Below are 55,867 nucleotides of genomic sequence, written 5' to 3'. Positions count from 1 at the left end.
TTCGCGCGACGCATAGCGATTCGTACATACGCAGAGTCCGCCCAGCCCGCAAGGGTCGGCGACACCTCCGGCGGGGGCCGGGGACCCGGTTCGTACCTGATACGGCAGCCGGGAACGGCTCTGCGGCAGACCCCCGAACACACAGGAGCCATTGAATGGCACGCGTTTCCGGTGTTGACATCCCGCGCGAAAAGCGTGTGGTGGTCGCACTCACCTACGTCTTCGGTATCGGGCGCACCCGGTCCGAGGAGATCCTCGCCGCCACCGGCGTGAACCCGTCCACCCGTGTCCGCGACCTTGCCGAGGAAGACCTCGTCAAGATCCGCGAGTACGTGGACGCCAACCTCCAGACCGAGGGTGACCTCCGCCGTGAGATCGCCGCCGACATCCGCCGCAAGGTCGAGATCGGCTGCTACCAGGGTCTGCGTCACCGCCGTGGCCTGCCCGTCCGCGGTCAGCGCACCAGCACGAACGCCCGTACCCGCAAGGGCCCGCGTCGCGCCATCGCCGGCAAGAAGAAGCCGGGCAAGAAGTAGTCCACAGCGGACGACTGTCCACGGTCTTCGCTGTAGGACCGACCACCTCCCGTAGGAGTAAGTAGATGCCCCCCAAGGGACGTCAGGGCGCTGCCAAGAAGGTGCGCCGCAAGGAAAAGAAGAACGTCGCTCACGGCCACGCGCACATCAAGAGCACGTTCAACAACACGATCGTCTCGATCACGGACCCGTCCGGCAACGTGATCTCCTGGGCCTCCGCCGGCCACGTCGGCTTCAAGGGCTCGCGCAAGTCCACCCCCTTCGCCGCGCAGATGGCCGCCGAGTCGGCCGCCCGCCGCGCGCAGGAGCACGGCATGCGCAAGGTCGACGTCTTCGTCAAGGGTCCCGGCTCCGGCCGTGAGACCGCGATCCGCTCCCTCCAGGCCACCGGCCTCGAGGTCGGCTCGATCCAGGACGTCACCCCCACCCCGCACAACGGCTGCCGTCCGCCGAAGCGCCGCCGCGTCTGACGCACGGTGCGTGGCGGGGCCGGTGGTCGGCTGGGGGTCCGGGGGTCGTCCCCCGGGAATCCGCAGCACGGCTGCCGTCCGCCGAAGCGCCGCCGCGTCCGACGCAGCGACGCATGTGCGTCCATGAGTGTCCGGGCGGTACGGCTCCGTAATGGGGGCGTGCCGCCCGTACCCTTGCAGTACCGCCGCCTCCGGGCAGCACCCCTGTCGGACGTCAAATAGCGGGCGTCCACGACTGAAGGAACAGAAGACATGCTTATCGCTCAGCGTCCTTCGCTGACCGAAGAGGTCGTCGACGAGTTCCGCTCCCGGTTCGTCATCGAGCCGCTGGAGCCGGGCTTCGGCTACACCCTCGGCAACTCCCTCCGCCGCACCCTCCTCTCGTCGATCCCCGGCGCTGCTGTCACCAGCATCCGCATCGACGGCGTCCTGCACGAGTTCACCACCGTGCCGGGCGTCAAGGAGGACGTCACCGACCTCATCCTCAACATCAAGCAGCTGGTCGTCTCCTCGGAGCACGACGAGCCCGTCGTGATGTACCTGCGCAAGCAGGGCCCCGGTGTGGTCACCGCCGCCGACATCGCGCCGCCGGCCGGTGTCGAGGTGCACAACCCCGACCTGGTCCTGGCCACGCTCAACGCCAAGGGCAAGCTGGAGATGGAGCTGACCGTCGAGCGCGGTCGCGGCTACGTCTCCGCCGTCCAGAACAAGCAGGTGGGCCAGGAGATCGGCCGTATCCCGGTCGACTCCATCTACAGCCCCGTGCTGAAGGTCACCTACAAGGTCGAGGCGACCCGAGTCGAGCAGCGCACCGACTTCGACAAGCTGATCGTCGACGTCGAGACCAAGCAGGCCATGCGTCCGCGTGACGCCATGGCGTCGGCCGGCAAGACCCTGGTCGAGCTGTTCGGCCTGGCCCGCGAGCTCAACATCGACGCCGAGGGCATCGACATGGGCCCGTCCCCGACGGACGCCGCCCTGGCCGCCGACCTGGCGCTGCCGATCGAGGAGCTCGAGCTCACCGTTCGGTCCTACAACTGCCTCAAGCGCGAGGGCATCCACTCCGTGGGTGAGCTCGTCGCCCGCTCCGAGGCCGACCTGCTCGACATCCGCAACTTCGGTGCGAAGTCGATCGACGAGGTCAAGGCGAAGCTGGCCGGCATGGGCCTGGCCCTCAAGGACAGCCCGCCCGGATTCGACCCGACCGCCGCCGCCGACGCCTTCGGCGCCGACGACGACGCGGACGCGGGCTTCGTCGAGACCGAGCAGTACTGATAGCTGCCCGCAGGCATCCGCCTGCGGGGCCCTGACACCGGTACCTGATACGGCCGGTGCAGATCTCAAGGAGAAACACCATGCCGCGTCCCACCAAGGGCGCCCGCCTCGGCGGCTCCGCCGCGCACGAGAAGCTGCTCCTCGCCAACCTGGCGAAGTCGCTCTTCGAGCACGGCCGCATCACCACGACCGAGGCCAAGGCCCGCCGCCTGCGTCCGGTCGCCGAGCGCCTGATCACCAAGGCGAAGAAGGGCGACATCCACAACCGTCGCCTGGTGCTGCAGACCATCACGGACAAGGGCGTCGTCCACACGCTCTTCACCGAGATCGCCCCGCGCTACTCCGAGCGCCCGGGTGGCTACACCCGCATCACCAAGATCGGCAACCGTCGTGGCGACAACGCCCCGATGGCCGTGATCGAGCTGGTCGAGGGCGAGATCGCCAAGAAGGCGACCGTCGCCGAGGCCGAGGCCGCCACCAAGCGCGCCGTCAAGGAGGCCGACGAGGCCCCCAAGGCCGAGGAGACCAAGACCGAGGACGCGCAGGACGCCTGAGCGTTCTGACGACCCCGTCTCGTGAGCGGGCCCGCATCCCCCAGGGGTGCGGGCCCGCTCCCGTGTTCTGAGAGGATTTACGGCGTGACTGACCTGCGTGATGACGTGCGGCCCGGCTTCGTACGGGTGCGGCTCGACCTGTCGTACGACGGCAAGGACTTCTCCGGCTGGGCGAAGCAGGCCGGCGGCCGGCGTACCGTCCAGGGCGAGATCGAGGACGCCCTGCGCACCGTCACCCGCTCCCGGGAGACGTACGAGCTGACCGTCGCCGGCCGCACCGACGCCGGGGTGCACGCCCGCGGCCAGGTCGCCCACGTCGACCTGCCCGTCGCCCTGTGGGACGACCACCGCGAGAAGCTGCTCAGGCGGCTCGCCGGACGGCTTTCGCACGACGTCCGGGTGTGGAGGGTCACCGAGGCGCCCGCGGGCTTCAACGCCCGCTTCTCGGCGATCTGGCGCCGGTACGCCTACCGGGTCACCGACCACCCGGGCGGTGTCGACCCGCTGCTGCGCGGCCACGTCCTGTGGCACGACTGGACGCTCGACATGGACGCCATGAACGCCGCGGCCGAGCGTCTCGTCGGCGAGCACGACTTCGCCGCGTACTGCAAGAAGCGCGAGGGCGCCACCACCATCCGCACGCTCCAGGAGCTGCGCTGGGAGCGCCGTCCCGACGGCATCCTGGAGGCCACGGTCAAGGCCGACGCCTTCTGCCACAACATGGTCCGCTCGCTGGTCGGCGCCCTGCTGTTCGTCGGCGACGGCCACCGGCCGGTGGAGTGGCCGGGCAAGGTGCTCGCCGCGGGCGTGCGGGACTCCGCCGTGCACGTCGTACGGCCGCACGGCCTCACCCTCGAAGAGGTCGGCTACCCGGCCGACGACCAGCTCGCGGCCCGCAGCAAGGAGGCCCGCAACAAGCGGTCACTCCCCGGGAGCGCCGGCTGCTGCTGAGGCCTGGGCACGCCCGCGGGCGTAGATCTGGTTGAAGGTGAAGGTGCCGACGTCGTCGCTGGCCTGGAAGACGGCCTGGTCGGAGGTCGTGACCTTCTTGCCGTTCAGGAAGCCGGCCTGGGTGAGGTAGACGTACCGGCCGATCGAGTTGGTGCGGCGCAGACAGACGGTGGCGCGGCAGAAGTCCTTCACACCGGCTCCGGCGAGCGGTGCGATGCCGCCGCTCGCCTGCTTCTTCGCCTTGAGGGCCTGGTCGTCGGTGGGGAAGACGGCGACGCCGACGGTGACGGCGACGCCGTCCCTGACGTACGTGGCGCGGATCACGCGCGTGCAGCCGTTGTTCTTCAGGACCGCGCCGAGGCCGCCCTGGGTGACCGCCGCGCAGTTGTTCGTGGAGGAGGTGGCGCCCTTCTGGTACGGGCGCTTGTTCATGGTCAGCTTCTTGCCCGGGTAGAGGCCCTCGGGGCTCAGCGGCGCCTTGTCCTTCTTGGCGTCCGAGATGAAGTCCATGGGGTTCGGCGGCGGCAGCGGGGCGACCGAGGAGAAGGTCGGGGCCGGGCTCGCGGTGTCGGTGGGGGCCACCGAGCCGGTCGGGGTGGGGCCGCCGTTCTTGGCCTGCTCGTTGTTCTTGTTGGTGGAGACGATCGCGGTGGCGACGATCGCGCCCACGGCGAGCGCGGCGACGGCCCCGCCGCCGATCATCAGCCGGCGCTTGCGCTTGCCGCGGGCCTCCGAGGCCTCGGCGAGCGCGCCCCAGTCCGGGGTCCCGGCCGGCTGCGCGCCGGGGAACGGGTCGGCCGGCTGCTGCGCGTACGGCTGCTGCGGCTGGTGCGGGTATCCGTAGCCGCCCGGCTGCTGCTGCGGGTATCCGTACCCACCGCCCGGCTGCTGCGGCTGCTGGGGGTACCCGTAGCCCTGCGGCTGCTGCGGGTATCCGTAGCCGTATCCCTGCTGTCCCTGCTGCTCGCCGCCCGCCTGCGGCCCCCCAAAGCTCATGCCGCGCATCCTAAACCGGTTGGGATCCCGGGGCGCGGGCGGTCACAATGCCCCCCATGGGACATGTCGAGGCCGCGCACCTGGAGTACTACCTTCCGGACGGGAGGGTCCTCCTCGGGGACGCCTCCTTCCGGGTCGGCGAGGGTGCCGTGGTCGCCCTGGTCGGCGCCAACGGAGCGGGGAAGACCACCCTGCTCCGGCTGATCTCCGGGGAGCTCCAGCCGCACGGCGGCGGCGTGACCGTCAGCGGCGGGCTCGGCGTGATGCCGCAGTTCGTCGGCTCCGTACGGGACGAGTCCACCGTCCGCGACCTGCTGGTCTCGGTGGCGCCCGACCGCATCCGGCAGGCCGCGAAGGCCGTCGACGAGGCCGAGCACCGCATCATGACGGTCGACGACGAGGCCGCGCAGATGGCGTACGCGCAGGCGCTGAGCGACTGGGCCGAGGTGCAGGGCTACGAGTTCGAGACCCTGTGGGACATCTGCACCACGGCCGCGATGGGCGTGCCGTACGACAAGGCGCAGTTCCGGCAGGTGCGCACGCTGAGCGGCGGCGAGCAGAAGCGGCTGGTCCTGGAGTACCTGCTGCGCGGCAACGACGAGGTGCTGCTCCTCGACGAGCCGGACAACTACCTGGACGTCCCCGGCAAGCGCTGGCTGGAGGAGCGGCTGCGGGAGACCCGCAAGACCGTGCTCTTCATCTCGCACGACCGGGAGCTGCTCGCCCGGGCGGCGCAGAAGATCGTGGCCGTGGAGCCCGGTCCGGCCGGTTCGGACGTGTGGGTGCACGGCGGCGGCTTCGACACCTTCCACGAGGCGCGGCGGGAGCGGTTCGCCCGCTTCGAGGAGCTGAAGCGGCGCTGGGACGAGAAGCACGCCCAGCTGAAGAAGCTGGTCGTGACCCTGCAGCAGGCGGCCGCGGTCAGCCATGACATGGCCTCGCGGTACGCGGCGGCGCAGACCCGGCTGCGGAAGTTCGAGGAGGCGGGTCCGCCGCCGGAGCCGCCGCGCGAGCAGGACATCCGGATGCGGCTGCGCGGCGGACGGACCGGGGTGCGGGCGGTGACCTGCGAGAACCTGGAGCTGACCGGGCTGATGAAGCCGTTCTCGCTGGAGATCTTCTACGGTGAGCGGGTCGCCGTCCTCGGCTCGAACGGCTCCGGCAAGTCGCACTTCCTGCGGCTGCTCGCGGGCGACCCGTCGGTGGCCCACACGGGCCTGTGGAAGCTGGGCGCCCGCGTGGTGCCCGGCCACTTCGCCCAGACCCACGCGCACCCGGAGCTCTTCGGCCGCCCGCTCGTCGACATCCTGTGGACGGAGCACGCCAAGGACCGCGGCGCGGCGATGTCGATGCTGCGGCGCTACGAGCTGGAGCGCCAGGGCGACCAGCCCTTCGACAAGCTCTCCGGCGGCCAGCAGGCCCGCTTCCAGATCCTGCTCCTCGAGCTGGCCGGGACCACGGCCCTGCTCCTGGACGAGCCGACGGACAACCTGGACCTGGAGTCGGCGGAGGCGCTGCAGGACGGTCTGGAGTCGTACGACGGCACGGTCCTCGCCGTGACCCACGACCGCTGGTTCGCCCGTTCCTTCGACCGGTACCTGGTCTTCGGTTCGGACGGGGTCGTCCGGGAGACGAGCGAGCCGGTGTGGGACGAGCGGCGGGTGGAGCGGGCGCGCTGAACCCGGCGGCCGGGCGGTCGGGCGGGCCCGCTGATCCCGGGTCCCGGCGGGTGGAGGCCCCCGTCGGCACCGGGGCGGGCGGGCGGGCGCGGTGGCTCGGCGCCCCGCCGCGTTTTGACCCCTGGGGGGTGGCACGGGTACCGTAGCCGTTTGTTATGCGTATGGGCTTCGTCGTTCTCACGCGAAGGGGCCTGCGCAAGTTCCCTGGAGCAGTTACCAGTGACTCGCATACGGGCGGTGTCCCGGCAGTGTGGGTCCCAGCTGCATGATCGCTTCAGGTGTGTCTTGGACTCCATCCACTGAAGAAGCGAAGGCTACGAAGTGCGTACGTACAGCCCCAAGCCTGGCGATGTCACTCGCCAGTGGCACATCATCGACGCGCAGGACGTCGTCCTGGGCCGTCTGGCCACGACGGCTGCGAACCTCCTGCGAGGCAAGCACAAGCCCGTCTACGCGCCGCACATGGACATGGGCGACTTCGTCATCATCATCAACGCTGACAAGGTCCACCTGTCCGGCAACAAGAAGACCCAGAAGATGGCCTACCGCCACTCTGGCTACCCGGGTGGTCTGCGCTCCGTCCGCTACGACGAGCTGCTGGACAAGAACCCCGAGAAGGCCGTCGAGAAGGCCATCAAGGGCATGATCCCCAAGAACTCCCTGGGCCGTCAGATGCTCTCGAAGCTGAAGGTCTACGCGGGCGAGAACCACCCGCACGCTGCCCAGCAGCCGGTCCCGTTCGAGATCACCCAGGTCGCGCAGTAGTTCCGGCCACACCCCCTAAGAACGAAAGAAATCTGAGGAGCATCGTGGCCGAGACCACCCCCGAGACCCCCGTCGACGAGTTCGAGGGCGTCGAGGAGTACACCACCGAGACCGAGATCGTCGAGGGTGACTACACCTCCGAGTCCCTCGCGTCCCGCTTCGGCGACCCGCAGCCGGCCGCCGGCCTGGGCCGTCGCAAGAACGCCATCGCCCGCGTCCGGATCGTTCCGGGCACCGGCAAGTGGAAGATCAACGGTCGCACCCTTGAGGACTACTTCCCCAACAAGGTGCACCAGCAGGAAGTCAACGAGCCCTTCAAGGTGCTCGAGCTCGACAACCGCTACGACGTCATCGCCCGCATCGCGGGTGGCGGCGTGTCCGGCCAGGCCGGCGCCCTGCGCCTCGGCGTGGCCCGCGCCCTCAACGAGGCCGACGTCGAGAACAACCGCGGCCCGCTGAAGAAGGCCGGCTTCCTCTCCCGCGACGACCGTGCGGTCGAGCGCAAGAAGGCCGGTCTCAAGAAGGCCCGCAAGGCCCCGCAGTACAGCAAGCGCTAATCGCCTGCTCGGTCTGCTTGGCCCGTACGCCCCGGCGGCACTGCCCGTGCCCCGGGGCGTACGGCTTTTTCACACCTTGCTTTCATAATCTTGGGCACGGGGGCACGACCCTGGGACCTGGGCACAAGGACTTTCGGAGGACAGCTGTGGGACGACTCTTCGGCACGGACGGGGTACGCGGCGTGGCCAACGCCGACCTGACGGCGGAGCTGGCGCTCGGCCTGTCGGTCGCGGCCGCGCACGTGCTCGCCGAGACGGGCACCTTTGAGGGCCATCGGCCGACCGCCGTGGTGGGGCGCGACCCGCGCGCCTCGGGAGAGTTCCTGGAGGCCGCCGTGGTGGCGGGCCTGGCGAGCGCCGGCGTCGACGTCCTCCGCGTCGGCGTGCTGCCCACCCCCGCCGTGGCGTACCTCACCGGCGCGCTCGGTGCCGACCTCGGCGTGATGCTGTCCGCCTCCCACAACGCCATGCCCGACAACGGCATCAAGTTCTTCGCCCGCGGCGGCCACAAGCTCGCCGACGAGCTGGAGGACCGCATCGAGTCCGTGTACGAGGAGCACCGCACCGGCGCGCCCTGGGACCGTCCCACCGGCGGCGGCGTCGGCCGGGTCCGCGACTACGACGAGGGCTTCGACAAGTACGTCGCCCACCTCGTCGCCGTACTGCCCAACCGTCTCGACGGGCTGAAGATCGTCCTCGACGAGGCCCACGGTGCCGCCGCCCGCGTGTCGCCCGAGGCCTTCTCCCGGGCCGGCGCCACGGTCGTCACCATCGGCGCCGAGCCGGACGGCCTCAACATCAACGACGGCTGCGGCTCCACCCACCTCGACCTCCTCAAGGCCGCCGTGGTCGAGCAGGAGGCCGACTTCGGCATCGCCCACGACGGCGACGCCGACCGCTGCCTCGCCGTCGACGGCCAGGGCAACGAGGTCGACGGCGACCAGATCCTCGCCATCCTCGCCCTCGCCATGCGCGAGGCCGGCACCCTGCGCGGCGACGCCGTCGTCGGCACCGTCATGTCCAACCTCGGCTTCAAGCTGGCGATGGAGCGCGAGGGTCTGTCGCTCGTCCAGACGGCGGTCGGCGACCGCTACGTCCTGGAGTCGATGAAGGAGCACGGCTACGCCCTCGGGGGCGAGCAGTCCGGCCACGTCATCGTCCTCGACCACGCCACCACCGGCGACGGCACCCTGACCGGTCTGATGCTCGCGGCCCGCGTCGCCGCCACCGGCAGGTCCCTGGCCGAGCTCGCCTCGGTCATGGAGCGGCTGCCGCAGGTCCTGGTCAACGTGCCGAACGTGGACAGGAACCGGGTGGGCACCTCCGCCGAGCTGGCCACCGCCGTGGCCGAGGCCGAGCGCGAGCTGGGCTCCACCGGCCGGGTGCTGCTGCGCCCCTCCGGCACCGAGCCGCTGGTCCGGGTCATGGTCGAGGCCGCCGACATCGAGCAGGCCCGCTCGGTGGCGGGGCGGCTCGCGGACGTGGTGAAGTCCGCGCTGGGCTGATCCGCCTGACGACACGTCGGCCCCCGCACCGGACTCCGGAGCGGGGGCCGCACCCGTTCCCGAGGCTCCCGGCGTTCCCGGCCGCAGGCCTCCGGGGCCCCGATCTCATCAGGCCCCCCGGTCTCCCGGTCTCAGGTCCCGGCCTCCCGGCCTTCCAGTCTCAGGTCTCCCGATCTCAGGCCTTCTTCCGCCGCTTCCAGTGGCCGCGCTGGGTGCGCCACAGCAGCATCTGTCCGGACAGGGTGAGGGTTCCGGCGAGGATGACGCCGGTCAGGTTGGGTCTGCCCGATGAGATCGACGGCCGCCTCGGTGCGGTCGGGCGGGACGATGAGCCGGAGGTGCAGCGCCCTCAGAGCTTACGGAGGCTGAGGCGCTGCACCTTGTGGTCGGGGCCCTTGCGGAGCACGAGCGTGGCGCGGCCGCGGGTGGGGGCCACGTTCTCCAGGAGGTTCACCTTGTTGACGGTCCGCCACATGGTGCGCGCGTAGTCCAGGGCCTCCTCCTCGGAGACCTGGGTCCAGCGCCGGAAGTACGAGGACGGGTCCTGGAAGGCGGTCTCGCGCAGCTTGCGGAACCGGTTGAGGTACCAGTGCTCGACGTCCTCGGCCCGGGCGTCCACGTACACCGAGAAGTCGAAGTAGTCGGCCAGGCCCACCCGGGTGCGGCCGTCCTTGCCGGGCAGCGCGGGCTGCAGGACGTTGAGCCCCTCGACGATGAGGATGTCGGGGCGGCGCACGACCAGCTTCTCGTCCGGCACCCGGTCGTAGATCAGGTGCGAGTAGACGGGCGCGCTGACCTCCTCCTTGCCGGCCTTCACGTCCGCGACGAAGCGGGTGAGCGCCCGCCGGTCGTAGGACTCGGGGAAGCCCTTGCGGGACATCAGGCCGCGGGCCTTCAGCTCCTCCATCGGGTAGAGGAAGCCGTCGGTGGTGATCCGCTCCACCCGCGGGTGCTCGGGCCAGCGCGCGAGCAGCGCCTCCAGGAGCCGGGCGACGGTCGACTTGCCGACGGCGACGGAGCCGGCCACCCCTATGACGAAGGGGGTGCCGCGCTGCTCGGCCTTCTCGCCGAGGAAGGTGTTCAGGGCCCCGCGCAGCCCGCTGGTGGCCTGTACGTACAGGTTGAGCAGCCGGGACAGCGGCAGGTAGATGTCGCGGACCTCGTCGAGGTCGATGACGTCGCCGAGTCCCCGCAGCCGCTCGACCTCGTCGGCGGTCAGCGGCAGCGGCGTCTTGTCGCGCAGCGCGCTCCACTCGGCACGGGTGAGGTCGACGTACGGCGTCGGCTCGGGGGCCTTGCGGCCCCCCGTACCGGCACCGCTGCCGGTCGGGTTCCCGTGTCCGTTTCCGCTGGAGCTTCGTGGCGGCGAAGTGATCACCCCGCCATTGTCGTGGCTGAGCGGCGGTCGTGGGGGACCGGGGGTGGTGGGGTGGGTCACGTGGCGCGGGCGCCGGGTCCGCCCGCGCGCGACGACCGCGGCGGAACGCCGGGGGTTGCCCGCCTCAGGGGGCGATCCTGCCCACCAGGACGAACTCGTTGTACGGGAAGACCTTGCCGACCGGCCGGGAGAACGGGAACGAGTAGGTGCGCTCGACGGTCAGTCCGGCCTTCTCGGCGTGTGCACGCAGCCCGTCGAAGTCGACGAACCGCACATGGGTGGCGTCGGTCTTGTAGCCGGCCTCCTGCGGGCAGATCAGGACGACCGAGCCGCCCGGCTTCACCAGCGGCAGGTACTGCTCCAGGATCGTGTTCCCGAGGGTCTCGTCCATGTGCTCCAGGACGTGCGCGCAGAGCAGGCTGTCGAAGGACCCGGGGCCGCAGTCCGGGGCCTCGGCGAGTTCGTCCGGTGTGTAGGCGGTCAGACCCCGGTCACGGCAGGTCGCGACGGAGGTCTCGTTGTGGTCGACGCCGACGCTGTCCGGTCCGCAGTTCAGGAGGTTCCGGCCGAGACCGCAGCCGACGTCGAGGACCCGGCCGAGACCGAGCCGCTTCAGGTTCCACCGGTACGGGGCCTGAGTGGGCAGCAGCCTCTTGATCCCCGAGTTCTCCAGCCGCGCAAGCCGCCGGGTGTAGTCGGAGGACTCCGTACCGGACATCATCGACCGCCTTCTCTTGCCCGTGTGTGGTCCTGAGTGCCGCACCGGGCGCACCGCCTGATGTGATCAGATCCACAGGCTAGGGCATGCCCCGGAAGGCGACAACGTCCCTGTTTGCGGCGGGTAATTCGATGATCGGCGGGTGGCTCCGGCGCATAGGGTGCTCACAGATTCGCGTCGAGCAGAGAGTTTCGAACCCATGGCCATCACCGTCCTTCGCCGTACCGCGGCCGCCGCCGCGGTCACCTCCCTCGCCCTCCTCCTCACCGCCTGCGGTGGCGAGGAGAAGAAGAAGGAGGACACCGGCAAGGCGGACGCGTCCGCGTCGGCCGCGGCGAAGCCGGACGTCAAGGCGCTCTCCGCCGCCGAACTGGACAAGCTCGTCGTCGAGCAGGCGGACCTCACGGGCTACCAGGTCCAGAAGGCCAAGGCCGGTCAGGTCCTGAACGCCGGCGACGTCAGCGCCGACAAGGCCGTGTGCGAGCCGCTGGCCGAGGCCTTCGCCACCGCCGCGCCCGGCACCCCGGGCGCCAGCGCCCAGCGCAAGGCGATCCAGGTCCCCGACAAGAAGACCGGCTCCGTCGACGACGCCCTCGGCGCCCTCGCCGCGCCCATCACGTCCGTGACCCTCGGGTCGTACGCGGGGGAGGGCGCCCAGCAGGCCTTCGCCGCCCTCAAGACCGCCGGCACCGACTGCGCGGGCGGCTTCACCGTCCACGGCGGCGGCAGCAAGAGCACGGTCTCCAAGGTCACCCCGGAGACCGTGACCGCCGGTGACGAGGCCCTGGCCTGGACCGTCACCAGCGAGAACGAGGGCGAGACCTTCGTCACCAAGCTCGTCGTCTTCCGCAAGGGCAACAACCTGGCCGGCTTCTCGACCCTGAGCCTGGGCGGCGAGGTCAATGAACTGCCGACGGCCGTCATCGACGCGCAGGCCGCCAAGCTGCGCTGATCCACCCCGCCTCCGGCCGGGTGCACGCCCCGGTGCACGGGCGGGGCATGGGCAGGGCACAGGCAAGGCACGCACGGGCACGGCACGGGCAAGGCACGGGCACGGCACGGGCAAGGTGCCGGGAGAGCACGGACATGCCGCGGCCGAGCCGATCCGAGTCCGGCCGGTCCGGGGTGTTCGGCCGTAGGCTGCCGCCATGTGCGGAATCGTGGGATACGTCGGCGGGCAGTCGGCGCTCGATGTGGTGATCGCAGGCCTCAAGCGGCTCGAGTACCGCGGCTACGACTCGGCCGGGGTCGCGGTGCTCTCCGACGGCGGCCTCGCCGCGGCCAAGAAGGCCGGCAAGCTCGTCAACCTGGAGAAGGAGCTGGTGGACCGGCCGCTGTCGAGCGGCTCCACCGGCATCGGACACACCCGGTGGGCCACCCACGGCGGCCCCACCGACGCCAACGCGCATCCGCACCTCGACAACGCGGGCCGCGTCGCCGTCGTCCACAACGGCATCATCGAGAACTTCGCCGCCCTCAGGACCGAACTGGCCGAGCGCGGCCACGACCTGCTGTCCGAGACGGACACCGAGGTCGTGGCCCATCTGCTCGCCGAGGAGTTCTCCTCCGTCGGCGACCTCGCCGAGGCCATGCGGCTCGTGTGCCGGCGCCTCGACGGCGCCTTCACGCTCGTCGCCGTCCACGCCGACCAGCCCGACGTCGTCGTCGGCGCCCGCCGCAACTCGCCGCTCGTCGTCGGCGTCGGCGAGGGCGAGAACTTCCTCGCCTCCGACGTCTCCGCCTTCATCGCCCACACCCGCTCGGCCATCGAACTCGGCCAGGACCAGGTCGTGGAGCTCACCCGCGAGGGCGTCACGGTCACCGACTTCGACGGCGCCCCCGCCGACGTACGGGCGTACCACGTCGACTGGGACGCCTCCGCCGCCGAGAAGGGCGGCTACGACTACTTCATGCTCAAGGAGATCGCCGAGCAGCCCAAGGCGGTCGCCGACACCCTCCTCGGCCGGATCGGCGCCGACGGCCACCTCCGCCTCGACGAGGTGCGCATCCCCGACGCCGTGCTCCGCGAGGCCGACAAGATCGTCATCATCGCGTGCGGCACCGCGTTCCACGCCGGGCTCATCGCCAAGTACGCGATCGAGCACTGGACCCGCATCCCCTGCGAGGTCGAGCTCGCCAGCGAGTTCCGCTACCGCGACCCGATCCTCGGCCAGCGGACCCTCGTCATCGCCATCTCCCAGTCCGGCGAGACCATGGACACCCTGATGGCGCTGCGGCACGCCCGCGAGCAGGGCGCCAAGGTCCTCGCCGTGTGCAACACCAACGGCTCGACCATCCCGCGCGAGTCCGACGCCGTGCTCTACACCCACGCCGGGCCCGAGGTCGCCGTCGCGTCCACCAAGGCCTTCCTGACCCAGCTCGTCGCCTGCTACCTGCTCGCGCTGTACCTCGGGCAGGTGCGCGGCACCAAGTGGGGCGACGAGATCCACGCCGTGGTCCGCGAGCTGGCGAGGATCGGCGACGAGGTCGAGCGGGTCCTGGACACCATGGAGCCGGTACGGGCCCTGGCCCGCTCCCTCGCCGACAAGGACACCGTGCTGTTCCTCGGCCGGCACGTCGGCTACCCGGTCGCCCTGGAGGGCGCGCTCAAGCTCAAGGAACTCGCCTACATGCACGCCGAGGGCTTCGCGGCGGGCGAGCTCAAGCACGGGCCGATCGCCCTGATCGAGGAGGACCTGCCGGTCGTCGTGGTCGTCCCCTCGCCGCGCGGCCGGTCCGTCCTCCACGACAAGATCGTCTCCAACATCCAGGAGATCCGGGCGCGCGGCGCGCGGACCATCGTGATCGCGGAGGAGGGCGACGAGGCGGTCGTCCCGTACGCCGACCACCTCATCCGCGTCCCCGCCACGCCCACGCTGCTCCAGCCGCTGGTCTCCACCGTGCCGCTGCAGGTCTTCGCCTGCGAACTGGCGACGGCCCGGGGCAACGAGGTGGACCAGCCGCGCAACCTGGCCAAGTCCGTGACGGTGGAGTGAGCGGACGAGCGGGGCGGCGAGCAGTGAGGCAGTGGGGCGGCGAGGCAGTCGGGCGGCGGGGCAGTCGGGCGGCGAGACAGTCGGGCGGCGGGGCAGTGAGACGGCGAGCGGGGCAGTGAGCGAGCGAGTGAGGCAGTGAACGGATGATCATCGGGGTGGGGATCGACGTGGCGGAGATCGACCGCTTCGCCGCGTCGCTGGAACGGACACCGGGGCTGCTGCAGCGCCTCTTCGTCGAGCGCGAACTGCTGCTGCCCAGCGGCGAGCGGCGCGGGCCCGCCTCCCTCGCGGTGCGGTTCGCCGCGAAGGAGGCGCTGGCCAAGGCCCTCGGCGCGCCCGGCAACCTGCACTGGACCGATGCCGAGGTGTACGTCGAGGACAGCGGGCAGCCACGGCTGCGGGTCCGGGGCACGGTCGCCGCACGGGCCGCCGAACTCGGCGTCAAGCACTGGCACGTGTCCCTCAGTCACGACGCGGGAGTGGCGTCGGCGGTGGTGATCGCGGAGGGTTGACCCATGCGTACCGCTCATCGTGTGGAGACCGTACGGGCCGCCGAGGCCGAGCTGATGGCCCGGTTGCCGGAGGGCGCCCTGATGCAGCGGGCCGCGGCCGGACTCGCCGCCGCCTGCTGCTCGCTGCTCGGCCGCGGCCGGGTGTACGGGGCGCGGGTCGTCGTCCTCGCCGGCAGCGGCGACAACGGCGGTGACGCCCTCCACGCCGGCGCCCGGCTCGCCCGGCGCGGCGCCGGGGTCACCGCGGTGCTGCTCGGCTCCCGGGCGCACGAGGCGGGCCTGGCCGCGCTGAGGGCGGCGGGCGGGCGGATCGCGGACGACCCGTACGACGTGCTGGCCGCCGCCGATCTGGTCCTGGACGGGATCACCGGGATCGGCGGGCGGGGCGGGCTGCGGCCCGAGGCGGTGCCGGTGGCCCGGGCGGCGCGCGGATCGGACGCGGTCGTCGTCGCCGTCGACCTGCCGAGCGGCGTCGACGCCGACACCGGGGAGGTCGCGGGCGAGGCGCTGCGCGCCGACGCGACGATCACCTTCGGCACGTACAAGCCGGGGCTCCTCGTCGACCCGGGACGGGAGTACGCGGGCGCGCTCCGGCTCGTCGACATCGGGCTCGGCCTGCCGGGCGCGCCCGACCTGGAGGCGCTGCAGCACGAGGACGTGGCGCGGCTGCTGCCCGAGCCGGCGGCGGAGAGCGACAAGTACCGGCGCGGGGTCGTCGGCCTGGTCGCCGGCTCCGCCCGCTATCCCGGCGCCGCGGTCCTCGCGGTCGCCGGGGCGCTGCGCGGCGGGGCCGGCGCCGTGCGGTACGTCGGGCCCGCCGCCGACGCGGTCGTCGCCGCCCACCCGGAGACGCTGGTGCACAGCGGGCCGCCGGACAAGGCGGGCCGGGTCCAGGCCTGGGTCGTCGGGCCCGGTCTCGGCGAGGGCCCCGGCAGCGGTCTGGCCGTCGACCAGGTCCTCGCCTCCGAGGTGCCGGTCCTCGTCGACGCGGACGGGCTGCGCGCCCTGACCCCCGAGAAGGTCCGCGCCCGCGCCGCGCCCACCCTGCTCACCCCGCACGCGGGCGAGGCGGCGGCACTGCTCGGCACGGCCCGCGAGGACGTCGAGGCGGGCCGGCTCGCGGCGGTCCGCGAACTGGCGGAGCGATACGGCGCGACGGTGCTCCTGAAGGGCTCCACGACGCTGGTCTGCGGTCCGGGCGGCACGGGCCCGGTCCGGGTGAACCCGACGGGCACGCCCTGGCTCGCGACGGCCGGCAGCGGCGACGTCCTCTCCGGCCTGGCCGGTTCCCTCCTGGCCGCCGGCCTGCTCCCCGCCGACGCCCTCTCGGCCGCCGCCTACCTCCACGGCCTGGCGGCCCGCCGCGCCTCCGGCGGCACGTCCCCGATCACCGCGACCGACGTCGCGACGGCCTTGCCGGAGGCGTGGCACGACGTGGTGTCGTGAGACCGCGCACGACGGGGTGTCGTGCGACCGCCGGGGCGGGGCGGGGCGCCGCTGAACCGCCCGGGTCCCTGCCCCTCCGCCCCCGCCCGGGCGAAAGCGTTGCTCCGCTCGTGGCGCAGCGCAGGCGGACGCCGCAGCGGCGGCGTGGGATGGGCGCGTGAACACCACCATCCGATCCCGATCCCGATCCCGATCCCGATCCCGATCCCGAGCCCGGTCCCGGCGCCGCGGGTGCCTGGCCGCCGCGCTCCTCGCCACCGTCCTCGTCCCCGCCCTGCCCGCCCCCGCGGTCTCCGCCCCCGCGCCCCCCGCGGTCCCGACAGCCCCTGCCGACGCCGACGCCGACGCCGACGCCGGCGCGCCCCGGCCCGGAGAGGAGGTGCTCGTGCCCGGGATCGCCGGGGCGGGGCGGGCCGAGTACCCGATGGACACGCCCGACCAGGTGCTGCCGCCCGAGCGGACCGAAGGAGGGGTGCCGACGCCCGTGCCCGTGCCGGAGGAGGAGGTCGACGAACTCGTCGAGTACCTGCCGCGCAGCGCCGTCGGCGCCGCCTGCACCGCCGCGGCCGGGCCCCACCAGCAGCGCGTCGAACGGCTGCTCAAGCTCCCCGTGGACGGCCGTCAGTCCACCGCCGACTGCGAGGCCATCCGCGCGTTCCAGCAGCGCGAGAAGATCAAGCCGGCCAACGGCTACGCCGGCCCCGTCACCTGGTCCCGCGCCGAACTGCTCGCCGCCCGCCGGGACCCCAACGCCGCCGGGCGGTGCCCCGTCATGACGTACACCGTCGCCTGCGTCGACCTCACCCGCGAGCTGATGTGGGTGCAGAAGGGGACGAAGGTCACGTTCGACGTGGTCAACATCCGCAGCGGCCGGCCCGGCTACCGCACCCGGACCGGCTGGCACACCGTCTACTGGCGCAACAAGGACCACTGGTCCTCCCTCTACGACACGCCCATGCCCTTCGCCCAGTTCTTCGACGGCGGCCAGGCCTTCCACGGCGTCTACGGCCAGATCGCCACGCCCACCGGAAGCCGGGGCTGCGTGAACCTGTCGTACGCCCACGCCGAGAAGCTCTGGAACGTGCTGCGCCAGGACGACCACGTCTACGTCTTCGGCAGCCGCCCCGAGGCCTGACGGCCCCCGCGCCCGGCACCTGAGAGACTGGGCGCGATGACTCAGACAGCACCACACCGCCGAGCCCGCGCCGAGATCGACCTCGGCGCGCTCCGGGCGAACGTCCGCACGCTGCGTGCCCGCGTCGCGCCGCACGTCCAGATGATGGCCGTGGTCAAGGCCGACGCGTACGGTCACGGCGCCGTGCGCTGCGCCCGCGCCGCGCTGGACGCCGGGGCGACCTGGCTCGGTACGGCCACGCCGCACGAGGCGCTGGCGCTGCGCGCGGCCGGGCTGCGCGAGGCCCGGATCATGTGCTGGCTGTGGACGCCCGGCGACCCGTGGGCCGAGGGCATCGAGGCCGGCCTCGACATGTCGGTGAGCGGGACGTGGGCGCTCCGGGAGGTCACCGAGGCCGCCCAGGCGGTCGGCCGCCCCGCGCGCGTCCAGCTGAAGGCCGACACCGGCCTCGGCCGCAACGGCTGCCAGCCCGCCGACTGGCCCGAACTCGTCACCGAGGCGCTCAAGGCCGAGGCCCAGGGGCTGGTCAGGGTCACCGGCCTGTGGTCGCACTTCGCCTGCGCCGACGAGCCCGGCCACCCGTCCATCCCGGCCCAGCTGGACGTCTTCCGCACGATGCTCGACCACGCGGAGAAGGCCGGTGTCCGGCCCGAGGTGCGGCACATCGCGAACTCGCCGGCCACCCTCACGCTCCCCGAGGCGCACTTCGACCTGGTCAGGCCCGGCATCGCGATGTACGGCGTGTCGCCGGACCCGGCGGTCGGCACCTCCGCCGAGCTGGGACTGCGACCCGTGATGTCGCTCAAGGCGAGCGTCGCGCTGGTCAAGCGGGTGCCGGGCGGGCACGGCGTCTCGTACGGGCACCACTACGTCACGCCCGGCGAGACCACCCTCGGCCTGATCCCGCTCGGCTACGCGGACGGCGTCCCGCGCCACGCCTCCGGCCGCGGGCCGGTGCTGGTCGGCGACCGGGTCCGTACGGTGGCCGGGCGGGTCGCCATGGACCAGTTCGTCGTCGACCTCGACGGCGACCTGCCCGAGGCCGGCACGGAGGCCGTGCTGTTCGGGCCCGGCGACCGCGGCGAGCCGACGGCGCAGGACTGGGCCGTGGCCGCCGACACCATCGCGTACGAGATCGTCACCCGGATCGGCGCGCGCGTCCCGCGCGTCTACGTGGGGGAGTAGCCGAGGGGAGGAGGGCGCCGTGGGCGAGGACACCTGGCGGCGTGCGGGCTGGGCCGGTGCCGCGATAGGCGTGCTCGCCGCCGGCGCGGCGGCCGGCGTCGCCGTCGAGCGGCTGACGGTGGGCCGTTCGGTCCGGGAGAAGGCGCGGCTCGCACTCGACGCCGAGGGCCCGTACGGCGCCCTGCGCGGCACACCGGGGCGCGCGGTCGCCGACGACGGGACGACGCTTTACTACGAGGTCGACGAGGTCGACGGGGCCGGCGGGGTGGGCGGGCCCGCCCGGGGCGACGAGGTAGACGAGGTCGACGGGGTCGGCGGGGCCGGCGAGGTGGGCGGGTCCGTCCGGGGCGACGAGGTCGGCGGGGTCGGCGGGGCCGCCCGGGGCGACGGGGTCCGCCCGGCCGCGGCCGCGGCGAAGGCCTCCGCTGCCGCGCCGAAGCACCCCGCCGCCGGGCGGCCCGCGGTGCCTCCCGAGGCCGTCGCCTCCCGCAGGCGTCGGCTCTTCGGGCGCAAGACGCCCGCGCCGGTCACCGTCGTCTTCAGCCACGGCTACTGCCTCTCCCAGGACTCCTGGCACTTCCAGCGCGCCGCGCTGCGCGGCCTGGTCCGCACCGTCCACTGGGACCAGCGCAGCCACGGCCGCTCCGGGCGCGGGCCCGACGGCGTGACCGTCTCCATCGACCGGCTGGGCCGCGACCTCAAGGCGGTGCTCGACGCCGCCGCGCCCGAGGGCCCGCTGGTCCTGATCGGGCACTCCATGGGCGGGATGACGATCATGGCGCTCGCCGACCGCTTCCCGGAGTTCGTCCGCGAGCGGGTCGTCGGCGTCGGCTTCGTGGGCACGTCCTCGGGAAGGCTCGGGGAGGTCACCTACGGGCTGCCGACGGCCGGCGTCAACGCGGTGCGCCGGGTCCTCCCGGGCGTGCTGCGGGCGCTCGGCTCGCAGGCCGAGCTGGTGGAGCGGGGCCGGCGGGCCACCGCGGACCTGTTCGCCGGGCTGATCAAGAAGTACTCGTTCTCGTCGAAGGACGTGGACCCGGCGGTCGCCCGGTTCGCGGAACGGATGATCGAGTCGACGCCGATCGACGTCGTCGCGGAGTTCTATCCGGCCTTCGCCGAGCACGACAAGGCGGCCGCCCTGGTCGCCTTCCTCGAGATCCCCGGGCTCGCCCTGGCCGGCGACCACGACCTGGTCACGCCCAGCTCGCACACCGAGGCCATCGCGCGTCTGCTGCCGGACGCGGAGCTGGTCATCGTGCCCGACGCCGGCCACCTCGTGATGCTGGAGCATCCCGAGGCCGTCACCGACCGGATCGCCGACCTGCTCGTCCGGGCGGGCGCGGTGCCGCACCCGCAGACGGCGGGTTCCGGCCGGGGCCGCGACGGCGGATAGGTTGGCGGGCATGGACACACCGCACAACCAGGCCACCGTCGAGGTCGACTCGCCCGAGCGGATGCAGGAGCTCGGCCGCCGCCTCGCGAAGCTGCTCCGTCCCGGCGACCTCGTGATGCTCACCGGTGAGCTCGGCGCCGGCAAGACCACCCTGACCCGCGGCCTCGGAGAGGGCCTGGGCGTCCGGGGCGCGGTCACCTCGCCGACCTTCGTGATCGCCCGCGTCCACCCGTCCCTGGTCGGCGGCCCGGCGCTGGTGCACGTCGACGCGTACCGGCTCGGCGGCGGTCTCGACGAGATGGAGGACCTGGACCTCGACGTGTCGCTGCCCGATTCGGTGGTGGTGGTCGAGTGGGGCGACGGCAAGGTCGAGGAGCTGACCGACGACCGGCTGCACGTCCTGATCCACCGCGTGGTCGGCGACACGGACGACGACCGGCGCACCGTCGTGCTCAACGGGATCGGCGGCCGGTGGGCGGGCGAGGAGCTCGCGCTGGTCTGAGGGCGCGCGGCGCGTGCGCGGGCGTGTGGGCGCCGTGTGGGCGCCGCGTATATCCGTAGGTTCCGACAACGTGTCGGCAAAATGTTGCGCGGGTACTCCGAACCGTGGTCACATGGAGGCGCACGGACTGGTTAGGTGTACCTAACCTACGGGAGGCAGGCATGGCGACGGCGGAGCGCGCGGCACGTACGGCGGACACGGTCCCGGACGCCGCCGCGGACACGGTCTCGATGCGCGACCTGCTGGCCTCCTGCGCCGCGGCGAGCGCCGTTTCGACCCCGCCGCGCAGGCCGCGCACCGCGGCGACGGGCGCGCCGGACGACGAGCACGGGGCGACGCCCCGGTTCGTCCGCGACCAGGCCGCCTGAGGCCGGCGGCGGCCCCGACCGCCCGCCGTGTCCCGATGAGCACGCCGCCCTGACGAGACGCCGTCCGGACGAGATGCCGCGGTGGCGAGACGCCCCCTGATGAGACGCCGTCCTTACGGCGAGACGCTGCCTGGCGAGACGACGCCGTCACGAGCCGACGTCCTTACGAGACGACGACGACCTTCGAGCCGATCGACGCGAAGCGCCACATCGCGTCGCCGTCCGCGCGCTTCATGCGGATGCCGCCGGTGCGCTTCGTCGGGTCCGGGGTCGGCGTCGTGCCGTCCACCGCCGCGCTGAAGCCGATCGTCACGTCCTGCACCGTCGCGAACCGCACCACGTGCTCGATCTGCGTGCCGTCCGAGCCGCGCACCGCGCCGGAGCGCGAGGTCACCGCGTAGCTGCCGGGCGGCGGCGAGACGGTGCTGGGCATCACCGAGAAGGTGTGCGTGACCTGGTTCTTCGCGTCGACCAGCCACACCCGGCGGTCCTTCAGCGCGTACACCACGCGCTCTCCCGTGCCGGAGCTCACGGGCAGTGCCAGCGTGTCCTTCTGCGGCTTCGCCGGCTGTCCGCTCGGCGCCGCCGACGGCGCCGTGCTCGTCTGCGACGGCCGCGCCGCGAGATCGGCCGGCGACGGCGCGGTGGCCGAGGCCTGATAGGCGAGGAAGCCGATCACGGCGACGGCCGCCGCGGTGAGCCCGGCCACGAATCCCGAGCTGCTCCTTGCCACCGTGCGCCCACCTTCTGTCGTACCTATCTACCTACGTATCGGTGCCCGACCGTAGCAGCCGTCCCGGGCCCCGGGCGGGGCGCCGCCCGGCGGACACGCCCCACCGCTCCGGCGCCGTAGGCTGTTCGCGTGCTCTTGCTCGCCATGGATACCGCCACACCCGCCGTCACCGTCGCCCTGCACGACGGAGAGAACGTCGTCGCGCAGTCGAGCCAGGTCGACGCCCGCCGGCACGGGGAGCTGCTGCTGCCCGCCGTCGACCGGGTCCTGAAGGAGGCCGGGCTGGCGCTCGACAAGGTGACCGGACTCGTGGTCGGCGTCGGCCCCGGCCCGTACACCGGTCTGCGCGTCGGCCTCGTCACGGCCGCCACCTTCGCCTCCGCGCTGGGCGTTCCGGTGCACGGCCTGTGCACGCTCGACGGCCTCGCCTACGCCGCCGGGCTCGACGAGCCGTTCGCCGTCGCCACGGACGCGCGGCGCAAGGAGGTCTACTGGGCGCGGTACGAGAACTCCCGTACGCGCGTCTCGGAGGCCTCCGTCGACCGGCCCGCCGACATCGCCGAGCGGCTCGCCGGGCTGCCGGTGGTGGGCGCGGGCGCCCGGCTCTACCCGGAGGCGTTCCCGGACGCCCGGGAGCCCGAGCACCAGTCGGCCGCCGCGCTCGCCGCCCTCGCGGCCGAGAAGCTGGCCGCCGGCGCCGGCGCCGGCACCGGCGACACGGAGACCGGCGCGGGCACGGAGGCCGGCACCGGCGGCGTCGTGCCCGGCTTCCTCGAACCGCTGCCCATGTACCTGCGCCGCCCCGACGCCCAGGTGCCGAAGAACTACAAGGTGGTCACCCCGAAGTGACCGCCGTGACCCAGGCAGTGCTGCGCGGGATGCGCTGGTGGGACATCGCGCCCGTGCTCGCGCTCGAAGCGGAGCTGTTCCCCGAGGACGCCTGGTCCGAGGGCATGTTCTGGTCGGAGCTCGCGCACGCCCGCGGGCCGCGCGCCACCCGCCACTACGTCGTCGCCGAGGACCCGGCCGACGGGCGGCTCGTCGGCTACGCCGGGCTCGCCGCCGCCGGCGGACTCGGCGACGTGCAGACCATCGCCGTCGCCCGCGACCAGTGGGGCACCGGCCTCGGCGCCCGGCTGCTCACCGACCTCCTCCAGGCCGCCACGGCCTTCGAGTGCGAGGAGGTGCTGCTCGAGGTGCGGGTGGACAACACCCGGGCCCAGAAGCTGTACGAGCGCTTCGGCTTCGAGCCCATCGGCTTCCGCCGCGGCTACTACCAGCCCGGCAACGTGGACGCGCTCGTGATGCGACACACCGTTCAAGCGACTGAGACTGAAACTGAGACTGATTCCGATGGCTGCTGACGAACCGCTCGTGCTCGGCATCGAGACCTCCTGCGACGAGACCGGTGTCGGCATCGTCCACGGCACCACCCTGCTCGCCGACGCCGTCGCCTCGAGCGTCGACACCCACGCCCGCTTCGGCGGCGTCGTGCCCGAGATCGCCTCCCGCGCGCACCTGGAGGCGATGGTCCCGACGATCGAACGCGCCCTGAAGCAGGCCGGGGTGTCCGCGCGCGACCTGGACGGCATCGCCGTCACCGCCGGGCCCGGCCTGGCGGGCGCGCTGCTCGTCGGCGTCTCCGCCGCCAAGGCGTACGCGTACGCGCTCGGCAAGCCGCTGTACGGCGTCAACCACCTGGCCTCGCACATCTGCGTCGACCAGCTGGAGCACGGCCGGCTGCCCGAGCCGACGATGGCCCTGCTGGTCTCCGGCGGCCACTCCTCGCTGCTGCTGTCCAGCGACATCACCTCCGACGTGCGGCCCATGGGCGCGACCATCGACGACGCGGCCGGCGAGGCCTTCGACAAGATCGCCCGGGTGCTCGACCTCGGCTTCCCCGGCGGCCCGGTCATCGACCGGCTCGCGAAGGAGGGCGACCCGGCGGCGATCGCCTTCCCACGCGGACTGACGGGCGCCAAGGACCCGGCGTACGACTTCTCCTTCTCCGGTCTGAAGACCGCGGTGGCCCGCTGGATCGAGGCCAGGCGGAACGCGGGCGAGGAGGTGCCGGTACGGGACGTCGCCGCGTCCTTCCAGGAGGCGGTCGTCGACGTGCTGACCCGCAAGGCCGTCCGGGCGTGCAAGGACGAGGGCGTCGACCACCTGATGATCGGCGGGGGCGTGGCCGCGAACTCGCGGCTGCGGGCCCTCGCCGAGGAGCGCTGCGAGCGGGCCGGCATCCGGCTGCGGGTGCCGCGGCCGGGCCTGTGCACCGACAACGGCGCGATGGTCGCGGCGCTGGGCGCCGAGATGGTCGCCCGGGGGCGGGCCGCCTCCGACCTGGAGCTGTCGGCCGACTCCTCGCTGCCGGTGACCGAGTCGCACGTGCCGGGTGCGCACGCCCACGCGCACGATCACGACCACGTGCACGAGGTCAGCAAGGAGAACCTCTACTCGTGACGACGGTGACCCTCATGTGGGAGGCGCGGGCGGCCGAGGGCCGCGGCGCCGCACTCCTCGACTGGGCACGGGCACAGCCGCTCCCGGCCGAGCCGCTGCGCCGTGAGACCTTCCGCGCGCCGCAGGACCGGGTCCTCGTCCTCACCTGGTGGGAGACGGCGGACGGGCTCGACGCGGAGCTGCCGGAGCTGCCGGAGCCGGACACGGGCCTGATCACCCGTCCGGTCCACCGATGGCGCTTCGAATCAGTCGGATAGTCGTACCGAAGGCAACCTTTCGTTCGGAACGGGCATCCCACAGCGCGTGAAGAAGACCCTCGCGCTGTGGGCGGCGCTGACCGCCGTTGCTCTGTTCGCGACCGGCTGCACGTCGGCGGCGGACGCCGACACCCCCGACCGCACGGCCCCGCCGGCGGGCGCCGCGGCCCCCTCGGCGGCCCCTTCGGCGGGCGACAAGGCCCCGGAGGCCCCGTCGGCGGCCGACCAGCGGGCCGCCGCCTACCGCAAGTGGGGCCTGAAGCCCTTCGCCGAGCCGCCCGCGCCGCCCGCGAAGAAGCCGCTGACCCGGGCGGCCGGCGGCCCCGTCCCGGTCATCAGCGACATCCCCACCGACGAGAAGATCGTCTTCATCACGATCGACGACGGCGCCGAGAAGGACCCCGGGTTCGTCGCGATGATGCGGGACCTCAAGGTGCCGGTGACGATGTTCCTCACCGACTCCGCGATCCGCGGCGACTACGCGTACTTCGAGCCGCTCGTCGGCCAGGGCCACGGCGTCGCCAACCACACCCTCACCCATCCCAACCTGCGCACCCTCTCCCAGGAGGCCCAGCGCCGGGAGATCTGCGGTCAGCAGGAGAAGCTGGCGCAGCGCTACGGCGAGCGCCCGCGGCTGCTCCGCCCGCCGTACGGCAACTGGAACGAGGCCACGCGCGCGGCGGCGAAGGAGTGCGGCGTGGACGCGATCGTGCTGTGGCGCGAGTCCATGCAGATCCAGAACATGCAGTACCAGCGCGGCGACCGGAAGCTCCACCCCGGCGACATCATCCTGGCCCACTTCCGCGGCCCGTCGGAGCTCAAGGGCACCACGATGACCGAGATGACGGCCAACCTCCTCCGCCACATCCAGGAACAGGGCTTCACGGTGGCCCGCCTGGAGGACTACGTCTGATTCCCGTGGGTCCCGTGGGCCCGTGGGCCCGTGGCCCCGTAGGTCCTGTGGGTCCCGTGGTTCCCGTGGGTCCCGGAAGAATCTTCCGGCGGGGTGTCGATGCGGGGCCCGCCCGTTCGACGTATGAGTGGAAGGCGGGGAACGGCCCCGCCACCCGCACCCCGAGGAGTCACCATGCCCCGCTTCCTCTCCCTCGTCCGCATCGAGGAGAACACCATCGACATGGAGTCCGCCGACCCCGGCTTCGAGGAGCGCATGGGCGCGCTGTTCGAGGAGATCACCAAGGCGGGCGCCATGGTGGACACGGCCGGGCTCCGGCCGACCGCCGAGGCGACCAGGATCACCTGGTCCGACGGGAGGATCTCGTACACCGACGGCCCCTTCACCGAGACCAAGGAGGTCGTCGGCGGCTACGCCATGCTCCAGTGCAAGGACATGGCCGAGGCCGTCGAGTGGGGGAAGCGCTTCCTCGAGGTCCACCCGAAGCAGTGGAAGGTCGGCCTGGAGGTCCGCGAGGTCGAGGAGATGCCGGCCGACTGAGCCGGGCCCGGCCGGACGGACCCGGCCGTCCGTGCGCGGCCGAGGCGGTGAGGGCCGGTCCGCCGGCCGGGTCCGGTCCGGCGCGGTCCGGTCGGGTCCGGCGCGGTCCGGTCCGGCGCGTTGTCGGTGCCCTGTGCTGTCATGTGAGGTGTGACGGCACAGACCCGCGGCGGCACGGTCGAGGAGACGGTGGAGACGGTCTTCCGGATGGAGTCCGCCCGTGTCGTCGCCACCGTGGCCAGGATCGTCCGGGACGTCGGCATCGCCGAGGAGATCGCCCAGGACGCGCTCGTGGCCGCCCTGGAGCAGTGGCCGCGTGACGGAGTCCCCGAGCGGCCCGGAGCGTGGCTGACCGCCACCGCCAGGCACCGGGCGGTCGACCTCGTGCGCCGCCGCGAGACCTACGCCCGCAAGCTCGCCGAGGCGGGCCGGGAGCTCACGGAGGCGTCGTACGACCCGGAGCCCTCCGGCCCCGGCGACATCGACGACGACGTGCTGCGGCTCGTCTTCACCGTCTGCCACCCGGTGCTGTCCGCCGCCGCCCGGACGGCGCTGAGCCTGCGCCTCGTCGGCGGGCTGCGCACGGACGAGATCGCCCGCGCCTTCCTCGTACCGGAGGCGACGATGGCCCAGCGGATCGTGCGCGCCAAACGCACGCTGGCGAGGGCGGGAGTGGCCTTCGAGGTCCCGTACGGCGCCGACCGGGCCGCGCGCCTCGGCTCCGTCCTCGAAGTCGTCTACCTCGTCTTCAACGAGGGGTACGCGGCCACCGCGGGCGACGACCTGCTGCGCCCGGCGCTCTGCGAGGACGCCCTGCGGCTCGCCCGGCAGCTCGCCGTGCTGATGCCGGAGGAGAGCGAGGTGCACGGGCTCGCCGCCCTCCTGGAGGTCCAGGCCTCCCGCACGGCGGCCCGCACGGGACCCGGCGGCGAGCCGGTGCTGCTCGCCGACCAGGACCGCTCCCGCTGGAACCGGCTGCTGATCCGGCGCGGCCTCGCCGCCCTGGAGCGGGCCGTGGCGCTGGGCGGCGCCGACGGGGCGTACGCCCTTCAGGCCGCGATCGCCGTCTGCCACGCCCGGGCGGCCGCCTACGAGGAGACGGACTGGGCCACCATCGCGGCGCTCTACGGACGGCTCGCCGCGGTCGCGCCCTCGCCGGTCGTCGAACTCAACCGGGCGGTCGCGGTGTCCATGGCCGAAGGACCGGCCGCGGGACTCGCGCTCGTCGACGCGCTCGCCGGCGCCGCGGGACCCGCCCTGGACCGCTACCACCTGCTGCCGGGCGTCCGAGGCGACCTCCTCGCCCGGCTGGGCCGCGCCGACGAGGCGCGAGCGGCGTTCGAGCGCGCGGCCGCACTCGCCCGCAACGAGCGGGAGCGGGACCTGCTGCGCCGCCGTGCGCGGGAACTCGGCCCGGAGACGGGGGAGTAGCGGACGGGAGGCGGGCGGAGGACCGGACGGCGGGGCGAAACGGACCGCTCGGTAGGGTTGCGGTCCATGTCGCCGCGCATACCCCTGCCTCCGCCGCCTCCGCCCGCCGAGATCCAGAACTGGCCCGACCGCGAGGCGCGGCTCGCCGACCGGGCGGTGGCGCTCGACGCGCTGGGGCGGCGGCTGCTCGGCGGTGGACGGCTCGCGCTCTTCCTGGGCTGCTTCCTGATGCTCCAGCTCGGCTGGGGCATGGTCGGCGTGCTGCTCACCTCGCTCGGCGGCGCGATCCTCGACCCCATCGCGCTGTTCATCGGCCTGGTCGTCGCGGCGTTCGGCCTGGGCGTGCTCGTGCCCGCGGTGTGGCTGACCGCGCGGTCCGTGCGGCAGGACCGGATCGTGCGCGAGCGGCTGGTGCGGTGGGCGGTCCTCGACCGGCACGGGCCCACGGACGCCCGGCTGCGGGCGCCCGCCCTCAGCGTCACCTGGATGCTGCTGTCCGCCGCGATGTGCGGCATCGGCCTGTGGATGGGCTTCGCCGTCCCGGCCGGCACGTCCCGGGAGGCCGGCGGCATCGGCCTGGACGACGGCTCCGGCCTCGTCGCGTACGGCATGGGCGTCGCGCTCGTCTTCTGGATCAACGGCCTGATCGGCCTCACCAAGGCCGTCTCGCACTACCGCCTGGCGCTCCGGGTCACCGGCCCCGTCACCCGGCGGCAGGACCCCCGATCAGCATCGTCGGCGCCCCCGCGACCCGAGTGAGCAGCACCGTCGCCGAGTTGGGGCCCTTGGGCTTCACCCTGCGGCGGATCTCCTCGGGTTCGACCGCCGAGCCGCGCTTCTTCACCGTCAGCGTGCCGACCTCGCGTTCACGCAGCAGGGCCTTCAACTTCTTGAGGTTGAAGGGCAGTTCGTCGGTGATCTCGTAGGCGGAGGCGTACGGCGTGGGCCGCAGCTCGTCCGCCGTCACGTACGCGATGGTCTCGTCGATCAGCCCGCCGCCGAGCTGCTCGGCGACCTCGGCCACCAGATGCGCGCGGATCACGGCGCCGTCCGGCTCGTACAGATAGCGGCCGACGGGCCGGACCGCCGGGTCGGGCAGTCCGCGCCCGGTGAGCGACGCGCCGCCGGGCAGCAGCGTGGCGCGGCGCGCGCCCGGCTCGGTGCCGAACCACAGCACCGCCTCCTTCACGTCCCCGCCGTCCGAGATCCACTCCGCCTCGGCCTCCTCCGGCACCGCCTCGTGCGGAACGCCCGGCGCGATCTTCAGCGCCGCGTGCGGCGCCTTGCGGGCCGCCTCGACCGCCCAGGAGAGCGGCGGCGAGTACGCCTCCGGGTCGAAGATCCGGCCCCGGCCGCCGCGCCGCGCCGGGTCGACGAACACGGCGTCGTACGAGCCGGTGTCGATCTCCGTCACGTCGGCGCAGCGGACCTCGATCAGGTCCGCGAGGCCGAGTGCGGCGGCGTTGGCGCGGGCCGCCTCGGCGGTCACCGGGTCGCGGTCGACGGCGAGCACGGAGATCCCGGCCCGGGCCAGCGCGACGGCGTCGCCGCCGATGCCGGAGCACAGGTCGGCGACGGCACGCACGCCGAGCGCCCGCATCCGCTCGGCCCGGTGGGTCCCGACGCTCGCCCGCGTGGACTGCTCGACGCCGTGGGGCGTGAAGTACATCCGGTGGGCGTCCTCGGCGCCGAACTTCGCGACCGCGCGCTGCCGCAGCCGGGCCTGCCCGAGCGCCGCCGAGACGAGCTCGGCGGGGTGGTCGCGGCGCAGTCGCGAGGCGACCGCCAGCTCCTGGGCGGGGTCGTAGTCGCGCAGCGCGTCGAGGAGGGCCTGCCCCTCGGGGGCGAGCAGGGCGGAGAAGGCGGTGAGGTCGGTCACCCCTCCCATTCTGGCGGGTCGGGCGGGGACGGGGGTCCAGGGGGCCCGGCCCGTCCCCGTCGCCGCTCTGGTCCGGACGGGTGCGGGCCGGGTGGCTGACGGTGGGGCGCCGCCGGTGGTGTCGGCGGCCCGGAAGGGCGTGCCGCTGACAGGATGCGGCGCCATGCAGCTTGTCAGACAAAAAGAACAGAAGCCCCTGTTCCGGGGCGTACGGGCGGTCGGGGCCGCCCTGCTCGTCGGCGCGCTCGGCGCCGCCTGCGCCGGGCCCGCCGCGGAGGAGCGGCCCGCCCCGGCCAAGCCGGCCGCGGGCCAGCAGCCGCGCGTCGAGGGCGCGGCCGGCGCGCTCGACGCCTACGTCGACCGGGTCCGCAAGGCCCGCGCGGCCAGGGTCGCCGCGGCGAAGAAGTGGGGCCTGGCCCAGCCGCCGCTCGAAGCGCCCGAGCCGCCCAGGGTGAAGCCGAGGATCACCACCCGCAAGGGCTTCGAGACCAAGGGGGCGGGCCTGCCGCCGGTCTTCACGACCGTGCCGACCAAGCAGAAGGTCGTCTTCCTGACGATCGACGACGGCGCGGAGAAGGACCCCGAGCTGCTGCGGATGATGAGCGAGCTGAAGATCCCGTACAGCGCCTTCCTCAGCGACTACCTGGTGAAGGAGGACTACGGCTACTTCAAGAAGATGCAGGACGCCGGGGTGTCCCTGCACAACCACACCCTCACCCACCCCTACCTGCCCGGCCTCGACTACGACGACCAGAAGCGGCAGATCTGCGGGATGCAGGACATCATCCAGAAGCGCTTCGGCAAGCGGCCCGAGCTGCTCAGGCCGCCGTACGGCAACTACAACCAGGACACCCTGCGCGCCGCCAAGTCCTGCGGCGTCAAGGCGGTCCCGCTGTGGGCGGCCGAGGCCTTCCCCGACCACATGGAGTGGCGCGAGTGGGACCGGGACCTGCACCCCGGCGACATCATCCTCACCCACTTCCGCGGCAAGGAGGACTGGAAGGGCAGCATGCCGGACATGATCCGCCGGGTGATGAAGACGGTCACGTCCAAGGGGTACGCGGTCGCGAAGCTGGAGGACTACGTATGAGCCGGGCGCGCCGGCTGACCGCCGCGGTGGCCCTGGCCGGCGCGCTGCTCGCCGTCGTCCCGGGCTGCGCCCCCTCGGTCGACCCGATCGAACGGCTCGGCCGCAAGGCGGCGGAGAAGGTGAGTCCGCTCGTACGGAACCACAAGATCCGCCCGAGCGTTCCCCCTCACCGGGAGGCGGCGGCACCGGCCCGTCACGCCACGGGGTCGTGAATTGGCACTCCGCTTGACCGAGTGCTAATCGCGGTCATAGTCTCGGCTCTGGCACTCCCCGCAGGAGAGTGCCAACACAGCGACGGGCAGGTCCGGCACCCGCGACGACGGATCCACCTGGTCGCCACCTCAGACAGTTAACCCCGTGAGATCTCCGAAGGGGGAGGTCGGATCGTGACGACCACCAGCTCCAAGGTTGCCATCAAGCCGCTCGAGGACCGCATCGTGGTCCAGCCGCTCGACGCCGAGCAGACCACCGCCTCTGGCCTGGTCATCCCGGACACCGCGAAGGAGAAGCCCCAGGAGGGCGCCGTCCTCGCCGTGGGTCCGGGCCGCTTCGAGAACGGCGAGCGCCTGCCGCTCGACGTCAAGGTCGGCGACGTCGTGCTCTACAGCAAGTACGGCGGCACCGAGGTGAAGTACAACGGCGAGGAGTACCTCGTCCTCTCGGCTCGCGACGTCCTCGCGATCATCGAGAAGTAATTCGCCAAGGGCCTTCGAAGGCACCTGGACAGATGCTTTGAGCTGCGCCCCTGACCCCCTGGTTTTCCGCGGGCGTCCAGGGGCGCAGTTTTCTTTCAACGATTTCCGAGAGGGCTGAATCGCTCCCATGGCGAAGATCCTGAAGTTCGACGAGGACGCCCGTCGCGCCCTTGAGCGCGGCGTCAACAAGCTTGCCGACACGGTGAAGGTGACGATCGGCCCCAAGGGCCGCAACGTCGTCATCGACAAGAAGTTCGGTGCCCCCACCATCACCAACGACGGTGTCACGATCGCCCGCGAGGTCGAGATCGAGGACCCGTACGAGAACCTCGGCGCCCAGCTGGTGAAGGAGGTGGCGACCAAGACCAACGACATCGCGGGTGACGGCACCACCACCGCCACCGTCCTCGCCCAGGCCCTGGTCCGCGAGGGTCTGCGCAACGTCGCCGCCGGCGCCTCCCCGGCCGCCCTGAAGAAGGGCATCGACGCCGCCGTCAAGGCCGTCTCCGACGAGCTGCTCGCCACCGCGCGCCCGATCGACGACAAGTCCGACATCGCCGCCGTCGCCGCGCTCTCCGCGCAGGACCAGCAGGTCGGCGAGCTCATCGCCGAGGCGATGGACAAGGTCGGCAAGGACGGCGTCATCACCGTCGAGGAGTCCAACACCTTCGGCCTGGAGCTCGACTTCACCGAGGGCATGGCCTTCGACAAGGGCTACCTGTCCCCGTACATGGTGAGCGACCAGGAGCGCATGGAGGCCGTCCTCGACGACCCGTACATCCTGATCAACCAGGGCAAGATCTCCTCCATCCAGGACCTCCTGCCGCTGCTCGAGAAGGTCATCCAGGCCGGTGGCTCCAAGCCGCTGCTGATCATCGCCGAGGACGTCGAGGGCGAGGCCCTCTCCACCCTCGTCGTCAACAAGATCCGCGGCACCTTCAACGCCGTCGCCGTCAAGGCGCCCGGCTTCGGTGACCGCCGCAAGGCGATGCTCCAGGACATGGCCACCCTCACCGGTGCCACCGTCATCTCCGAGGAGGTCGGCCTCAAGCTCGACCAGGCCGGTCTGGACGTGCTGGGCACCGCCCGCCGCGTGACCGTCACCAAGGACGACACCACGATCGTGGACGGCGCCGGCTCCTCCGAGGACGTCCTCGGCCGCGTCAACCAGATCAAGGCCGAGATCGAGGCCACGGACTCCGACTGGGACCGCGAGAAGCTCCAGGAGCGCCTCGCGAAGCTGGCCGGCGGCGTGTGCGTGATCAAGGTCGGCGCTGCCACCGAGGTGGAGCTGAAGGAGAAGAAGCACCGTCTGGAGGACGCCATCTCCGCGACCCGCGCCGCGGTCGAGGAGGGCATCGTCTCCGGTGGTGGCTCCGCGCTGGTCCACGCCGTCAAGGTCCTCGAGGGCAACCTCGACAAGACCGGCGACGAGGCCACCGGTGTCGCCGTCGTCCGCCGCGCCGCCGTCGAGCCGCTGCGCTGGATCGCCGAGAACGCCGGCCTCGAGGGCTACGTCATCACCGCGAAGGTGGCGGAGCTCGAGAAGGGCCAGGGCTTCAACGCCGCCACCGGCGAGTACGGCGACCTGGTCAAGGCCGGCGTCATCGACCCGGTGAAGGTGACGCGCTCCGCCCTGGAGAACGCCGCCTCGATCGCCTCCCTGCTCCTCACCACCGAGACCCTCGTGGTGGAGAAGAAGGAGGAGGAGCCGGAGAACCACGGCCACAGCCACGGTGGCCACGGCCACTCCCACTGAGGCCGTCACCGGCCGGCGCACGGCTGACTGACTGACGACCGGCCGGCCGGCCGACCCACCACCGAGGCCCGGTGCTCCCGTCGCGGGAGCACCGGGCCTCGGTGCCGTCCGGTGCCGCGAGGCCGTCAGGCCTCCACGGCGCCGAGCTGCCCCATCAGGCCCAGCAGGTCGTACTGCCACCAGCCTTCGACGATCTTCCCGTCGTCCCGGCAGCGGTGGACGACGGTGCCGGTCATCGTCACCTCCATGCCGGTCGGCTGGAGGCCCATGAAGTCACCGGTGTGGCTGCCCCGCCAGGTCCACCGCGTGCAGACCCGGTCGCCCTCGGCGATCTGGTCGTCGACGGTGAAGGCGAAGTCGAAACCACCGCGCCACATCGCGACCTCGCGCCGGACGGCGTCCATCCCGATGACGTCCTGCTCGTTGGTCGGGTCGTGGTCGTGGTAGTTCTCGGCGAGCACCTCGTCGAGCAGCGCCAGCTCCGGCTCGTCCGCGATCATCTCGAGGAGCCGCCGGGCGTTGGCCTTGTACAGCGCCTCGTCCCGCACCACGTCCAGGTCGGTGAACGTGGGCATCTCGTCGCAGAGCGCGACCATCTCGCGGAAGATCCTGTCGGTCTCCGGGAGCTGGGAGTTGCGCATGGCCACGTCGTACGAGGGGAACTCGACGATCTCGACCACGTGGGAGGCGTCGGAGCGGTCCTTGCCGACGATGCTGTGGGTCGCGGTGCGTTTGCCCTTGGTCTGCTCGACCCACTGGTCCATCAGCCGGTTGAGGTCGTCGATCCGGCTGGTCTTGCAGTCGATGATCTGTACGAAACTCATGACGCCTCCCGGAGACGTCCGAGGGCGGGGCAGGACCTCTCCAGTGTAGGACCGCCCCCCACGCCGAGCGCGTCCTACGCCGACCGCGTCAGGTCCGCGGCCCGCACCTCCTCCGCGAACGGTTCCCCGGCCGCGTACCGCGCCACCTCCGCCAGGGCCTGGTCGGCCATGCGGTGGAGTTCGTTGCCGAGCGAGCCGGCGACGTGCGGGGTGAGCAGGACGTTGGGGAGGCTGTAGAGCGGGGAGTCGGGGGCGGGGAGTTCGGGGTCGGTGACGTCGAGGACCGCGTGCAGCCGGCCGCTGAGCAGGTGCGGCAGCAGGGCCTCCTCGTCGACGAGGGAGCCGCGGGCGGTGTTGACCAGGGTGGCCCCGTCGGGCATCGCGGCGAGCTGACGGGCTCCGATCATGCGGTACGTGGACGGGAGTTGGGGCGCGTGCACGGAGACGACCGTGGCGCGGGCGCACAGCTCGTCGAGGCCCACGAGTTCGGTGCCGGGCGGCGCCTCCGTCACGTACGGGTCGTGGAGGAGCACGTCGAGGTCGAAGGGGCGGAGCAGGTCGACGACCCGGCGGCCGATGCGGGAGGCACCCACGATGCCGACGGTCCTGCGGTAGTTGCCCCAGGGGCCGGACTCGGCGAGCCAGGCCTGGTCGGTGCGGAGTTCGGCGTACTGCTGGGCGGAGCGCAGCACCCGCTTCCCGGCGAAGAGGATCGCGGCGAGGGTGTACTCGGCGACGGGCAGGGCGTTGGCCCCGGCGGCCGAGGTGACGCGGATGCCGCGGTCCCAGCAGGCGTCGGTGACGTGGTGCTTGACCGAGCCGGCCGCGTGGACGACCGCCCTGAGGCGCGGGGCGCGGGCCAGCACCTCGGGGGTGAGCGGGGTGGCGCCCCAGCAGGTGAGGAGCAGTTCGGCCTCGGCGAGGGCGGCGGCCACGGCGGGGTCCGGCGCGGTCAGGTCGTGGGCGACGAGGCGCGGGTCGGTGCGGGTGAGGGTGCTCAGGCGGGTGCGGTGCTCCTCGGTGAGGAGGCGCCCGGCCACGCCGGGACCCATGGCGAGGAGGAGGGAAGGGCGGCGGGTGGGGGCGGCGGAGGGGTGGTTGTCAGTGGTGGGCTGCATCCTGGGACCTGTGTTCCTCACTTGACGCTGCCGGCGGTCAGGCCCGCCTTCCAGTGGCGCTGGAGGGAGACGAAGGCGACGACGAGCGGGACGACGGCGAGCAGGGATCCGGTGACGACGAGGGGGTAGAAGTCGGGTTCGGCGTGGGCGTTGCTGTTCCACGCGTAGAGGCCGAGGCTCAGCGGGAAGAGCTTCTGGTCCGAGAGCATCACCAGGGGGAGGAAGAAGTTGTTCCAGATCGCGGTGAACTGGAAGAGGAAGACGGTCACGAAGCCGGGCATGATCATGCGCAGACCGATGGACCAGAAGGTGCGCAGTTCGCCGGCCCCGTCGATACGGGCGGCCTCCAGGGCTTCGTCGGGGACGTAGCCGGCACTGAAGACCCGGGCGAGGTAGACGCCGAAGGGGTTGACGAGGACGGGCAGCAGCACGGCCGCGTAGGTGTTGACGATGCCCGCCTCGCTGGCGAGCAGGTACATGGGCAGGGCGAGCGCGGTGGTGGGGACGAGCACGCCGAGGAGGACCACGCCGAACAGCTTCTCCTTGCCGGGGAAGGCGTACTTGTCGAAGGCGTAGCCCGCGGCGACGCTGATGAGCGAGCACGCGAGGGCGCCGAGGCCCGCGTAGAGCAGGCTGTTGAGGTACCAGCGGAAGTAGATGCCGTCGTTGTGCTCGGCGAGGCGGGAGAGGTTGCCGCCGAGGTCGAAGCCCTCGAAGGAGAAGGCGTTCCCGGCGAGGAGGCCGCCGGCGTCCTTGGTGGCGGCGGTGACCAGCCAGACCAGCGGGAAGAGCATGTAGACGACGGCGAGGGCGAGGGCGCCGTTGACGGCGGTCCTCGACAGCCAGACGGAGGGCGTACGGGGCTTGCTCATGCCGTCTTCTCCTTGCGGCGGGTCCGGCGGGTCCGGCCGTCGGCGGTACGGGTCGCGGGAGCCCGGCGGGCGGCCGTGCGGGTCCGGCGGGTCCCGCGGCCGGTCAGGCGGGTGACGGCGAAGGAGAGCAGCGCGGCCGTCAGGGCCAGCAGCACGGAGGCGGCCGCCGCCAGTCCGTAGTCGTTGCGGTCGAAGGCCGCCGTGTACGCGTACATGTTGGGCGTCCAGGTGGAGGTGACGGCGGAGCCGGTGCCCTTCTCGAGGATGAGCGGTTCGGTGAACAGCTGGAGCGAGCCGATGAGGGTGAAGAGGCCGACCATCACGATCGAGGCGCGGATCAGCGGGACCTTGATGCTGAAGGCGACGCGCCAGGCTCCGGCGCCGTCGACGGTGGCGGCCTCCAGGACGGAGCGGTCCACGGCCTGGAGCGCCGCGTAGAAGATGACCATGTTGTAGCCGAGCCATTCCCACAGGGCGATGTTGACGATGGAGGGGAGGGCGCCGGAAGGCGAGAAGAAGTCGAATCCGACGCCGCCGGCCTCCATGGCCCGGACGACCGGGCTGAGCTGGGGCGTGTAGAGGTAGACCCAGATCAGCGCGGCGATGATGCCGGGGACGGCGTGTGGCAGGAAGAGCGCGAGCTGGAAGAAGCGGCGGGCGCGGGCGAGCGCGGAGTCCAGCAGCAGGGCGAGGCCGAGGGCCCCGGCGAGCAGCGGCGGGATGTAGAACAGGCAGTATCCGAGCAGCACGCCGAAGCCTTCGCGGAAGGCCCGGTCACCCAGCGCGGCGGTGTAGTTGTCGAGTCCGCTGAAGACGGTCTCGGCGCCGCCGAAGCCGAGTCCCGACTGCTTCTCGGTGAAGAGGCTGAGCCAGACCGCGTATCCGATCGGCACCACCATCACCGCGGTGAAGAGCAGGAAGAACGGGGCCAGCAGGGTCGCCGCCGCGCGGGTGCGGGCGTTCACCGGGTCAGCCCTCGACCTTCAGTCCGCGCCTGGTGAGCTCGGCGACGGTGGCGTCGTGGCCGGCCTTCACGGCGTCGGCGATGCTCGGGCCGCCCTTGCCGAGCCTGCCGAACTGGTCCTTGATGGTGGTGTTGGTGGTGCCGGTGCTCGGTCCCCAGGCCCAGGTGCCGTTGATGGAGGCGCCGGCCTCCTCGAAGAGGGCGTAGATGTCCTGGCCGCCGTAGTAGCTCGCGTCGAAGGAGGACTTGGCGACCGGGCGGAGGGCGGTGGCGGCGGGGAAGGCGCTGGAGGTGCCGGAGGCGATGCGGGCCTTCACCCCGGCCTCGGTGGTGGACATCCACTCGGCGAACTCGACCGCGGCGGCCTTCTTCTTGCTGTCCTTGGTCACGGCGAAGGAGGTGCCGCCGAGCATGCCGCTGGCGGGGCTGCCCCAGTGCGGCATGGGCGCGACGGCCCACTTGCCGCTCTGCTCGGGCAGGGTGCCCTTGAGGACGCCCGCGCCCCAGGAGGCGCCGAGGTAGCCGATGGTGGTGCCGTTCTTGAGGGAGCCGGTCCACTCGGGGGTGAAGGAGGCGTCCTTGTGGACGAGGTCGGCGTCGAGCAGGCCCTGCCAGTAGGCGGCGACGCGGGTGGTGTCCGGGTCGGTGGTGTCGATCTTCCAGGTGTCGTCCTCGGCCTTGAACCACTGGGCGCCGGCCTGCCAGACCATGGCCTCGAAGGTGGTCGGGTCGTCGGGGAAGAAGGTGGCGATGCGCACCTCGGGATCGGCCTTCTTGACCTTCTCCGCGGCGGTCTTGAACTCGTCCCAGGTCTTCGGCACGTCGATCCGGTACTTCGCGAAGAGGTCCTTGCGGTAGTAGAAGGCCTGCGGGGCGGCGTCGAACGGAACCGCCCAGCTCTTGCCGCCGAGGGTGGTGAGCTCCACGGCCTGCGGGAGCAGCTTGCCGCGGTCCAGCTCGGTGAACTCGTCGCCGATGTCCTGTAGGGCGCCGGAGGAGACGAACTCGGGGAGCGAGGCGTACTCGATGGAGACGAGGTCGGGGGCGTTGCCGGCCTTCACGGCGTTGGAGATCTTGGCGTAGCCGCCGGCGGTGCCGGAGGGGATCTCCTCGAACGTCACCTGGATGTTCTCGTGGGAGGCGTTGAACGCGTCGACCACGTCCTTGGTGCCCTTGGCCCAGCCCCAGAAGGTCAGGGTGACGGGCTGGTCCGCGCTGCCCTCGGCGGCGCCGTCACCCCCGCCGCAGGCCGTGAGGACGGCGAGGGCGGTGGCGGCGGCGGTGACGGCTATGGCACGGGTGGTTCTGCTCCGACGGTTCCGGGTACGGCTCACGGCACGGCTCCTGACACGGGGCGTGGACGGGGTTGGCCGTGATCCTGGGACGGTTCCTGAGCGAAGTCAAGAGCGAAAGAGTGATTGATCGAAAAAAGATCAGACAGCTGTCGTTCGGGAGGCCCCGCAGGAGGCGCGCACCCGCAGCCGCGGCAACAGGCTCAGATGCCGCCGCGCCGCCTCGTCCTCGTCGCCGCCCGACCCCGCGCCCAGCCGCTCCACCAGCAGCTCCGTGGCATGCCTGCCCACCTGCCGCTTGGGCGGGGCGACCGCCGTGAGCGGGGTGTCGGCGAGTGCGGCGACCTCGTCGTCGTACGCGATCAGGGCCAGGTCCTCCGGCACCCGCACGCCGAGTTCGGCGAGCCGCTGCACGATCTGGATCGCGTCCACGTCGTTGTGCACGAGCGCCGCGCTCGCGCGCCCCGACGTCACCGCCTCGTGCAGGGCCCGCACGGCCCGTTCGAAGCCCGCGGGGTCGGTCTCCGCCGGTACGGAGTCGATCACCTCGCGCGGCGCCTCCAGGCCGAGCGCGGCCAGCGCGTCGGCGTATCCGGCGCGCACGGCGAGCGCGGTCGGGCTGTCGCTCCGGGCCATCAGGAGCGGGGCCGCGTGGCCGAGGTCCAGCAGGTGGCGCAGGGCGAGCAGGACGCCGTGGGCGTGGTCGGAGGACACCCGGTCCAGGCCGTCGAGCGGTGTGCCCGGCGCGGCCCGGCGCTCCAGGAGCACGGCCGGCACCGGCAGCTCGGCGAGCCAGTCGCCGTAGGCGAGCCGGTCCTCGGGGCCGCGCCAGCCGGGTGCGACCAGCACGCCCTCGGCGCCCGCCGCGAGCAGGCCCTCGGTGCGCGCCCGGTCCTCCTCCGGCCGGTAGTCGGAGATCCGCAGGATGAGCCGGGCGCCCGCCCGGGCGGCGGCCTCGTGGGCGCCCCTGATGACCTCGGCGAAGTAGTAGCCGGCGGACGGCGCGAGCAGGCCGACGACCAGGCCGCTCCCGCCGCCCGCGGGCACGCCCTGCCGGGCGCGGGGCCAGGAGACCTGGCCGTGCACCCGGTCGAGCAGCCCCTTGGCGGCCAGTGCCTCGACGTCCCGGCGGGCGGTGACGGGGGAGACCCCGAGCAGTCCGGCCAGGTCGGAGACCCGTGCCGTGCCGCGCTCGCGCACCAGGGCCAGCAGTCGGTCGTGTCGTTCGGCAGCACTCTCGCGCACGGCGTGGTCCCCTCGGTTCCCCTGGCGGTGGTGGTCGTCTCCCGACCATAGAGCAGATCAGCAGCAGAATGATCGAACGCAAGAAATTTCGATCATTCACTCCACTCTCCTTGACGCCCGATCACGGCGTCCCCAGGATTCTCCTACGCGGGCGCGTCCGGGAACCCGCCCCGTCCCTCAGGCCGGCCTCGGCCTCGCCCACGGCGCCCGGTGACGGAGGCGACGAGAGCGGAGGCGCCGAAGGTCGCCGCCAGGCTCCCGAGCAAGACCATGACCACGCCGATCATGGAGAGGCCGCTGGCGTCGTCCGACCAGTCGACCCAGGCGGCGGCGGTGAGCCCGGCCGAGGTGCCGAGCGCACCGGCGACGACGTGCCGCCGGGACGCCGTCCAGAAGAGCGGCGCCGACAGGGTCAGCACGAGCCCGACGACCTGCCATGCCTCGTAGGGCCCGCTCACCGAGCCGTCCGGGTGCACGTCGCGCGCCTGGTCCCAGCCGAGCCATGCCGCCCAGGCCGCGGCCGCCGCGAGAGCCGTCAGCAGCGGCGAGAGTCTCAGAAGTGTCCGGTCCATGGCCAGAGAATCCCCGGCCGCAGCCCATCAGAGCAGTGCGCGGGTACTCAACTCCCCCTGAGTACCCGCCCGTCCGCGCCCCGGGGCTCCTCTTCGCACATGCCCGTCCGCGCCCCGGGGCCCCTCCTCGTACCCGCCCGTCCGTGCCCCGGGGCTCCGCTCCGTACCCGCCCGTCCGAGTCCCCGGGTTCCCCTCGTCCTCGGCTACGGACCTACTTCGGCCCGTACTTGCGTCCCGCCTTCGAGGACACGCCGCCGAGCAGCCCGCGCGGCGCCAGCTTCACGACGCCCATCAGTGCCTTGTACCGGGGGTCCGGGATGGACAGCGACTTGCCCCGGGCCAGGTCGGACAGCGCCGCGGCCGCCAGCTTGTCCGCGTCCAGCCACATCCAGCCCGGGATGTTGTCCGTGCCCATCCCCGCCCGCTGGTGGAACTCCGTCCGGACGAAGCCGGGGCACAGCGCCATCAGCCGCACCCCGCTGCCCGCGAGGTCCCGCGCCGCGCCCTGGGTGAACTGCACGACCCACGACTTGGAGGCCCCGTAGGTGCCGCGGGGCACGAACGCGGCGACCGAGGCGACGTTCACGATCCCGCCCCGGCCCCGCGAGCGCATCGAGGCGGCCGCCGCGGACGTCAGCCGCAGCACCGCCTCGCAGTGCACCTTCAGCATGGTGAGCTCGTCGGCCATGGACACCTCGAGGAAGCGGCCCTTGTTGCCGAACCCCGCGTTGTTCACCAGGAGGTCGACCGGGCGCTTGGTGTCGGACAACCGGGCCTCCACGGCGGCGATCCCGTCCTCCTCGGACAGGTCCGCCGCCAGCACCTCGGCCTCGATCCCGTGCCGGTCGTGCAGTTCGGTCGCCTGCTCCCGCAGGCGCTTCACGTCGCGCGCCACCAGCACCACGTCGTGTCCGTCGGCGGCGAGCCGCCGGGCGAAGGCGGCGCCGATGCCGGCCGTCGCCCCCGTAATCAGTGCAGTCGTCATACGCGGCACGGTAACCCGCGGTGTGTGGACGCCGTGTGTGCGGAAGCCGTCCCGTCCACCCACCGGTCACCCCGACCGGTGCCGCGCCTGCCGCTCCCCGAACTGTTCCCCGAACTCCTCGCCGTACTTCTCCCCGAACTCCTCTCCGAACTTCTCGCCGTACTTCTTCCCTTACTTCCCTTACTTCTCCCCGTACTTCTCCGCGTACGACCGCGCGAGACCCAGCAGTCCCGACTCCATCCACTCCGCCGCCACCAGCGTCTCCGGCAGCAGCGTGCGGTCGGCCGTCGCGGCGTGGTGGAGCCGGGCGACGGTGACGTCGTGGGCGGGGCGGTGCACGATCTCCATCCGGTCGCCGGCCCGTACCTCGCCCGGGACGATCACCCGGAGCAGCGCGCCGGGACCCGCCGCCGAGGCGTTGAAGCGGCGGACCCAGCCCTTCTCCTCGAGGAATCCGGCGAAGGTGCGGCACGGGATGCGGCCGCCGGTCACCTCCAGGACCACCTGGTCGCCGATCCGCCACCGCTCGCCGATCAGGGCGTTGTTGACGTCGAGACCCCGGGTGGTGAGGTTCTCGCCGAAGGAGCCGGGGGCGAACGTCCGGCCCAGCTCCCGCTCCCAGGCGTCCAGGTCCTCGCGCGCGAACGCGTACGCGGCCCGGTCCGCGCCGCCGTGGAACCGCAGGTCGCAGACGGCGTCACCGGCGACACCACTGGCCCCGCCCGGCCGCGGCGCCTCGATCCGTACGGGTCCGTCGACCGGCCGCTTGTCGATGCCCGTCAGCCCCGACGGGGCGGCGGTGTAGTCCACGGCCGTGGCCCGGCCGGCGTTCACGCTGAGTAGTTCCATGGGGAGATCCATACCGGGACCCTAACCGCGGCCGACCCTCCCGACCTCAAAGTTGATCAGTGGAATTCGGCGTCGCTTCCAAGTATCGCTTATGCTCGAAGCATGATCGAGGCCCGCCACCTCCGCGTCCTGCGCGCCGTCGCCGCGACCGGCTCGTTCTCCGCCGCCGCCCGCGAACTCGGCTGCACTCAGCCCGCGGTGAGCCAGCAGATGAAAGCGCTCGAATCCTCCGCCGGCACGCCGCTGCTGGTGCGCACCGGCCGCGAGATGCGGCTCACCCAGGCCGGTGAGGCGCTGGTCCGGCACGCCTCCGGCATCCTGGCGGGACTGACCGCCGCCGAGGAGGAGGTCGCCGCGATCGCGGGCCTGCGGGCCGGCCGGGTCCGCCTCGTCTCCTTCCCCAGCGGCAGCTCCACCCTGGTCCCCACCGCCCTCGCCGCCCTGCGCGCGGCCCACCCCGGCACCCGGGTCTCCCTGGTCGAGGCCGAGCCGCCGCGCTCGGTGGAGATGCTGCGCGAGGGCGACTGCGACGTGGCACTCGCCTTCCGCTACGGGGCGGGCCCCGACTCCTGGGACGACCTGGTCGTCCGCCCGCTCCTCGCCGACCGGCTCGTCGGCCTGGTGCCCGAGGGGCACCGGCTGGCCGGCGCCGGCTCCGTCGCGATCGGCGAGCTCGCCGACGACCCGTGGATCGCGGGCTGTCCGCGCTGCCGCCGCCAACTGGTCGACGTCTGCGAGACGGCGGGCTTCACGCCCCGGATCGACTTCGCCACCGACGACTACCCGGCCGTCGTGGGGCTCGTGAGCGCGGGCCTGGGCGTGGCGGTGCTGCCGGAGCTGGCGGTGGAGTCCGTACGGCCGAGGGGAGCCGTCGCCGTGACGGTCGAACCGGCCGTCGAGCGGGAGATCGTGGCGCTGACCCTTCCCGACCTGGCCCAGGTCCCCGCGGTCGCCGCCACCCTCGACGAACTCACCCACGCCGCCGCCCGCACGGGCCGCACCCCGGAGCCCACCGGCTCCTGAACGGCCTGGTCCGCCGCTTCCCGAGCCCACCGGCTCCTGAACGACCTGGTCCGCCGCTTCCCGAGCCGACCGGCTCCTGAATGGCCTGGTCCGCCGCTTCCCCGGCCCGGCGGGCGCGCCTGGTCCGCCGCTTCCCGAGCCCGCCGGGCCCGGACGGCGCCGGACGGACTCCGCCGGATCCCGGCCGCCGGTTCCGGCGGGAAGGCACGCCGGCGGTCGCGGCGACTCCGGTGCGCGACCCTGACTCCACCCGGGTGACACGGACCCGCGTCCGTACGGGTGGTCCCATCCGCGTCCGTACGGGTGGACGCCCCCGCTCCACCGGCGGAGCGCCGACGGCGGCCCCGCCGCACGCCCCCCGGCCGTCGGGGTGACCCGTCTTCCGCCGACGGGGTGAGGACGGCGCGCCCGTCGGAGTGAGCGGCCCGCGTCCGTCCGGGCCACGGCCCGCGCGCGGGTCAGGCCGAACGGACGGACGGGAGTCGGGCCGTACGGGTGCCCCGCGGGTGACCACGAGCCCGCCGCGCGCCCCCGGGCGGCGTGCGGTGCGGCGTGCCGGGCCGGCGACGGCCGGGTGCGGTCCGGCGGTCCGGCGCTGTCACCCCGTCAGAAACCCCTGTGCGTCACGCCCCTGTGTGTCACACCTCTGTGGAGAAACGTTCCTTCATGCGTGTGTCACGCCGGCCGAGCTCGTGGTCGACGCCCGTGCCGCGGTGGCCGCGGGGCCGGCCGCCGTCGAGACCAGGCGGTTGCGCGCCCGGCCCATGAGTTCCTCGCGTTCGTCCTCGGTGAGGCCGCCCCAGACGCCGTAGGGCTCCCGTACGGCGAGCGCGTGTGCCGCGCACTCCGCGCGTACCGGGCACCGCATGCAGACCTCTTTCGCCGAGTTCTCGCGCGCACTCCGTGCCGCGCCGCGCTCACCCTCGGGGTGGAAGAACAGGGAGCTGTCGACCCCTCGGCAGGCCGCGAGCAGCTGCCAGTCCCACAGATCGGCGTTGGGTCCGGGAAGGCGGGAGAAATCTGCCATTGCGCTTGTCCCCTTGAAACCGTGTCGAACGGATAGGTGGGCGGGTGTATGGCTGATCGGACGGGGCCCTCTGCCCCCTCCGTGGGTCTCGGGTACCCGCTCCTGCGGGTTCGATCCGACCGTACAACTACTGACTGAGTAGATGTAAATATGACTCATTGCGAATCTAGCCACAGACACCGCAAAAAGGGAAGAAAACCCGCTAAATGGGGCATAGCTTCGACTGGAGGACGGGTGACCTGCGACGCTCTGATCCGCGTACGGGCCCTTACGCGGAGTGCCGAAGGCGGCCGTCCGACCCGTAACTCTTTCGAGTGACCATCGTTGAGAGTGCGGAGGCGGTTGAAGGAACAAGCACTCGGGCAGGTGTCCGAGGGCGTCAACCGCACAGGTGACGATTCGTACCAGCCCTGGAGGCTCAAGGTGACGCGCTTCAGCCGCGAGAGTTGCGGAGGTCAGGCATGACATCCGTCCTCGTCTGCGACGACTCCCCGCTTGCCCGAGAGGCCCTGCGCCGCGCGGTCGCGACCGTGCCCGGCGTCGAGCGCGTGACCACCGCGGCCAACGGGGAGGAAGTCCTCCGCCGCTGGGGTGCGGACCGCTCGGACCTGATCCTGATGGACGTACGCATGCCCGGTCTGGGCGGCGTGGAGACCGTCCGGCGGCTGCTGTCCGCCGACCCCGGCGCCCGCATCATCATGCTCACCGTCGCCGAGGACCTGGACGGCGTGGCGCTCGCCGTCGCCGCCGGCGCCCGGGGCTACCTGCACAAGGACGCCTCCCGCGCCGAGCTGCGGGCCACCGTCACCCAGGCGCTCGCCGACCCGACCTGGCGGCTCGCCCCGCGCCGGCTGCGCTCGGCCGAGATGGGCGCCGCGCCGACCCTCACCGCCCGTGAGATCCAGGTCCTCGAGGGCATGAGCCACGGCCGGTCCAACGCGGAGATCGGGCGCGAGCTCTTCCTCTCCGAGGACACCGTCAAGACCCACGCCCGGCGCCTCTTCAAGAAGCTGGGCGCCTCGGACCGGGCGCACGCCGTCGCGCTCGGATTCCGCTGGGGCCTGGTGCGCTGACCCGCGGCCGCCGGCCGCGTCCCCGTCCGCCGCGGGGCGGACGGGGTGGGCTTGTGTCACTTCCCCGCGGAATGCCGCATCCTTGAAGGCGTGGAGTTCCTCGGGGACGAGACGGACGAGTCGGACCAGCCGGCGGAGATCGAGCGGAAGGGGAGGGCGCAGGAGATGAGTCCCGGCGCACCTGCTCATAACGCTTCGGTGCACAACTACGGGCGCGGTGCCGCGAACGAGCGGGCGCCGAGGCACCATGGAGCGATGCGCGACGACGAGACCGTGGGGTCACCCGTGCCCGCCGGGCAGGGGGAGATCGGAGCACTCGTTCACCGTGCCGTCGAGGGGGACGAGCAGGCCACGCACGACCTCCTCGCGCGCGTGCATCCGCTCGCCCTGCGCTACTGCCGTACGCGGCTGAACCGGCTGCCCGGTGACGCCCGCCACTTCGTGGAGGACCTCGCCCAGGAGGTCTGCGTCGCCGTGCTCATGGCGCTGCCGCGCTACAAGGACACCGGCAGGCCCTTCGAGGCCTTCGTCTTCGCCATCGCCGGACACAAGGTCGCCGACCTCCAGCGGGCCGCCATGCGGCACCCCGGATCGACGGCCGTGCCCTCCGACGAGATGCCCGAGCGGCCCGACGACTCGCTCGGCCCCGAGGAGCGCGCGCTGCTCAGCGACGACGCCGAATGGGCCAAGAGGCTGCTCGCCAACCTCCCGGAGAACCAGCGCGAGCTCCTGGTCCTGCGGGTGGCCGTCGGCCTGACCGCCGAGGAGACCGGGCAGATGCTCGGCATGTCCCCGGGGGCGGTACGGGTCGCCCAGCACCGGGCACTGAGCCGACTGCGGGCGCTGGCCGAGCAGTAAGGGCCGGCGGCCGCGGGTGTCCCTCACGTACACGTAGGAACCTCCAAAGCTGCCGGCTGATCTTGCTCGTGGAATGAGACACCGCCGCGGGCCGTTAGCATGGACATCCGCACCGATCAAGGCCATTGGGGAAGGTGTCATGACCAACGTCGACGGAGTGCCCGAGAAATTCGCGACACTCGGGCTGACCTACGACGATGTGCTGTTGCTGCCGGGTGCATCCGAGGTGCTCCCCAACGCGGTCGACACCTCGTCCCGCATCTCCCGCAACGTCCGGGTCAACATCCCGCTGCTGTCCGCGGCGATGGACAAGGTGACCGAGTCCCGCATGGCGATCGCGATGGCCCGGCTGGGCGGCGTCGGCGTGCTGCACCGGAACCTCTCGATCGAGGACCAGGTCAACCAGGTCGACCTCGTCAAGCGTTCCGAGTCCGGCATGGTCACCGACCCCATCACCGTGCACCCGGAGGCGACGCTCGCCGAGGCGGACGCGCTCTGCGCCAAGTTCCGCATCAGCGGTGTCCCGGTCACCAGCCCGGACGGCAAGCTCCTGGGCATCGTGACCAACCGCGACATGGCCTTCGAGAGCGACCGCAGCCGTCAGGTCCGCGAGGTCATGACGCCGATGCCGCTGGTCACCGGCAAGGTCGGCATCTCCGGCGTCGACGCCATGGAGCTGCTGCGCCGCCACAAGATCGAGAAGCTGCCGCTGGTCGACGACGCGGGCGTGCTCAAGGGCCTCATCACCGTCAAGGACTTCGTCAAGGCGGAGCAGTACCCGAACGCGGCGAAGGACTCCGAGGGCCGGCTGCTCGTCGGCGCCGCCGTGGGCGCCAGCCCCGAGTCCCTGGAGCGCGCCCAGGCGCTCGCCGCGGCCGGTGTGGACTTCCTCGTCGTCGACACCTCGCACGGCCACAACAGCAACGCCCTGAGCTGGATGGCGAAGATCAAGTCGAGCGTGGACGTCGACGTGATCGGCGGCAACGTCGCCACCCGTGACGGCGCCCAGGCGATGATCGACGCCGGTGTCGACGGCATCAAGGTCGGCGTGGGCCCCGGCTCCATCTGCACCACCCGCGTGGTCGCCGGCATCGGCGTCCCGCAGATCACCGCCATCTACGAGGCCTCCCTCGCGGCCCGCTCGGCGGGCATCCCGCTGATCGGCGACGGCGGCCTGCAGTACTCCGGCGACATCGGCAAGGCGCTGGCCGCCGGTGCCGACACCGTGATGCTCGGCAGCCTCCTCGCGGGCTGTGAGGAGTCGCCCGGCGAACTGCTCTTCATCAACGGCAAGCAGTTCAAGTCGTACCGCGGCATGGGCTCGCTCGGCGCCATGCAGTCCCGCGGCCAGGGCCGGTCGTACTCCAAGGACCGCTACTTCCAGGCCGAGGTGTCGTCCGACGACAAGCTCGTCCCCGAGGGCATCGAGGGCCAGGTGCCCTACCGCGGCCCGCTCGCCAACGTGCTGCACCAGCTCGTCGGCGGCCTGCGCCAGACCATGGGCTACGTGGGCGCGGCCAGCATCGCGGAGATGGAGTCCAAGGGCCGCTTCGTCCGGATCACCGCGGCGGGCCTCAAGGAGAGCCACCCGCACGACATCCAGATGACGGTCGAGGCGCCGAACTACAGCCGGAAGTAGCTTCCGGTCACACAGCGCGACCCACGGGGGCGGTTCCGGCATGTGGCCGGAGCCGCCCCCGCGGCGTGTGTCGGGGATACTGGTAGGCGCAGACACAGAGGGAAAGGCCACACAACGTGACTGAGATCGAGATCGGGCGCGGCAAGCGCGGCCGCAGGGCGTACGCGTTCGACGACATCGCCGTCGTACCGAGCCGGCGCACCCGGGACCCGAAGGAGGTCTCGATCGCCTGGCAGATCGACGCCTACCGCTTCGAGCTGCCGTTCCTGGCCGCCCCCATGGACTCCGTCGTCTCGCCGCAGACCGCCATCCGCATCGGCGAGCTCGGCGGCCTCGGCGTGCTGAACCTCGAGGGCCTGTGGACCCGCTACGAGGACCCGCAGCCGCTGCTCGACGAGATCGCCGAGCTGGACGAGGCCACCGCGACCCGCCGTCTGCAGGAGATCTACGCCGCTCCGATCAAGGAAGAGCTGATCGGTCAGCGCATCAAGGAGGTGCGCGACTCGGGTGTGGTCACCGCCGCCGCGCTCTCCCCGCAGCGCACCGCGCAGTTCTCCAAGGCCGTCGTCGACGCCGGCGTGGACATCTTCGTGATCCGCGGCACCACCGTCTCCGCCGAGCACGTCTCCGGCGCCGCCGAGCCGCTGAACCTCAAGCAGTTCATCTACGAGCTCGACGTCCCCGTCATCGTCGGCGGCTGCGCCACCTACACCGCGGCCCTGCACCTGATGCGCACCGGCGCCGCGGGCGTCCTGGTCGGCTTCGGCGGCGGCGCCGCGCACACCACGCGCAACGTGCTCGGCATCCAGGTCCCGATGGCCACCGCCGTCGCCGACGTGGCCGCGGCCCGCCGCGACTACATGGACGAGTCCGGCGGCCGCTACGTGCACGTGATCGCCGACGGCGGCGTGGGCTGGTCCGGCGACCTGCCGAAGGCCATCGCCTGCGGCGCGGACGCGGTCATGATGGGCTCCCCGCTGGCCCGCGCCACGGACGCGCCCGGCAAGGGCCACCACTGGGGCATGGAGGCCGTCCACGAGGACGTGCCGCGCGGCAAGCTGGTCGACCTCGGCATGGTCGGCACCACCGAGGAGATCCTCGCGGGCCCGTCCCACACGCCCGACGGCTCGATGAACTTCTTCGGCGCCCTGCGCCGCGCGATGGCCACCACGGGCTATAGCGAGCTCAAGGAGTTCCAGCGCGTCGAGGTCACGGTCGCCGAGTCCGAGCACAAGCGCTGACCCGCGGCCGTACGCACGCGAGAGGGCCCCGCACCGGGTGGTGCGGGGCCCTCTCGCATGTGCTTCTCGGGTGGTGAGCGGCCGCCCCACACACACAAGAGGGGCGGACACTCCGTGCACCGTCCAGGAGCCGGTCGCATGGCCTGTGCGGTGGGCTCCGCCTGTTTCGTGCGGTACCGGACGGGGCCTGGCCCCCCACGGTTTCCCGAGGTGCGGGCGCGGGCGCGCGCCCCTCGTCACAACCGGTGCGCCGCTCCCGTCGGGGTCGCTCCCCGGGTGTCGAGGAGGAGCTGGGCCTTCACCGACAGGCCCTGGAGGTCGTACGTGCGGTGGTGCTGGAGCAGGATCGTCAGGTCGGCGTGGGCGGCGGCCTCGTAGAGGGAGTCGGCGCGCGGGACGGGCAGGTCGCGCACGCGCCAGTCGGTGACGTACGGGTCGTGGTAGCTGACGGCCGCGCCCAGGTCCATCAGGCGGCGGGCGATCTCGTCGGCGGGTGAGCCCTGCCGGTCGGCGAGGTCCGGCTTGTACGTGATGCCGAGCAGCAGGACCCGTGCGCCGCGCGCGGACTTGCCGTGCTCGTTGAGGAGGGTGGCGCTGCGCTGCACCACGTAAGGGGGCATCCGCTCGTTGACCTGGCCGGCGAGTTCGACCAGCCGCAGCGGGCCGTGCCCGGGCAGCCGTTCGACGGGCACGCCGTGGCCGCCGACGCCGGGCCCCGGCCGGAAGGCCTGGAAGCCGAAGGGCTTGGTCTCGGCGCAGCGGATGACGTCCCAGAGGTCGACGCCGAGTTCGTGGCAGAGCACCGCCATCTCGTTGACCAGGGCGATGTTGACGTGCCGGAAGTTGGTCTCCAGGAGCTTGACCGTCTCGGCCTCGCGCGGCCCGCGGGCGCGGACCACCTTGTCGGTGAGCCGCCCGTAGAAGGCGGCGGCGGACTCGGTGCAGGCGGGCGTGAGGCCGCCGATCACCTTCGGCGCGGCGGCGAGCCCGCGCGCCCCGCCGTGGACGCGGCTGCCGGGGTCGAGGCGGCCGGGCGAGTACGCGAGGTGGAAGTCGCGTCCGGCGCGCAGTCCTGAACCCGTCTCGAGGAGTTCGCGCAGCGGGCCCTCGGTGGTGCCCGGCGGCACCGGGGACTCCAGGAGGACGGTGGTGTGGGGGCGCAGCCGGGCGGCGAGGGCGCGGGCGGCGTCGGTGACGGCGGTGAGGTCGAGGGTGCCGTCGGGCCCCGGCGGGGTGGGCGCGCAGACGACGACGGTGCGGACGCGCCCGAGTTCGGCCGGGTCGGTCGCGGGCCGGAAACCGGACGCGAGCATCCGGCGGATCTCGGCGGCGGTGAGGGAGCCGTCGACGGGGGGGCGACCGGCGGCGAGTTCGGCGACGGCGCGGGGATCGGTGTCGTAGCCGACGGTGGCGACGCCGGCCGCTGTGGCTGCTTGGGCGAGGGGGAGTCCGTGGTGGCCGAGGCCGATGACGGCGAGATCAGCGGGCATGGAGGGTGGGCCGTCCTTCCCAGTAGCCGGAGGGGACGCGACGCGCAAGCCCTGTGGACCGGGAGAGGCCGACGCAATGTCAGACTAAGAGTAAATATGACCGTTCTGCGGCATTGTGAGGCCGAAGGTCGCGGAGTGTTATCCACAGGGTGGGGGAGGGGCGGTGGCTGAAGTCGGGGCGGCGGGACAGAATCGGGACTGTGAGCCGGACCACACGGGCCCGGCTCGCGTGTGCGGGACATCCGGGGGACGACGGGAGGCAGAACCGTGAGGACAGCGACACTGGGACCCGCCGAGCGCGCCGAGGCGCTGACGGCGATGGCCGAGCACGAACTGGACGTCCTCGTCGTGGGCGCCGGAGTCGTCGGCGCGGGCACCGCACTGGACGCCGTCACCAGAGGCCTCTCCACCGGACTCGTCGAGGCCCGCGACTGGGCCTCCGGCACGTCCAGCCGGTCGAGCAAGCTGATCCACGGCGGCCTGCGCTATCTGGAGATGCTCGACTTCGCCCTCGTCCGCGAGGCCCTGAAGGAGCGCGGCCTGCTCCTCGAACGGCTCGCACCCCACCTCGTCAAACCCGTCCCGTTCCTCTACCCCCTGCAGCACAAGGGCTGGGAGCGGCTGTACGCGGGCTCCGGCGTCGCGCTGTACGACGCGATGTCCGTCTCCTCCGGCCACGGCCGCGGACTGCCCGTCCACCGCCACCTCAGCCGCGGCCGCGCCCTGCGCGTCGCCCCCTGCCTGCGCAAGGACGCCCTCGTCGGCGCCCTGCAGTACTACGACGCCCAGATGGACGACGCACGCTTCGTCACCACCCTCGTCCGCACCGCCGCGAGCTACGGCGCCCGGGTCGCCGGCCGTGCCCGGGTCGTCGGCTTCCTGCGCGAGGGCGAGCGCGTGGTCGGCGCCCGCGTCCGGGACGTCGAGACCGGCGGCGAGTACGAGATCAGGGCCCGTCAGATCGTCAACGCCACCGGCGTGTGGACCGACGACACCCAGGCGCTCATCGGCGAGCGCGGGCAGTTCCACGTCCGCGCCTCCAAGGGCATCCACCTCGTCGTGCCCAAGGACCGCATCCACTCCACCACCGGACTCATCCTGCGCACCGAGAAGTCCGTGCTGTTCGTCATCCCCTGGGGCCGCCACTGGATCATCGGGACCACCGACACCGACTGGGACCTCGACAAGGCCCACCCGGCCGCCTCCAGCGCCGACATCGACTACCTGCTCGACCGCGTCAACAGCGTGCTCTCCACCCCGCTCACCCGCGACGACGTCGAGGGCGTCTACGCGGGCCTGCGGCCCCTGCTGGCGGGCGAGTCCGACGCCACCAGCAAGCTCTCCCGCGAACACACCGTCGCCCACCCGGTGCCCGGCCTGGTCGTCGTCGCCGGCGGCAAGTACACGACCTACCGCGTCATGGCCAAGGACGCCGTGGACGAGGCGGTCCACGCCCTCGACAAGCGCGTCGCCGCCTGCGTCACCGAGGACACCCCGCTGCTCGGCGCCGAGGGCTACCGGGCGCTGTGGAACGCGCGCGCCGGGATCGCCGCGCGCACCGGACTCCACGTGGCCCGCGTCGAGCATCTGCTCAACCGTTACGGCTCCCTGACGGAGGAGGTCCTCGACCTCGTCGCCGCCGACCCGGCGCTCGGCAGACCCCTGCCCGCCGCCGAGGACTACCTGAAGGCCGAGATCGTCTACGCCGCCTCGCACGAGGGCGCCCGCCACCTCGACGACGTCCTGACCCGGCGCACCAGGATCTCCATCGAGACCTTCGACCGGGGCACCCTGAGCGCCCGTGAGTGCGCCGAACTCATGGCACCGGTCCTCGGCTGGGACGCCCGGCAGATCGACAAGGAGGTCGAGCACTACGAGAAGCGGGTCGAGGCGGAACGCGAATCGCAGCGCCAGCCCGACGACCTGACGGCCGACGCGGCGCGGCTCGGCGCGCCTGACATCGTGCCGATCTGACCCGATCAGGGCACCTCTGGGGGATGTCCGACGTTCTCGGAGTGCGGACCCGGGGGAGTCAGCGGTCCCGGAGTGAGGGACAATGAGCTCTCTTCCAGGGCGGGTTGCCGCGACGAGCGGGAGCGCCGGACGCGGGCGAGAAACAGGGATCGCAGAGGGGACGCATGTCGGAGGCGGAGCAGTCGCGGGACTCGGGGCAGGACCCCCGGCGGGACTCCGCCGCGGGCGCAGCCATCGACGGCGACCGGGGTGCGGTTCCGGCCGCGCGCAAGGCGGAGCGGGACCAGGACGCGACGGCGTCGAAGGACACGAAGGCGACCGGGGACGCCAAGGCGGCCGCGGCCGCTGACGGACGGTCGGCCGCGGAACCGGAGGACGCCCGGCCCACGGACACGCCCACCAGCGTCATGGGCAGCCGGCCGGCCGCACCGGACCCGAAGGCCACGGCCACGGCCATGGCGGCGGCCACGGCGGCGGCCACGGCGGCCGGCACGTCGGCCGATCCGGCCGGCGGCACAGAGGACGCGGGCGACGGGACCGCCGACGCGGTCACCGCCGGCCCCGCATCGGCCAGGACCCCGGTGGGCCTGGCCAAGAGCGGCGGGTCGGCGGGCACCGGCGCGGACGCGGCGAAGCCCGCCAAGGCCCCGGTGGGCCTGGCCAAGAGCAGTGCATCCACCGGCGCATCCACCGGCGCATCCACCGGCGGAGGCGCGGGCAGCGCCGCCGCGGCCGCCAAGGCGCCCGCCGAGCCGGCGAAGAGCAGCAGGTCCACCGACGGGGCGGCCCCGGCGGCCGGATTCGGCGCCGACGCCACCGGAACCGGCGCCCGCGCCGGCCGTACCGACACCACGTCCGCCGAAGGACGGCTGCTCGCCGGGCGCTACCGGCTCGGCGTCGTCCTCGGCCGCGGCGGCATGGGCACCGTCTGGCGCGCCGTCGACGAGACGCTCGGCCGGACCGTCGCCGTCAAGGAGCTCCGCTTCCCCAACAGCATCGACGAGGACGAGAAGCGACGCCTCGTCACCCGGACCCTGCGCGAGGCCAAGGCCATCGCCCGGATCCGCAACAACGGCGCCGTGACCGTCTACGACGTCGTCCAGGAGGACGACCGGCCGTGGATCGTCATGGAGCTCATCGAGGGCAAGTCCCTCGCCGACGCCGTGCGCGAGGACGGCACGCTCACCCCGCGGCGCGCCGCCGAGGTCGGCCTCGCCATCCTCGACGTGCTGCGCTCCGCCCACCGCGAGGGCATCCTGCACCGCGACGTGAAGCCGTCCAACGTACTGATCGCCGAGGACGGGCGGGCCGTCCTCACCGACTTCGGCATCGCCCAGGTCGAGGGCGACCCCTCGATCACCTCCACGGGCATGCTCGTCGGCGCGCCCTCGTACATCTCGCCCGAGCGGGCCCGCGGCCACAAGCCCGGCCCCGCCGCCGACCTGTGGTCGCTCGGCGGACTGCTCTACGCCGCCGTCGAGGGCAGCCCGCCCTACGACAAGGGCTCCGCGATCGCCACGCTCACCGCGGTGATGACCGAGCCCGTGGACCCGCCGAAGAACGCGGGCCCCGAGCTGGAGAAGGTCATCTACGGCCTGCTCGCCAAGGACCCCGCCCAGCGACTCGACGACGCGGGCGCCCGCGCCCTGCTGCGCGCCGTGCTCGACGCGCCCGAGAAGCGGCCGGAGCCCTCGCCCGAGGCGACCCGGGTCGTGCCGCTGCCCCCGCCGCCCGAGCGCCCGCCGGTCGGTCCCGCCGCCCCGGCAAGGCCCGCGAAGCCCGCCGACGCGGCCGCCGAGCGGATGCGCGGCGCCCTGAAGTCCGTGCGCAACGCCACCGCGGCCCGGCCCGAGCCCCGGCGCCCGGCCGCCGGAGCGGGCACGCCCGACCGGCCCGCCGCGCCCAAGGCGTCGCTCACCGACGTCGTGCCGCGCCGCACCCTGATCATCATCGCCGCGGTCGTGCTCGTCGCGCTGCTCGGCACCATCCTGTACGTGGCCCTCGGCGGCGGTCAGGAAGGCTCCGACCAGGGCAAGGGCGGGAACACCGCCGGCACCACCGCCTCCGCCGGCAGCGCGTCTGGCGGCGCCGACGGCCAGGGCACCGACCAGTCGCCGAGCGACCCCGACCAGCAGGGCAGCGGCGGCAAGCCCGCGGACAACGGCGGCCGGACCGGCACCACGCCGTCCGGAACGCCCGGCGGCGACCAGGACGGCGCCGACGGCAACGGCAACGGCGGCGACGGGGCCAAGCTGCCCCCGGGCTACGTGATGGTGACCAACGGCCGGTTCCACTTCTCGATGGCGATGCCGGCCTCCTTCCGGATGACCGCCATAGCGGGCGCGAACTCCGGGGGCATCTTCAACGCGTCCAAGGGCGCGTTCCCGCGCGTCCAGGTCGACTACAACGACAGCCCGAAGGACGACGCGGCCGCCGCCTGGAGCGCCGCCATGGCCGGCGTCGCCGCCTCCAGCAACGGCTACAAGCACATCGGCATCAGCCCGGTCTCGTACAAGGGCTACCCGACCGTCGCGGACTGGGAGTTCGAGCGCAATCAGGGCGGCCAGCGGATCCGGATACTCAACCGCGGCTTCAAGGTCGACGCCACGCACGGCTACTCGATCATGATCAGCTGCCGTGCCGACGCGTGGGACGCGACGGAGTGCAAGACGCTGCGGGACACCGCGTTCGCCACGTTCAGCCCCAAGGACTGACGGGCGGGACGTATCGTGAGAAGCCCCGCCCGACACCGTGAGGGCGGGGCACGGGGGACGGCAGGCGCGTGGGGAGGCGTCGTGGACGACTACGCCGGAAGGGTGCTCGCGGACCGCTACCGCCTGCCCCTGCCGCCGCCGGACGCGTACGAACTCGTCGAGACGCGCGCGTTCGACACCTACAGCGGCCAGGAAGTGCGCATCCGGCAGGTGCCGCTGCCCGAGGTCGTCGACGCCGAACTCCTCGACGGCCGGCCCCCCGCGGACCAGGGCCGCGCCACCCGCCGGCCGGCCGACCCGACGGTCCGCCGCGCCGTGGAGGCGGCCCAGGCCGCCGCCCGCATCCCCGACCACCCGCGCCTCGACCAGGTCTTCGACGTGTTCGCGGAGGCCGGATCGCTGTGGATAGTCAGTGAGTTCGTGGCCGCCACGCCACTGTCCGAGCTCCTGCTCGACGGCCCGCTCACCCCCTACCGGGCCGCCGAGATCGGCGCCGACCTGCTCACCGCCCTGCGCGCCCTCCACGCCCACGGCTGGACCCACCGCAACGTCACCGCACGCACCGTCCTCGTCTGCGACGACGGCCGCGTCGTCCTCACCGGCCTCGCCGCGGGCGCCGCGGAGGAGGCCCTCTGCGGCTACGCACCGGTCCCGGAGGCCGACGGGTTCCCGTACGCCGAGGTGCCGAGGCAGCCGGAGCGGTACGGGACGCCGGACGACGTCCACGAGGCGGAGACGTACGACGAGGACGCGGACGAGGACGGGGAGTTCGGCGAGTTCGGCGAAGACGGTGCCTACGGCGAGGCCGGACAGTCGGAGCCGTACGCTTCCCGCCGTGACGACCACCAGGGCAGCGGGCTCCCTCTGACGGGCGGTCACTCCCGCGGTGCCCTCCTGCCGCGCGCCCGCGAGGAAGAGCCGTATCCGGACGAGACCTACCTGGACGAGACGGCCGACGACGAGGCCTACCTGGACGGCACCCACGCGCGCGGCGGTGAGCGCGACGGGCGCGGGTCGGGCGCGTACGGCTCGGCGGAGTACGGGTACGGGTACGGGTACGGCGAGGGTGATGCCGACGCCGACGGCTCCGACGCCGACGGATACGGCTCCGACGCCTACGGCCACTACGGCGACGGCCACGATGACGACGGCCTCCACACGGACGCCACCGACACGCACGTCACCGACACGGATGCCCTCGACGTGGACGGGCCCGATGGCGAGGGGCCCGATGGCGAGGGGCCCGATGGCGACGGGCCCGGCGCGGCCGGCCGCGCCACCGGTTACGGCCCGTACGGCGGTACGCCGTACGGCCCCGGGCGCGGAGGCCCGCCCAAGCTGTCCGCCGTGCCCAGCGCGCCCGTCGTGCCCCTGCCCGCCGTCCCGCCCGCCGCCGACCCGCGCGCGGCCCGGGCCGGTGCCATC

Annotated in this window: 54 protein-coding genes; 38 read left to right on the top strand and 16 right to left on the bottom strand. The window is 72.8% G+C overall.

Annotation, left to right across the window (positions count from 1 at the left end; translation table 11 throughout):
* Positions 1 to 155 precede the first annotated feature (155 nt).
* The 5 genes from rpsM to truA all read left to right on the top strand — a co-directional run bounded on the left by rpsM (position 156) and on the right by truA (position 3,786).
* Positions 156 to 536 (top strand): 30S ribosomal protein S13, encoded by a 381-nt coding sequence (rpsM, locus tag ESG85_RS34575; protein ID WP_015035595.1) that lies wholly within the window; start codon positions 156 to 158, stop codon positions 534 to 536.
* Between the two features lie 65 nt (positions 537 to 601).
* A complete protein-coding gene (gene rpsK, locus ESG85_RS34570; protein ID WP_003956432.1) occupies positions 602 to 1,006 on the top strand; it encodes a 30S ribosomal protein S11 in 405 nt (134 codons plus the stop codon).
* Between the two features lie 252 nt (positions 1,007 to 1,258).
* Entirely contained in the window at positions 1,259 to 2,281 is a 1,023-nt protein-coding gene (locus ESG85_RS34565) for a DNA-directed RNA polymerase subunit alpha (protein WP_128985121.1), read from the top strand.
* Positions 2,282 to 2,361: 80 nt separating this feature from the next.
* Positions 2,362 to 2,835 carry a 50S ribosomal protein L17 gene (rplQ, locus tag ESG85_RS34560; RefSeq protein WP_128985120.1) on the top strand — a complete coding sequence of 158 codons (474 nt, stop codon included), beginning with the start codon at positions 2,362 to 2,364 and terminating at the stop codon, positions 2,833 to 2,835.
* Positions 2,836 to 2,928: 93 nt separating this feature from the next.
* Positions 2,929 to 3,786: a tRNA pseudouridine(38-40) synthase TruA gene (truA, locus tag ESG85_RS34555; RefSeq protein ID WP_128985152.1), complete on the top strand. Its 858-nt coding sequence runs from the start codon at positions 2,929 to 2,931 to the stop codon at positions 3,784 to 3,786.
* Here the strand turns inward: truA and ESG85_RS34550 are convergent.
* The gene (locus tag ESG85_RS34550; RefSeq protein WP_164986393.1) at positions 3,757 to 4,782 is read right to left on the bottom strand and encodes a hypothetical protein; all 1,026 of its coding nucleotides are present in this window, start codon (positions 4,780 to 4,782) and stop codon (positions 3,757 to 3,759) included. The two genes, truA and ESG85_RS34550, sit on opposite strands and share 30 nt — an antisense overlap.
* Positions 4,783 to 4,838: 56 nt before the next feature.
* Here ESG85_RS34550 and ESG85_RS34540 point away from each other — a divergent pair, with 56 nt between their 5' ends.
* From ESG85_RS34540 to glmM, 4 genes are all read left to right on the top strand, one after another.
* On the top strand, positions 4,839 to 6,461 hold the full coding sequence (locus ESG85_RS34540; protein WP_128985117.1) for an ABC-F family ATP-binding cassette domain-containing protein: 1,623 nt from the start codon (positions 4,839 to 4,841) through the stop codon (positions 6,459 to 6,461).
* A 321-nt stretch (positions 6,462 to 6,782) separates the two neighbouring features.
* Positions 6,783 to 7,226: a 50S ribosomal protein L13 gene (gene rplM, locus ESG85_RS34535; protein WP_031076703.1), complete on the top strand. Its 444-nt coding sequence runs from the start codon at positions 6,783 to 6,785 to the stop codon at positions 7,224 to 7,226.
* A gap of 44 nt (positions 7,227 to 7,270) precedes the next feature.
* Positions 7,271 to 7,783: a 30S ribosomal protein S9 gene (rpsI, locus tag ESG85_RS34530; RefSeq protein WP_128985116.1), complete on the top strand. Its 513-nt coding sequence runs from the start codon at positions 7,271 to 7,273 to the stop codon at positions 7,781 to 7,783.
* 146 nt (positions 7,784 to 7,929) lie between these two features.
* Complete coding sequence (glmM, locus tag ESG85_RS34525) at positions 7,930 to 9,288, top strand: phosphoglucosamine mutase (protein ID WP_128985115.1); 1,359 nt, start codon at positions 7,930 to 7,932, stop codon at positions 9,286 to 9,288.
* A 349-nt stretch (positions 9,289 to 9,637) separates the two neighbouring features.
* On the opposite strand, the gene coaA is transcribed toward glmM, so the two are convergent.
* Positions 9,638 to 10,666 carry a type I pantothenate kinase gene (gene coaA, locus ESG85_RS34520; RefSeq protein WP_128985114.1) on the bottom strand — a complete coding sequence of 343 codons (1,029 nt, stop codon included), beginning with the start codon at positions 10,664 to 10,666 and terminating at the stop codon, positions 9,638 to 9,640.
* 124 nt (positions 10,667 to 10,790) lie between these two features.
* A complete protein-coding gene (locus ESG85_RS34515) occupies positions 10,791 to 11,387 on the bottom strand; it encodes a class I SAM-dependent methyltransferase (RefSeq protein WP_246095577.1) in 597 nt (198 codons plus the stop codon).
* Positions 11,388 to 11,583: 196 nt separating this feature from the next.
* Here ESG85_RS34515 and ESG85_RS34510 point away from each other — a divergent pair, with 196 nt between their 5' ends.
* From ESG85_RS34510 to ESG85_RS34470, 9 genes are all read left to right on the top strand, one after another.
* Positions 11,584 to 12,336, top strand: a complete 753-nt coding sequence (locus ESG85_RS34510; RefSeq protein ID WP_128985113.1) for a hypothetical protein — start codon at positions 11,584 to 11,586, stop codon at positions 12,334 to 12,336.
* Positions 12,337 to 12,532: 196 nt separating this feature from the next.
* Positions 12,533 to 14,380 (top strand): glutamine--fructose-6-phosphate transaminase (isomerizing), encoded by a 1,848-nt coding sequence (gene glmS / locus ESG85_RS34505; protein WP_128985112.1) that lies wholly within the window; start codon positions 12,533 to 12,535, stop codon positions 14,378 to 14,380.
* A gap of 143 nt (positions 14,381 to 14,523) precedes the next feature.
* Positions 14,524 to 14,892, top strand: a complete 369-nt coding sequence (locus ESG85_RS34500; RefSeq protein WP_128985111.1) for a holo-ACP synthase — start codon at positions 14,524 to 14,526, stop codon at positions 14,890 to 14,892.
* A gap of 3 nt (positions 14,893 to 14,895) precedes the next feature.
* Positions 14,896 to 16,338, top strand: a complete 1,443-nt coding sequence (locus tag ESG85_RS34495) for an NAD(P)H-hydrate dehydratase (protein WP_128985110.1) — start codon at positions 14,896 to 14,898, stop codon at positions 16,336 to 16,338.
* A 385-nt stretch (positions 16,339 to 16,723) separates the two neighbouring features.
* Positions 16,724 to 17,473, top strand: coding sequence for a L,D-transpeptidase family protein (locus ESG85_RS34490; RefSeq protein WP_309548524.1), 750 nt, complete (start codon positions 16,724 to 16,726; stop codon positions 17,471 to 17,473).
* 36 nt (positions 17,474 to 17,509) lie between these two features.
* On the top strand, positions 17,510 to 18,658 hold the full coding sequence (alr, locus tag ESG85_RS34485) for an alanine racemase (RefSeq protein WP_128985109.1): 1,149 nt from the start codon (positions 17,510 to 17,512) through the stop codon (positions 18,656 to 18,658).
* Between the two features lie 19 nt (positions 18,659 to 18,677).
* Entirely contained in the window at positions 18,678 to 20,051 is a 1,374-nt protein-coding gene (locus ESG85_RS34480) for an alpha/beta fold hydrolase (RefSeq protein ID WP_128985108.1), read from the top strand.
* Between the two features lie 10 nt (positions 20,052 to 20,061).
* Positions 20,062 to 20,553 carry a tRNA (adenosine(37)-N6)-threonylcarbamoyltransferase complex ATPase subunit type 1 TsaE gene (tsaE, locus tag ESG85_RS34475; protein WP_128985107.1) on the top strand — a complete coding sequence of 164 codons (492 nt, stop codon included), beginning with the start codon at positions 20,062 to 20,064 and terminating at the stop codon, positions 20,551 to 20,553.
* Positions 20,554 to 20,714: 161 nt separating this feature from the next.
* Positions 20,715 to 20,921: a hypothetical protein gene (locus ESG85_RS34470; protein ID WP_128985106.1), complete on the top strand. Its 207-nt coding sequence runs from the start codon at positions 20,715 to 20,717 to the stop codon at positions 20,919 to 20,921.
* Between the two features lie 163 nt (positions 20,922 to 21,084).
* On the opposite strand, the gene ESG85_RS34465 is transcribed toward ESG85_RS34470, so the two are convergent.
* On the bottom strand, positions 21,085 to 21,654 hold the full coding sequence (locus ESG85_RS34465; protein WP_246095575.1) for a hypothetical protein: 570 nt from the start codon (positions 21,652 to 21,654) through the stop codon (positions 21,085 to 21,087).
* Between the two features lie 129 nt (positions 21,655 to 21,783).
* On the opposite strand from ESG85_RS34465, the gene tsaB reads away from it, so the two are divergent.
* The 8 genes from tsaB (at position 21,784) to ESG85_RS34420 (ending at position 28,017) form a co-directional block, all read left to right on the top strand.
* A complete protein-coding gene (gene tsaB, locus ESG85_RS34460) occupies positions 21,784 to 22,503 on the top strand; it encodes a tRNA (adenosine(37)-N6)-threonylcarbamoyltransferase complex dimerization subunit type 1 TsaB (RefSeq protein ID WP_128985105.1) in 720 nt (239 codons plus the stop codon).
* A gap of 29 nt (positions 22,504 to 22,532) precedes the next feature.
* Positions 22,533 to 23,018 carry a ribosomal protein S18-alanine N-acetyltransferase gene (rimI, locus tag ESG85_RS34455; protein ID WP_181019195.1) on the top strand — a complete coding sequence of 162 codons (486 nt, stop codon included), beginning with the start codon at positions 22,533 to 22,535 and terminating at the stop codon, positions 23,016 to 23,018.
* Positions 23,008 to 24,117: a tRNA (adenosine(37)-N6)-threonylcarbamoyltransferase complex transferase subunit TsaD gene (gene tsaD / locus ESG85_RS34450; RefSeq protein WP_128985104.1), complete on the top strand. Its 1,110-nt coding sequence runs from the start codon at positions 23,008 to 23,010 to the stop codon at positions 24,115 to 24,117. The genes rimI and tsaD overlap by 11 nt, the downstream gene beginning before the upstream one ends.
* Positions 24,114 to 24,374 carry a hypothetical protein gene (locus tag ESG85_RS34445; protein WP_246095573.1) on the top strand — a complete coding sequence of 87 codons (261 nt, stop codon included), beginning with the start codon at positions 24,114 to 24,116 and terminating at the stop codon, positions 24,372 to 24,374. Before tsaD ends, ESG85_RS34445 begins: the two co-directional genes overlap by 4 nt.
* 46 nt (positions 24,375 to 24,420) lie before the next feature.
* Complete coding sequence (locus ESG85_RS34440; RefSeq protein ID WP_128985103.1) at positions 24,421 to 25,287, top strand: polysaccharide deacetylase family protein; 867 nt, start codon at positions 24,421 to 24,423, stop codon at positions 25,285 to 25,287.
* Positions 25,288 to 25,461: 174 nt separating this feature from the next.
* Positions 25,462 to 25,827: a YciI family protein gene (locus tag ESG85_RS34430; RefSeq protein ID WP_128985102.1), complete on the top strand. Its 366-nt coding sequence runs from the start codon at positions 25,462 to 25,464 to the stop codon at positions 25,825 to 25,827.
* Between the two features lie 207 nt (positions 25,828 to 26,034).
* The gene (locus ESG85_RS34425; RefSeq protein ID WP_128985146.1) at positions 26,035 to 27,258 is read left to right on the top strand and encodes an RNA polymerase sigma factor; all 1,224 of its coding nucleotides are present in this window, start codon (positions 26,035 to 26,037) and stop codon (positions 27,256 to 27,258) included.
* Between the two features lie 66 nt (positions 27,259 to 27,324).
* Positions 27,325 to 28,017: a hypothetical protein gene (locus ESG85_RS34420; protein WP_128985101.1), complete on the top strand. Its 693-nt coding sequence runs from the start codon at positions 27,325 to 27,327 to the stop codon at positions 28,015 to 28,017.
* Here the strand turns inward: ESG85_RS34420 and ESG85_RS34415 are convergent.
* Positions 27,962 to 29,146 carry a THUMP-like domain-containing protein gene (locus ESG85_RS34415; protein WP_128985100.1) on the bottom strand — a complete coding sequence of 395 codons (1,185 nt, stop codon included), beginning with the start codon at positions 29,144 to 29,146 and terminating at the stop codon, positions 27,962 to 27,964. The genes ESG85_RS34420 and ESG85_RS34415 overlap by 56 nt on opposite strands.
* Before the next feature lie 154 nt (positions 29,147 to 29,300).
* Here ESG85_RS34415 and ESG85_RS34410 point away from each other — a divergent pair, with 154 nt between their 5' ends.
* The 4 genes from ESG85_RS34410 (at position 29,301) to groL (ending at position 32,681) form a co-directional block, all read left to right on the top strand.
* On the top strand, positions 29,301 to 30,227 hold the full coding sequence (locus ESG85_RS34410) for a polysaccharide deacetylase family protein (protein ID WP_128985099.1): 927 nt from the start codon (positions 29,301 to 29,303) through the stop codon (positions 30,225 to 30,227).
* Positions 30,224 to 30,439 (top strand): hypothetical protein, encoded by a 216-nt coding sequence (locus ESG85_RS36515; protein ID WP_128985098.1) that lies wholly within the window; start codon positions 30,224 to 30,226, stop codon positions 30,437 to 30,439. Before ESG85_RS34410 ends, ESG85_RS36515 begins: the two co-directional genes overlap by 4 nt.
* A gap of 174 nt (positions 30,440 to 30,613) precedes the next feature.
* A complete protein-coding gene (groES, locus tag ESG85_RS34400; protein ID WP_020132158.1) occupies positions 30,614 to 30,922 on the top strand; it encodes a co-chaperone GroES in 309 nt (102 codons plus the stop codon).
* A gap of 127 nt (positions 30,923 to 31,049) precedes the next feature.
* A complete protein-coding gene (groL, locus tag ESG85_RS34395) occupies positions 31,050 to 32,681 on the top strand; it encodes a chaperonin GroEL (protein WP_128985097.1) in 1,632 nt (543 codons plus the stop codon).
* A gap of 125 nt (positions 32,682 to 32,806) precedes the next feature.
* Here the strand turns inward: groL and ESG85_RS34390 are convergent, their stop codons facing one another.
* The 9 genes from ESG85_RS34390 to ESG85_RS34350 form a co-directional block, all read right to left on the bottom strand.
* A complete protein-coding gene (locus tag ESG85_RS34390; protein ID WP_128985096.1) occupies positions 32,807 to 33,505 on the bottom strand; it encodes an ester cyclase in 699 nt (232 codons plus the stop codon).
* A 74-nt stretch (positions 33,506 to 33,579) separates the two neighbouring features.
* Complete coding sequence (locus ESG85_RS34385) at positions 33,580 to 34,623, bottom strand: hydroxyacid dehydrogenase (RefSeq protein ID WP_128985095.1); 1,044 nt, start codon at positions 34,621 to 34,623, stop codon at positions 33,580 to 33,582.
* Between the two features lie 17 nt (positions 34,624 to 34,640).
* A complete protein-coding gene (locus ESG85_RS34380; protein WP_128985094.1) occupies positions 34,641 to 35,495 on the bottom strand; it encodes a carbohydrate ABC transporter permease in 855 nt (284 codons plus the stop codon).
* Positions 35,492 to 36,460 carry a carbohydrate ABC transporter permease gene (locus ESG85_RS34375; protein ID WP_246095571.1) on the bottom strand — a complete coding sequence of 323 codons (969 nt, stop codon included), beginning with the start codon at positions 36,458 to 36,460 and terminating at the stop codon, positions 35,492 to 35,494. The genes ESG85_RS34380 and ESG85_RS34375 overlap by 4 nt, the downstream gene beginning before the upstream one ends.
* A gap of 4 nt (positions 36,461 to 36,464) precedes the next feature.
* Complete coding sequence (locus ESG85_RS34370; RefSeq protein WP_128985093.1) at positions 36,465 to 37,793, bottom strand: ABC transporter substrate-binding protein; 1,329 nt, start codon at positions 37,791 to 37,793, stop codon at positions 36,465 to 36,467.
* A 99-nt stretch (positions 37,794 to 37,892) separates the two neighbouring features.
* On the bottom strand, positions 37,893 to 38,996 hold the full coding sequence (locus ESG85_RS34365) for a substrate-binding domain-containing protein (protein ID WP_128985092.1): 1,104 nt from the start codon (positions 38,994 to 38,996) through the stop codon (positions 37,893 to 37,895).
* Between the two features lie 143 nt (positions 38,997 to 39,139).
* Complete coding sequence (locus ESG85_RS34360) at positions 39,140 to 39,568, bottom strand: hypothetical protein (protein WP_128985091.1); 429 nt, start codon at positions 39,566 to 39,568, stop codon at positions 39,140 to 39,142.
* A gap of 212 nt (positions 39,569 to 39,780) precedes the next feature.
* Positions 39,781 to 40,554: an SDR family NAD(P)-dependent oxidoreductase gene (locus tag ESG85_RS34355; RefSeq protein WP_128985090.1), complete on the bottom strand. Its 774-nt coding sequence runs from the start codon at positions 40,552 to 40,554 to the stop codon at positions 39,781 to 39,783.
* Between the two features lie 180 nt (positions 40,555 to 40,734).
* Positions 40,735 to 41,403: an MOSC domain-containing protein gene (locus ESG85_RS34350; protein ID WP_128985145.1), complete on the bottom strand. Its 669-nt coding sequence runs from the start codon at positions 41,401 to 41,403 to the stop codon at positions 40,735 to 40,737.
* A gap of 102 nt (positions 41,404 to 41,505) precedes the next feature.
* Between ESG85_RS34350 and ESG85_RS34345 the strand changes: the two genes are divergently transcribed.
* The gene (locus ESG85_RS34345) at positions 41,506 to 42,426 is read left to right on the top strand and encodes a LysR family transcriptional regulator (RefSeq protein WP_128985089.1); all 921 of its coding nucleotides are present in this window, start codon (positions 41,506 to 41,508) and stop codon (positions 42,424 to 42,426) included.
* 664 nt (positions 42,427 to 43,090) lie between these two features.
* On the opposite strand, the gene ESG85_RS34340 is transcribed toward ESG85_RS34345, so the two are convergent.
* Positions 43,091 to 43,453: a WhiB family transcriptional regulator gene (locus ESG85_RS34340; protein WP_128985088.1), complete on the bottom strand. Its 363-nt coding sequence runs from the start codon at positions 43,451 to 43,453 to the stop codon at positions 43,091 to 43,093.
* A 461-nt stretch (positions 43,454 to 43,914) separates the two neighbouring features.
* On the opposite strand from ESG85_RS34340, the gene ESG85_RS34335 reads away from it, so the two are divergent.
* From ESG85_RS34335 to ESG85_RS34320, 4 genes are all read left to right on the top strand, one after another.
* The gene (locus ESG85_RS34335) at positions 43,915 to 44,526 is read left to right on the top strand and encodes a response regulator transcription factor (RefSeq protein WP_003948568.1); all 612 of its coding nucleotides are present in this window, start codon (positions 43,915 to 43,917) and stop codon (positions 44,524 to 44,526) included.
* A gap of 255 nt (positions 44,527 to 44,781) precedes the next feature.
* Entirely contained in the window at positions 44,782 to 45,384 is a 603-nt protein-coding gene (locus tag ESG85_RS34330) for a sigma-70 family RNA polymerase sigma factor (RefSeq protein WP_128985087.1), read from the top strand.
* Positions 45,385 to 45,523: 139 nt separating this feature from the next.
* The gene (gene guaB, locus ESG85_RS34325; RefSeq protein WP_128985086.1) at positions 45,524 to 47,023 is read left to right on the top strand and encodes an IMP dehydrogenase; all 1,500 of its coding nucleotides are present in this window, start codon (positions 45,524 to 45,526) and stop codon (positions 47,021 to 47,023) included.
* A gap of 116 nt (positions 47,024 to 47,139) precedes the next feature.
* Positions 47,140 to 48,264 carry a GuaB3 family IMP dehydrogenase-related protein gene (locus tag ESG85_RS34320; RefSeq protein WP_128985085.1) on the top strand — a complete coding sequence of 375 codons (1,125 nt, stop codon included), beginning with the start codon at positions 47,140 to 47,142 and terminating at the stop codon, positions 48,262 to 48,264.
* 236 nt (positions 48,265 to 48,500) lie between these two features.
* On the opposite strand, the gene ESG85_RS34315 is transcribed toward ESG85_RS34320, so the two are convergent.
* Complete coding sequence (locus tag ESG85_RS34315; protein WP_128985084.1) at positions 48,501 to 49,754, bottom strand: nucleotide sugar dehydrogenase; 1,254 nt, start codon at positions 49,752 to 49,754, stop codon at positions 48,501 to 48,503.
* A gap of 267 nt (positions 49,755 to 50,021) precedes the next feature.
* On the opposite strand from ESG85_RS34315, the gene ESG85_RS34310 reads away from it, so the two are divergent.
* From ESG85_RS34310 to ESG85_RS36510, 3 genes are all read left to right on the top strand, one after another.
* Positions 50,022 to 51,728 (top strand): glycerol-3-phosphate dehydrogenase/oxidase, encoded by a 1,707-nt coding sequence (locus tag ESG85_RS34310; RefSeq protein WP_128985083.1) that lies wholly within the window; start codon positions 50,022 to 50,024, stop codon positions 51,726 to 51,728.
* 407 nt (positions 51,729 to 52,135) lie between these two features.
* Positions 52,136 to 54,442, top strand: coding sequence for a serine/threonine-protein kinase (locus tag ESG85_RS34305; protein WP_425471338.1), 2,307 nt, complete (start codon positions 52,136 to 52,138; stop codon positions 54,440 to 54,442).
* Between the two features lie 81 nt (positions 54,443 to 54,523).
* The coding region (locus tag ESG85_RS36510) for a protein kinase (protein WP_246095569.1) at positions 54,524 to 55,867 on the top strand (1,344 nt) is incomplete at its 3' end.

Source organism: Streptomyces roseicoloratus (genome assembly GCF_004117935.1).
Taxonomy (GTDB): Bacteria; Actinomycetota; Actinomycetes; order Streptomycetales; family Streptomycetaceae; genus Streptomyces; species Streptomyces roseicoloratus.
Note: the sequence above shows the minus strand (reverse complement) of the source record. Positions and strands in the feature narration are given on the sequence as shown.

What these genes read in the sequence shown, in the direction of transcription:
- rpsM (WP_015035595.1), top strand. Translation starts at nt 156, where the DNA reads ATGGCACGCGTTTCCGGTGTTGACATCCCGCGCGAAAAGCGTGTGGTG.
- rpsK (WP_003956432.1), top strand. Translation starts at nt 602, where the DNA reads ATGCCCCCCAAGGGACGTCAGGGCGCTGCCAAGAAGGTGCGCCGCAAG.
- ESG85_RS34565 (WP_128985121.1), top strand. Translation starts at nt 1,259, where the DNA reads ATGCTTATCGCTCAGCGTCCTTCGCTGACCGAAGAGGTCGTCGACGAG.
- rplQ (WP_128985120.1), top strand. Translation starts at nt 2,362, where the DNA reads ATGCCGCGTCCCACCAAGGGCGCCCGCCTCGGCGGCTCCGCCGCGCAC.
- ESG85_RS34550 (WP_164986393.1), bottom strand. Translation starts at nt 4,782, where the DNA reads ATGAGCTTTGGGGGGCCGCAGGCGGGCGGCGAGCAGCAGGGACAGCAG.
- ESG85_RS34540 (WP_128985117.1), top strand. Translation starts at nt 4,839, where the DNA reads ATGGGACATGTCGAGGCCGCGCACCTGGAGTACTACCTTCCGGACGGG.
- ESG85_RS34515 (WP_246095577.1), bottom strand. Translation starts at nt 11,387, where the DNA reads ATGATGTCCGGTACGGAGTCCTCCGACTACACCCGGCGGCTTGCGCGG.
- ESG85_RS34510 (WP_128985113.1), top strand. Translation starts at nt 11,584, where the DNA reads ATGGCCATCACCGTCCTTCGCCGTACCGCGGCCGCCGCCGCGGTCACC.
- glmS (WP_128985112.1), top strand. Translation starts at nt 12,533, where the DNA reads ATGTGCGGAATCGTGGGATACGTCGGCGGGCAGTCGGCGCTCGATGTG.
- ESG85_RS34500 (WP_128985111.1), top strand. Translation starts at nt 14,524, where the DNA reads ATGATCATCGGGGTGGGGATCGACGTGGCGGAGATCGACCGCTTCGCC.
- ESG85_RS34495 (WP_128985110.1), top strand. Translation starts at nt 14,896, where the DNA reads ATGCGTACCGCTCATCGTGTGGAGACCGTACGGGCCGCCGAGGCCGAG.
- alr (WP_128985109.1), top strand. Translation starts at nt 17,510, where the DNA reads ATGACTCAGACAGCACCACACCGCCGAGCCCGCGCCGAGATCGACCTC.
- tsaE (WP_128985107.1), top strand. Translation starts at nt 20,062, where the DNA reads ATGGACACACCGCACAACCAGGCCACCGTCGAGGTCGACTCGCCCGAG.
- ESG85_RS34470 (WP_128985106.1), top strand. Translation starts at nt 20,715, where the DNA reads ATGGCGACGGCGGAGCGCGCGGCACGTACGGCGGACACGGTCCCGGAC.
- rimI (WP_181019195.1), top strand. Translation starts at nt 22,533, where the DNA reads ATGCGCTGGTGGGACATCGCGCCCGTGCTCGCGCTCGAAGCGGAGCTG.
- tsaD (WP_128985104.1), top strand. Translation starts at nt 23,008, where the DNA reads ATGGCTGCTGACGAACCGCTCGTGCTCGGCATCGAGACCTCCTGCGAC.
- ESG85_RS34430 (WP_128985102.1), top strand. Translation starts at nt 25,462, where the DNA reads ATGCCCCGCTTCCTCTCCCTCGTCCGCATCGAGGAGAACACCATCGAC.
- ESG85_RS34425 (WP_128985146.1), top strand. Translation starts at nt 26,035, where the DNA reads ATGGAGTCCGCCCGTGTCGTCGCCACCGTGGCCAGGATCGTCCGGGAC.
- ESG85_RS34420 (WP_128985101.1), top strand. Translation starts at nt 27,325, where the DNA reads ATGTCGCCGCGCATACCCCTGCCTCCGCCGCCTCCGCCCGCCGAGATC.
- ESG85_RS34415 (WP_128985100.1), bottom strand. Translation starts at nt 29,146, where the DNA reads ATGGGAGGGGTGACCGACCTCACCGCCTTCTCCGCCCTGCTCGCCCCC.
- ESG85_RS34410 (WP_128985099.1), top strand. Translation starts at nt 29,301, where the DNA reads ATGCAGCTTGTCAGACAAAAAGAACAGAAGCCCCTGTTCCGGGGCGTA.
- ESG85_RS36515 (WP_128985098.1), top strand. Translation starts at nt 30,224, where the DNA reads ATGAGCCGGGCGCGCCGGCTGACCGCCGCGGTGGCCCTGGCCGGCGCG.
- groL (WP_128985097.1), top strand. Translation starts at nt 31,050, where the DNA reads ATGGCGAAGATCCTGAAGTTCGACGAGGACGCCCGTCGCGCCCTTGAG.
- ESG85_RS34390 (WP_128985096.1), bottom strand. Translation starts at nt 33,505, where the DNA reads ATGAGTTTCGTACAGATCATCGACTGCAAGACCAGCCGGATCGACGAC.
- ESG85_RS34385 (WP_128985095.1), bottom strand. Translation starts at nt 34,623, where the DNA reads ATGCAGCCCACCACTGACAACCACCCCTCCGCCGCCCCCACCCGCCGC.
- ESG85_RS34380 (WP_128985094.1), bottom strand. Translation starts at nt 35,495, where the DNA reads ATGAGCAAGCCCCGTACGCCCTCCGTCTGGCTGTCGAGGACCGCCGTC.
- ESG85_RS34360 (WP_128985091.1), bottom strand. Translation starts at nt 39,568, where the DNA reads ATGGACCGGACACTTCTGAGACTCTCGCCGCTGCTGACGGCTCTCGCG.
- ESG85_RS34355 (WP_128985090.1), bottom strand. Translation starts at nt 40,554, where the DNA reads ATGACGACTGCACTGATTACGGGGGCGACGGCCGGCATCGGCGCCGCC.
- ESG85_RS34350 (WP_128985145.1), bottom strand. Translation starts at nt 41,403, where the DNA reads ATGGAACTACTCAGCGTGAACGCCGGCCGGGCCACGGCCGTGGACTAC.
- ESG85_RS34345 (WP_128985089.1), top strand. Translation starts at nt 41,506, where the DNA reads ATGATCGAGGCCCGCCACCTCCGCGTCCTGCGCGCCGTCGCCGCGACC.
- ESG85_RS34340 (WP_128985088.1), bottom strand. Translation starts at nt 43,453, where the DNA reads ATGGCAGATTTCTCCCGCCTTCCCGGACCCAACGCCGATCTGTGGGAC.
- ESG85_RS34335 (WP_003948568.1), top strand. Translation starts at nt 43,915, where the DNA reads ATGACATCCGTCCTCGTCTGCGACGACTCCCCGCTTGCCCGAGAGGCC.
- ESG85_RS34330 (WP_128985087.1), top strand. Translation starts at nt 44,782, where the DNA reads ATGCGCGACGACGAGACCGTGGGGTCACCCGTGCCCGCCGGGCAGGGG.
- guaB (WP_128985086.1), top strand. Translation starts at nt 45,524, where the DNA reads ATGACCAACGTCGACGGAGTGCCCGAGAAATTCGCGACACTCGGGCTG.
- ESG85_RS34315 (WP_128985084.1), bottom strand. Translation starts at nt 49,754, where the DNA reads ATGCCCGCTGATCTCGCCGTCATCGGCCTCGGCCACCACGGACTCCCC.
- ESG85_RS34305 (WP_425471338.1), top strand. Translation starts at nt 52,136, where the DNA reads ATGGGCAGCCGGCCGGCCGCACCGGACCCGAAGGCCACGGCCACGGCC.